Here is a 50,392-nt window from a genome sequence, read left to right on the forward strand (position 1 = left end):
GTCAAGAACGGCAGTGATACGTCTCTTATCTTTGATAGCGGAGAACGCTGACATTAAGAAAAAAGTATTCAAGATAGTGGATAGGTTCATGGGGCTCGTCGGGTCATGTCTTTTCAGTTGATGCTATGATCGCCGATCAAAATGAATCTGCCTACTTTTTCATGCCATCTGCATGATTCTTCTATGCTAGTTGTGGGGAGCCCTCAGGCTCAAAGCCCACTTGTTCAAGTGTTCTCAAGTCGAAAATCGGCTGAAAAACAGGATAGAAAATTCTATTTTCTAGTGCCTCATTAATTTGGATGATATCCATTTACCTTTATCTTTCGTTGTTAAGCGCTAGTAATTAATGTACTGACATTTTAGTGAACGAAACGACTTGCTTTTGTTAAATAAGCAATAACCTTTCGGTATGCATCGATATAATGGTCATAAAAAGAGGTACGAGTATGCTTAAACCGAGTCAAGACGATAAAGAAGCTCTGGAACGGAGACGAGCAGCTGAGCAAGTTAAGTTCGTGTTAGGTGCGGCTATTCAGTTTGAAGTCGAAATGACAAAATCTGGACTGGCAACAGTCGGCGTGCAACAAGCGCCCATTATTACAGAGGGCAGAAAGCGCAGAGGCGATTGGAGTAAAAAGATACAGTTGCAATTAAATCCCAACACAGAACTGATTACATTCGCTCATATGCTCATGCGGAAGTGTCCAGCCGGACATAAAGTAAAGTTCGACTTTCATGGAACTAATAACAATAAAAGTCTCACAGCTCATTTCAACAACGATGGTGGGCTATATGTGGCATTGCGTGAGGGCCAAGAAAAGCAATCATATTGCATTATACCGCCGAGTGGAGTGACTCAAATACTGACGTTGGTGGTAAAAGCGTATGCATATCGCTTCCAAATGCGGCCAGTTGACGCGCTATCAATTCTTAATGTGAGTCCTGTCGCACTTTCGTGAGATTTATGCAAATTGCTATTACTGCTGCAATTGGTTCACTGGCCTAGCAATTTGCACTGAGTTTGAACATTTGCTGTTTTTCAATTATTATCTGCTTAATAATTAGTTGAAAGGACAATGTAAATGGTTAGGTCTAAACAAGGAAATATCGATTTTCTTCGACAGCAGTACGATAAAGTAAAGTCGCTCAAATCCAAACGTAAGGTAGCGAAAGGCATTCTTAGAATGCCAAACTTTAATGCTAAACAGATTGAACAATTGCTGGGTGAAACAGAACTAGCTACCAAAGCGGGTATCGCTATGTGCGAAAAATCACGCGGTATAGATTTTCCACGCAAAGGAAATAATGCGTATAACTTAAATCGAGAGGAAGCACTAGAAGTCGCGCGCTTCATGGGTTATAAGCCAATGCGAGAGATCCGGCCTGATAACTACGAAATGCCGGTTTTGGCAGTTCATGATGCCAAGGGTGGGATTGGCAAGAGCACGACCTGTGAAACACTTTCAATTCAAGGCACTTTTGATATCAAAAGAGCACCTAGAATTTTGCTTGCGGATACCGATTCTCAAGGCTCTCAACGCCATAAGTTGGCTCCAAACTATACGACACCTAAGCATAGTCTTTTTGCTTTGTTAAAAGACGAAGTGGAAGTGCCACGAGATGTGAGACTTTCGCCTCAGAAGCAAGCAGCTTACAGAGCGGCGCTAAAAGAGATCATTGTGTCGACGTATGCAGAGGATATAGATCTACTACCGTCGTTTCCTGAGTGTAAAAATATTAACGTCTTTTTCTCGGGAGCGTTGGCTCGCGGTGTGGGCATTGAGCAAGTAATCAGCGTCTACAAAGATGTGGTTATTAGTCCGCTCAAGCATGATTACGATGTAGTTATTCTCGACACTAACCCTGCCACAGATATGACGCTTTACTGCTTATACTACGCAGCAACGTCACTGATCATTCCTGTCACTGGTCGCCAACAAGACATAAATGCGTATGTAGAGTATCTAGACTCTGCCGCGTTCATTATCGAAACGATGATGCCCCATGACTGGGCGGGTTTTACCGATATCTACACATTAATTACTAAAAATACAAAAACGAACAGCGGGATCTTTAATCGAGCGCTGCAAATGATTCAGCTAACGAGAGCGTTTACCACTACGATTTTCGAAGCTAAAGCGTATGAGACAGCATCAGAGAATAATTTGCCAATCCAGCTGATCGACCATGGAAGCCGAAATCCGGCAAGTGCATTGGAATCCATTCGCTCGTTGTATAACGAACTGGCTGTCAGTATGTATGCCGATATTGATAAGCTTTACGATGAAGTTGAGGATTGATTATGACTGCTAATCCACTGGACGCTATTTTTCAGTCGCAAGTCTCACAAGCTTCTAATTCTGTTAGTCAGAGAGACGATATTGAATCAACAACAAAAGCAGAGCAATGGCTATCTAACAAAGGCGTGGCTCTCAATGAGTTTCAAAGAAAACTCAATAGAGAGTTACAAGACAAACCAGAAGGTGTGACCGATAGCGACATTCTGCTCGCCCTCGGTTTTGAACAGCATGGGGCGACATCGTTTACTTTAGATGGCGAGGAAATCATTTGCGATCTTGTCAAGATTGCACCTGCAGAGATAGAGGAAAAAACGGAGGTTCACCCTGACAATGGCCGTAGTCAAGATGACTTAACCGATGCCTCGATTGCAGACATTTTGCCTAGCATTAAAGCAAGTGGCCAAAACACATTTCCCGGCATAGGACATTATCTGGAGAATGGAAAGATTCAGGTTGTGGATAGTTCACGCAGACGCATGGCGTGTATTAAAGCCGGATCGGTTTACAGCATATTTGTAGCTCGCAGAACATTGACATTACCAGAGGCACGCAAGCTAGCAGACATTTCGAGGCTTACTAAGTCGTTGTCATCGCGTGAGTATGGTGTAGAGCTATTGAAAATCCAAGAGAGAAACCCACAGCTTGATACTTTAGAACAGCTTGCTGAATATGTTGGAAGACCGTTGGAAACCGTTAGAGTACAGACAAGCGCTGCGAAGATACCTGAAGCCTTGATAGCTCAGTTTCCCGAGCACTCAATGATGACATTCGTAGAGTTTAAAGACTTAGTTTCACATGTGGGTGGTATCGAAAGAGAAAGTTTCAAAGCGTTAGGTAAGTTTCGTAAGTCCAGACAAAAAAATGCTGATAATGAGCTCCTTCGAGCCGAATATGATAAGAAACGTCAACAATGGGTAGAAAGTAAGTTAGAAGCCGTTATTAAGGCTCTGGAAGAAAACGACGGTGATTTAAAAACCAAGCTTGCTGTAATGAAAGCTGAAATTACTGGTTCATCGCCTACAGCTAAACCAAAACAGATGTGCTTGGTGGAGTATCCAGGAGACAGCAAGTTAGAGGCGTCAAAAAAACACGTGGGGAAAAGCAAAGTAGTCTATTCGTTCAATAATCAGCCATCCCACATACTCGAAGAATTAGACAAATGGATTAAAGAGCATATGTAAAGCAAGTATCGAAAATAGAACAGGCCTCCGCCTGCCAGCTCAAAGCCTGTTCTGCAACACACACAATATAGGAGAACTGTATATGTCATATGGCAGTGTAATTCAAAAAGCTGACTTAAAACAAATGCTAATTATGAATGACAGGAGGGACTGGCCAATTCTTTGCCGTTCTTTCGGTCTAAAAGCTACCAATAACGCAAAATCAAACCCCAATTATCAACCAATCAAACTTAAATGTGAGCTAAGAGCGGAAGTGCTCAGACGTCAAAACTGGGTCTAAGGATAAAAGCGCCTATTGGCGCTTTTATCTTTAGATCTGCTGCACCGTAATCAGAATGTATTACTTATAAGCTATCAGGGCTGATGCAAAAAAAGTTACGTTGAGACGATTTTATTAGATAAATAGCGCGAAAGCGTATACAGTAATAGTACATGGGGCTTCATGGCCCACACTACACAAGAGTCAATCGGTAACCGCGGTTACCCATTGGCTTTTTTTTTTGCTTCCAAGCAAAAAAAATTGACAGGTATGAAAGTCAAGCTGAAATCGTTCAGTAATTACCACATCCACAAACGTCTGAAAAGGCTAAATTAGGAGATAAACCATGCTGAAAGAAATACCAACTGTCGCGCAAGCACATTCGTCAGAGCCGGTACCTCTCAATAGGCAACGCGCCCTGAAAAGTGTCAATGTGCAGAGTAAGATTCGAGATTCGTTTTGTGAAAGATATAACCTCCTCGATGCAGAAAATTCACCGCTTATCAGTGAATGCAATGCTCTGCTTGATGAGCACTTTTTTGCAAGCGCCATTGAAAACAAGGGGCTGGTCGTGGGAAACCACCACCGAGCTTTGGTGATGCAGGTCTCTATTGAGACTGGGTTAAGCCCGTTCAACAACGAGATTTATCCAGTAATCACGCCATTTGGTCAGCTAAAAGTGATGGCAACTGTCGATGGATGGATGCGGATCGCTACAAGCGAACCCATTACTGAGCGAACTTACTGTTATTCAGATAGTTCGAACAAAGTGGAGATCAATGGTAGAGAATATGAAGTACCACAATGGATAGAGTGTAAAGTCGTTCACAAGGACAGGGGAATCAGTGTTGCGAGAGAATACTTCGAAGAAGTCTTTCAGAATGCTCAACACCACATGCCCAGCTGGAGTCGACCTGCTCGTATGTTGCGACATGTCTCGTTTATTCAAGCACTAAGACAACTCATCTCTGTTAACGCTTTGGCAGACAGTGACATCATTGCTGATGTTACTGCCGCATATGAAGCGAAAGCGACACAAGCTCAAATGGAGATTTACTCAACCTCTGATAATCCGACTCCAACGCCATTAACGAATCAGCTAACGAGTAGTACTAAGCAAACGCCTAGAGCACTCAATATTGATTTAGATAATGTGACCATCGAAGGTGATCCTTCGGTTAGTGAAGTAGCAAAGGAAACTGAAGCTGAATCAACTGATGAAGTGGCCGTGGAAACTGAAGCTGAATCAACTGATGAAGTGGCCGTGGAAACTGAAGCTGAATCAACTGATGAAGTGGCCGTGGAAACTGAAGCTGAATCAACTGATGAAGTGGCCGTGGAAACTGAAGCTGAATCAACTGATGAAGTGGCCGTGGAAACTGAAGCTAAATCAACTGATGAAGTGGCCGAGGAAACTGAAGCTAAATCAACCGAAAAAGCACCAGTAGAAGCCAATACTGAATCCATCGAATTGATTGATGAAGTAATGGTTAACCGCACTGTGTTGGCCATAGTCAAACCGTATTTGATTATGGCTCAGGAAGGTCGATTACCTCTGACTAAGCTGATCTCGAAGCGTGTCATCATTCAAGATCAATTAGCTTTGAAATGGTTTGATCAGCAAGTTGATTTACTAAGATAAACAAAGCCCCGAAAGGGGTTAATTAGGAGAAAATAAATGTATTGGGATAATCCAATTTTTCAAGCGCATGATATCGCGCTTATCGTCCTCTTCATTATATTGATGTGTGCGGCTTATTTAGCCCATATTCTGAATATTGCGGAGTAAACGAAATGGGCTCGACTTTCCTTGGAAGCGAGCCTATCTAACAAGTCCGAAAGGACCAGATTAGGAGATAATTATGTATCAGCGTGAGAAAAGGAAATTTGTATCGGCCATCATTGGCAAATACAAAGAACTAAAGAGGCCCGTTGGAAAGAGTAGATACTCGCAAGAATATCGACGCTTACGCGATTATGCAGAATTGCTGTTTATCAAAACAGGTAAAATGAGAATTTCCCTGCTTCAAGAGCAGGACTTACTCAAAGCACTTCTGACCACGGAGATGTTACCTGAACACAAACCGCAATTTGAATATGTTGTAGCGCTTGCACGATGCTGGCTAACCAGAGAGAAAGCACAACCTTTTTATGGTGAGTTCCAGTGTTATTGTGGAGGTTCTTACTCTGCTAACGCGAATGGCTATCATTGTTCTAAGTGTGGTTACAAAGGCTACGCAGATCAACACGGTTTCCCCATCTCGATGCCCGGCAATGCACAAACATGTTATCTGCGACGCCAGTACCATAAAGAGATTGATGGTATCTGTAGTTGCGGTGCCAACACCGAGGAAGCCTATCAAATGGTTGCATTTGAGATGAAGTTGCCGCTCCCAATGCTCCATGCAGGACTGATTACATCACCAGCCATGCTAAGAGAGATGGTAAACGCAGCAAAGGCGGTAAAAAAACAATTAATGCTCGCAAGAGCAAGTTAGGAGAGAGATATGATATTAGTCAGGAACGAACTTGTCCAAGATACGGACGAATGGCGTGCATGGCGTGACACTGGTATCGGTGGCTCGGATGTCCCTGTCATCATGGGTGACTCCAAGTACAAGACGTTGTGGTGTTTGTGGGCTGAAAAGTTGGGTATTAAAACGCCGGACGATTTTTCTCGGAATCCACATGTCCGTAGGGGAAAATACTTTGAACCACTTGTGCTAAAAACATTGGCTGTAAAACTGGGAGTCACGTTCTCGTCATGGTGTGGGCACCATATCGATTACCCACATAGAAAAGTGTCTTTTGATGGCGTAGCAAAGATAGCCGAGAAGTACATTCCGGCTGAGATAAAGTGTCCTTGTGACACGCTTTACGATGATTTGATCACTCACGGACTGAATTCCGAACTAGTGAAACAACATCGTTCTCAGTTGGTGTATCAGATAGGCTTGCTAGAAGCACCTTATGGCTTTCTTGTTTTTTATTTTGAGCATAATAATGACTTGAAGATATTTCGTATCAATGCTGACAAAGCAGAGATCGAGAACATATTTGACAGCGTTGATGCTTTTTTTGAAAACAACGTAGTGCCAGCCATAGCACCCCAGAAAGATCCTGATAGGGACTACTACGAGCCAACGGCCAAAGAGCTTTTGAAATGGGATCAACAGACTTTAGAGTTTATTGATTGTCAAAAAGAAGAAAGCGATTTGAAAAAACAACTCAAAGAGGTCAGCGCTCGAAAGAGAGAGCTGGCTTCAGAGCTAACTGGAATGGCAAGTGAATTTAAAATGCTATCTCTTCACGGTATAAAAATTACTACCGTGAAAGGGAGGGAAACGTTTGATACTGCGAAGTACCTTGAAAGTAAAGGTATCACCATATCTGACTCCGAGCGTGAACAGTTCACTAAAGTAGGCAACCCAAGCTACCGAGTTAGCGCGATTAAAAACCGCAATAACTTGGACTCATTAAAAGATGATGTGCTAATCAATCAGCGAAAAGCGGCTCTTGCACTATTTAAAGAGCTACCTTTTGATGACGAAACTGAAGATCTATCATTCTTTGAGTAACTATGAAAAAACCTCACTGCCGCTACAAATGCGGCAGAAGGTTTTCAGTCAACAAAGCAAATAGCGCTAAGTTATTTCCTTTGTTGATTTTTACTTCAATTGAAGTAAAAAACGTCACTAACGTTTGGGTGACACTGCAATCGTGCAGTACGTAATACTTACGCTCGCTCGAAAGGGCAAATTAGGAGAAAACAATGGATCTAACTAGTGAAGAAAAAATGGAACTTGCTATCAGTCGGTTGAAAAACCTTCTGCGCTCAAAATACTCAATTAGCTCGAGCTACAGTGGTGGCAAGGACTCTACGGTTTGCGTCATCTTGATGCTTGAGGCTATGCGACAGCTAAAGCAAGAGGGAGAATACGTTCCTAACTGCTACATCATGAATTCAAACACCCGACGCGATATGCCGATGATGAACATCTATCTAGAGGAATCGTTGTCAAATATTCGCGTCTTCTGTGCGAAACATGATTTGCCAGTTGAGGTGGTGCAGGTTGAACCATCAATCGCAGGGCGATGGACTTGGACGTGCTTAGGAAGAGGCAAGCTGCCTCGCTATCCAGGCCAATCTGTCGATTGCTCAGTCGATGAGAAGATAACACCAATGCAACGTCAAACTAAGTTGATTGAAGATGAAAATATTCATGAAATCATAACCTTAGTGGGAACTCGAGCCTCGGAGTCTAGCAAGCGTGAAAGGTCGATGCGTAAGTATCAAATGTCCGAGACCGCAATTGTGGAAATCGACGGTAAGCGTACCTACTCGTTGATAAGTGACTGGGAACTAGATGACGTTTGGAGTCTCATTGTCTCCTGTTCTGGTTCCAAAGAACATCCACCAAGATGCTTTGCCACTTTCAATGAGAATTTCGACCAATTAGCAACCCTATACCGGGATGCCAATGATGGACATTGCACTCTCGTTTTTGATAAGAAACATTCGAGTGGGTGTGGGTCGAGGTTTGGATGCAGTTGGTGCCTGTCGAATGGCGACCGTGACAAATCGCTTGAAAGTCTCATTAGGGAAGATGTTGATAAGTATGGCTTTATGTCGCCTTTGATTGAGTTTCGTACCTTTTTGCAGAACATCCGATTCGACTTGTCGAGGCGTGATTTCAGAGGTCGAAACGTATCGCAGGCAGGGTATTTAAAGGTGACACCCGACTATTTCAACTCCCGTACTAAGAGAGAATTGTTGCGCTACCTTATTACAATTGATGTCATGGAAAAGGAGAGAGCGGAAGAGCATCAGCGAAAGTGGGACGCTAATGAGATTGAGCATACTGATCACAACAGCTTGTTGTGCGAACCTATGTTCCAGTATATCACTTACGACGATGTTCTTATCATTGATTTCGCGTGGTCACTTCAGCGAGATTTTGGTGAAGCAAGCGCAGCAGCAAAAGACTACATTGAAATCCATGACTTGGGTTATCGATATCCGGTCCCTTCTATTAAAGAAGCTCCGCGTGTTTCTATACCGAAACGTCGTTGGTTCGATGTATCTAAAGCGCTTCCTCATGACGAAGATGTTGATGGTCTATTTTACTTGATTCCAGAAACGCAAACGTTGTATTTGGGAGAGATAAGCTTGTCTGACGCCTTATCTGTCGAGCCAGGTTCTGGTTGGAGCTATTTAAGAGCAGTAAGAAATGCGTTTTATGAGCTACATCTAGTCGACCACCAAGAGGTCTGCAGAGCAGCACTGAAGAATCGTTGGATATCCATGCGTAAAGCGGATGTCAAACGATACGACGATATAGCGCGTCGCCATGATTATATTTACAAACTCATGCAATCGGAAACTCCGATGAAAGAAGATATAGTCACGGGTGACGATCTAATCATGTCGGTGGATGAATACCTACGGGATAATTCAATCAGTGACGAAGAGCATAGTGTATTACTCAGCAGACACTACCGCAAGGAACTGGAGGCCGAGTATGAGCAAGACCTGTTTGGGGTAGATTCTGTCGTTGATGCCATGGAACTGGGCAAGCCCGCTCCTGCACCTAAAGCCAGAAATTCAACTCTTCATCGAGTAGACGACTTCAAAGATATCGCTAATCAGATCACCATTGACGTATAAATAGCTGCCGTCCACTAGCAATATTGCTGGTGGACGGAGTTATCATCAAAAACACTAAAGCATCTCTCATTATGCTAGAGTAGTGGTAGAGATTGTATAGGTCAGCAATCATTACTGACCTATACAATTTTTGCTCTTGTAGCAAAAGCCATAGCGTTATTTTTATGGCACCGCAAACGTGCGGTTAACGCACTTTAACCCAAGCCGAGAGGCAGAATTTTTTGGAGAAATAACCGCGACTGAACTCTGAGTAGATCGAGAGAGGAGATCTCTTACTATCTCTACACAGACATAGGCCAGCATGAGTTGGATAGTCTGAATCTGAGGGGAACAGAAAACCTTAAGTACAACTGCCCGAAAGGGTAAATTAGGAGAAAAAATATGGCACAATTAACTTTAGATGTTGATATTGATGCACCGGATAAACCCGAATCGGTGTATCCGAGGACAACTGCATCACGCCGCAAAAAAGTAGTGAAGAAGTGTCTGTCAAAAGATGACCTGATGGTTATCCTCTTTCCAGAGGAGTTTCCGCAAGACTATCTTGAATGGCTAATGAACACAGACACTGTGAACTGGACTAGTAAGGACGTGTATCTCGTCCAAACTAAACTGGTAAAGGATGTGTTCGATATTCTGCGTCGTAAGAACTCTTCGATAAGCTCAATCAATGAAGCGCTTGTCTGGTTGTTCTGCGATGACAGGAGTGATTATGACTTCACAGCGAGTAAAGTGGCAGAATCGCTCGGCGTTCGTCTTGAGGTTATTCAAACCTCGATGATAACGGCGTTGAGCGCTACGCTAAGAGAGCACAAACGTGCTAAGAAAGTAAATGTGCGTCGTGTTGAAACGCTCACACACTTCGTTGCTAAAGCAAAATCATATATGGAAAATAGTTATGTGAAGCTCACAGCAACAGAATTTTTCGCTCAATACACTTAATATAAAAGCCTCCCAATGATTCATTGCGGAGGTTTTTTTATCTATGACGTACGGATGTCACAACAAATAAGTTAGAAAATAGAGTTCAAATTAACAAATTGGAAGTATTCTAACGTTATGCGCCCAATTAACAGTCTCCCTTGAGGTACGATATTTTGTTATACGCAATCTCAATATCAAAAGCCGGCGTTGCTGGCTATCCGATTTTTACCGAGCAACAGGTAACGGACATTTTGAACAAAGGGGGAACGCTATGCTTAACACGTTTCCAACTTCAACTAGCAATCGAGTATTTAAATCAACCTATTTTTGTCTTTGATAAAACCTACCCAAGATGGCAAGAAATAGGCGTAATCAAAAAAATGCTACCTGGTATCTACATTCTCGCGATAGAGGATAAGCTTGAGTTATTCCAACGGCTAACCGAATACGCAAAAGCTAGACTGCTTTTTATCCTTGAGAACGAGGTTGAGCAAGGCTTGAAGCGCGAGCTGATCAATATTCACGCACAAGATATTGAGAGTTTTAACTTGGATGAACTGGAACTGCGGTTCCTTACACCACGAAGGTTTGTAGCTATTGCTAAACGCCGCAACCGGCGAGACTTAATAGCCTCGTATAATCTCAATCATCATGATGCGTTAACGTTGACCTATTTATCCGACGAAGAATTGACCGCATTTAGTGCAGCGAAGCGGTGACAACATGCGCTAATACCTATGTTGCTATAGAAAACAGAGCAATAAAAGGTCGAGGAAAAAATGGACACTTACCTTTGTGAAAAGCCGGAAGTTGCCAAGCACCTAGCATCGGTTTTGAATCCTAATTTCGTACAGCGTCAGGGCTATATCGACTGCGGTAATGATATTATTGTGACGTGGTGTGTTGGCCACCTGCTGCAGCTTACCGATCCGGAAGACCACGATGACCACTATAAACAATGGTCACTCAGCCACTTGCCGATCCAATGGCCTGTTGAGTACAAGCCAAATCCAAAGACCAAGAAACAGCTTGATGTAGTGGTGAGAAAACTTAAAGAAGCTGACCGAATCATAATCAGCACAGATATTGATGCCGCGGGACAGCATATAGGAGATGCCATACTTGAATATGCGAACCTATATGACGATTCAGTTGAAAGACTTTTAATCAATGACAACCATCCAATCAAAATAAAACAAGCACTGCAAGACATTAAGAAAAACACTGACTTCTACGGGTTGCATCTCAAAGAGAAGAACCGCGCAATTGCCGACATGAGAGTTGGTTACAATCTGACAAGGCTATTAACAAAGCAAAGTGAAAGTCAGGGCTATAAGCGACTATTTACTGTAGGGCGTGTCCAGTCCGCAGTCCTTGGTCTTGTCGTTCGTAGATACCGTCTGCGCAAAAGTCATGTGAAACAAACTTATTATTTAATTAAGGGTGCGTTCAGCACGCCAGCCGGTGAACTGGAAGCACGTTACGTTCTACCAGAGTCTCCAATGTTAGAGTTGGATGACAGAGGTAGAATTAGCGATTCAACACAAGCACAGCAGTTGGCCTCAAGTTTATCTAGTGGTGTCGCTACAATACAGTCGGTCGTAACGAAACGAACACACGACTCACCGCCATTGCCTTTTGACATGATTTCACTCCAATCAGAAGCTGTGAAATCTTATGGTATACCACCCGAGGAGACGCTGGAAATTACGCAGAAGCTGAGAAGTTCTCCGTATTTTGCGATTACATACAACAGAACTGATTGTAGATATTTGGAAGATCAGTATTACACAGAAGCACCAGCTATCCTTGAACGTCTAAGAGATCTCGATTTGTTAAAACCTTTAGTAAATCGAGCTGATACCAGTATTCGTTCACGTGCTTTCAATAGCGAAAAAGTAACTGCTCACGGCGCCATTATTCCCAACGGAACAATGGCTGAGTGGGACACCATGCCTGAGAAATTAAAAGTCATTTATTTGTTGATTGCACGCAACTTCATTATTCAGTTCCTACCTAAGCGCGAGCGAAAAGTCACGGATTACGTGATTGGTGTCAAATCAGCTAGTGGAGTACCTCACACCTTCAAAGGTAAAGTCCAAAGTGTACAAGAACCGGGCTGGAGTATCGTTTTTCGAAATAGCGAAGATGAGCCAGAGCATGTATATGATGAAACAATAAACGTGGATGCATTGGTAAACGGTCAACAGTGTGCGGCTATTAATGTGAATAGTCATGAACAAGAAACACAAGCGCCGCCAGAATATACCACTGAGTCGCTACTGCGAGATATCAAGAACACCGCCAAATACATTTCGGATGACACACTTCGACAATGGATGTTAGACAAAGATGCAGACAGTCAAGACCTGGGGGGCATAGGCACGCCAGCGACTCGTGATTCTATTTTGAAGAGCTTGTTCGACAGGAACTTCTTGGAGCGTAAAGGCTCTATGGCAACAGCGAAGATAACACCAACCGAGGAAGGCGAAATTCTCTTTGATATGTTACCCGTTAACCTCACGATGCCAAATACGACAGCAATATGGGCCCATCACTTCAGCCAGATAGAACGAGGCGAAATTCCTGAGCAGCAGTTTCTCTCAATGGTCAATGAGTTTATTGAGTCAGAAGTTGCGAGAGTGAAACTTAATGGCTTGAATCTGCCAACAACAAGCAATTCTAAACAAAATCAAAATGGTGGTTCACTTCTAACCGAACGATGTCCAAAGTGCAATAAGACAGCAAAGAGAATTGAAACTAAGACAAGCGTGTTTTGGAAATGTGATAGTTGCACCTCAATGTTTTCTGACTTGATGCAAAAACCATTTTATAAACGGTGTCCAGATTGCCGTTCTGATATGCGAATCATTAAGCCAAAAGGGAAAAGGCGATTTGTGGGCTGTAACAACTATCCTAACTGTAAGCGAACTGAACCTCTTTAACCGCAAAGAGGGCAGTTAAGGAGTACGATTTTTCATTTGATAAGGTTATCTATTTGAGATTAAAAATGGATAACCTTATTAAATGAAAAATATAGCAGCGTTATTTGCCCTTGGCGCTTTATTGTCGGGGTGCACGACGACTCCGATCAATACCGCAGTCAATGAAGATACTCACGACGTAGTGCCTCCAATGGAGTCAGAATCAGAACAGCTCAAGAGCTATCCGACAGTGGAGTTTGCTCAGCTACGTGTCACCAGCGGCTCTCAAACGCTAACCGCAGCGAATAAGTTAGCCGACAAGCTTGGGATTGAGTTTGTCGAGTGGACACAGGAACTGAATCCTTACGTTTACTATCAGCTGCGTTCAAAGCGAATCAACTTAAATTTTGAAGATCCTCAAGCGGCTTTTCTAGAGTTATTTGACCGCAGTGGTTTACTACCAATCTACGATAAGCGCGATAATAGTGTCACCGTCTATCCATTTTCTCTGAATCAGCGTATACAACAGCCGCACGTATTCACTCCAAAGTTTGATCGCAGTGAGAGACAACGAGAGGATATTGAGCTAGCGAACGCTAAAGAGTCAGTCACAGCTCACAAAGCATTGGAGTACCACTTTTATAAAGGTTATACCGTCAAAGACACAATTGACGCATGGGCCAATCATGCGAATTACTCGGGAGTCATCTGGTACTTCGACGATAAGGCGACCGCCAATTTCCTGAATGACACGATCCAAAAGAACGACTTTGTGATTGAACAATCGCCAGTAAAGGTTATCACTAAGTTCATAAAAGAAGAGAAAGAAAGACAAAGTAGCAGCGTCTCCGTCACTGCCGTTTATGAAGCATCGACCAACAAGCTAATCTTGCACCCATTCAGTCGCGGAGAGATTGTTCGAAGTTTTGATATTGAACCGACCACCACTCGTCAGAATCTGTCTCGTATTGCTAACTTCTACGGCTATACATTGGACTATCAAGCGCCTGATTACAAAATTCAAACACCATATTCAACCGTGTTAACCCAATACACTAAAGCATCCATTCAATCCGTTATTCAGCAATATCCGCTCGATATAGAGGTTATCGACTCTAGCAAGCGCATAATTGTGCGAGGAAACAAAGCATGAAGCATATAAGTAAGAGACCTCTAGCCGTAGTGCTTACGACTACGTTGATGGGATGCGCAAACGAATCCCCAACAACAAGCCCTGAAAGTGGAGCACTTAACCAACCAATGGTCTATCAACATGTAGAGTCAGCTCTGGTTGCAAGTCATGTGACAAAGCCGAAAGGTGGCAATCAAATAGATACCACTAAAACTACAGTCCCGACAAAGTTGACTGTAGCAAAGCCAAGTAATGTCATGGCCCAAAAGCCATCTGCACAAACTACGAAAGGGGTGACTGTTGATGCAACGCAATCACAGCGAACGACGACCAAAGCGTATGAAGTTTTTGACAATGAAACGTATGAACAAGTACTGACTCGCTGGCTCGACAGAGAAGGTTACGCTCCGTTCTACAAAGCGCTCAATAAGAACTCAACCAAGGTACTGAAACAGAAAGTCGGTACTTCAAGTGTGTCTTATAACACGTTTGATAAAGCGACTAAGCAATTACTTGAACAAGCTAAGCTCAACGCATGGGAAATGGATTGGTTGTCAGAAAGTGCCAAAGTTGAGCTTGGATTCCGTTTGCTGCTCGATCACGAATCAAAAACAGCAACGCTAATCGGCAATCCGCCATCGATTAAAATCACAGGTGGCAAAAAGGTTACTGCCAAGAAATTCCATAGCGCTTACGCAGGTGAAACCTATGAGACGGTGTTGTACCGATGGCTAGCCCAAGAAGGGTATGTTCGTGTTGGCAAGTTGCTCGATGAAGATGAAACCAAAGTGCTCAAACAAACCATCTCAAGCTCTCAAGATTTCTATGGTAATTTCGCAGCCGCTACTACCGAATTGATGGACGCCGCTTTGCTAGCCGCTCGGCAGAATGAGAAGAATGAACGCCAAGGCTGGATTTCTGACGAGGGTAAAGAGGGGTTGCAGCTTTACTTGCGTCTTAATGATCTTAAAAAAGAAGCGGTACTCACCTCAAGCAAACAACCTACTTACATGTTCATGGTCACAAGTGGGTCACTCAAGGACAACTTCTTACGCTTAACTGACGCCTACGGATGGAAAGCAACAGAAAACCAGTATCTAACCCAAGACTACAAAGTAACTTTTGGGTATCCGATCGTTACTGAACAAGGAAACATCAAGAAAGCGCTCGAAATCTTGCTAGCGGATTTTCCGAAACTAGCGGGTGGTATCGTCCCCTCTACTAGAACAACGTATGTATTTGCTGAGGAATAAACAAAGATGAAAATGAATAGGATGCTCGCTGCCGTAACACTCGTACTGCTATCGGGATGTACAACGCTAACCAAAACTGAAGATTTCAAAAAAGTATCGGAAGCTGACAGCGCTGAAATACACACGAAACTTGCGGCAGAGCGCTATGCGAAAGTCAGAACTTTAGACAGACCGCCTCAGTTGATAGAAGAAATCGTAGCTAATAATGACCCATCTTGGTTTGAAGATAAAACGGCCATTATTGTGAAATCTATGCCTTTGTCGCTAGTGCTAAAAGATGTGGTTGGTTCTGATATTCTACTTCATTACGGATTTTCAGTGGACCCAAATAAATTGATCACACTGACGTTCGAAGGGACGAAGAGAGAAGCTCTCAATATTATTTCGCTAACCGCAGATTATGGTTTTACAGCAAAAGAAGACAGTGTTGATATTGCGAAATTTACGACAAAAACCTACGTACTACCAACGACTGTTGGAAACAACTCATTTCAGATAGGCTCCAGCAGTTCGGGCGGGACAGAGGACGATGCACTATCAGGTCAAGTAACTACGACTGGCGGCAACGATGGTCAATATGCTAATACCGAAACAAATAAAAGTAATCTAACTGACCAAATCTACAAAGGCATTGAGAAAATTCTCAATGGCGAAGCTAATATCACCACTGGTAGCAATGATATGGTGATGTTGCAAGAGTCCTCAGCCAACTCCGAAACGTTAGGTTACGCGGAGAAGATTGAAGGTGTGTCCTCAATAGTTGTGCGTACCTCACCTGCAATGATGTTGCTTATCGATGATTACGTTCAAAGCATGATTAATGAGTTGGTCAAATCAGTAGAGCTCGAAGTGGTCGTGATCGAGTACCAAGCAGATGACGATGTAGAGTTAGGTATCGACGCTCAGCTTAAGAAAGCTGCGGGCAGAGGCGATTGGTCACTTGATCTATCAACACCTAAGATCTCAGATGCAATCCAAAATTTGGGGCTGGGCTATAAAGCCACAACGGGCTCGTTTGCCGGTTCAGCTGCGGTTATTAACGCTCTAAATGTCACTGGCAATGTTAGTGTGCGAACGCAGCAAACCGTAAAAGCCAGTAACCATATGGTCCAAGAGATAGACCTTAGCTCCATACAGTCATACATTGCCACCGCAAGCACCAGTTTCGAAGGTGCCAATAACGACATCCCAACAACCAGTATAGAACGCGATGAAGTCCGTGATGGTGTAAAAATGCTGGCGATGCCTTCCATTCAAGAAGATAGAGTCCACCTCAAGCTGAACGGTGTACTGTCTAAGCTATTGAAATTTGACGATCAGGAAATCAATGGCGTTAAGATTCGGTCACCGCGCGTTCGACAGGCACGTTTCAACATCACGGGTGCTTATGAGTACAACTCCACAATTATAGTGACTCATATGAGACAAGAAACCAATGAATCTACAACCAACAATTATGCAGATATACCGGTAGGCAAGTCAGGTTCAAAAACGGTCGTTGATACGTTGGTACTGCTAACACCGCGTAAAGTCGTTTCGAACTGGAGTGCTAACAGCGTTGTGTCAAAAGTTGATGCACCAAGACTTACCCCAAAACGCTGAGGAAAGCACATGTTGAACATCAAAGTTCAAGTCGTAAAACTCGTCAAAGGTGGAGAAAAAGAAAGCTTGTCGCGTATGCGCCAGGCACTGCCTTCGCGCTACGATTACGTCATTACGACTGAAGAGAACCTGATCCGTTATAGCGGCAATGAGACAGGAGTAGTGGTCGCGCAGTTATACGCTGATCAGATAAAGAAAGAGTACTCTGAGTCCCTTATTGATGGAAACTACTATCAATTGCTTTCTGAGCACATAGGTACGTTTACTCTCATCACAGTCAAGAACTGGATAGTTTCTCGCATTGAGGTTGTTTTAGAAGAACAGATAGAAGATATGTCTTTGATGACATGGCCCATCTTCTCAACTGTTAAGTCTATCGATATTCATCGACCTCAAAACGAAATATTGGCACTAGAGCCACTGTGTGATGACGTTTTGAGTACCACGCTTCACCAACTAACCGACCAGAGGGAAGCACAGAGAAAGAAACAAATTGTAATAGCGTGTGTAGTTGCGACGTTCGCTTGTCTACTCACCATTTTCTGGCCTGAACCGAAAGTGGCGGAAAAAGCACCACCACCACCACCAAAAGTCTTGACGGTAGAGCTCGATAGGCATCATCAATATAAAAAATCGGTAGAGAATGGCATTGAGTATCACAATATTCATCAATCGCTTCTCGCAATGGCACTTACCGCTTTCAAGCTTCCAAATGGTTGGAAAATTGAAACAATCACACTGGCTAACAACCAGTTGATTGGAAGAATCGACAACTTTAATGGCCAAACGCAACAGCTTAAAGAGTTTCGTAAGCAAGATGCCAATGGCGACTTCATACAGATAGATGGACAAAGTGCTAACTACTCATTTCCAATCATCAATGACGACTGGTTTCGTTGGACACAACAGACGGCAGACTTTAGCAGTGAACGTGACGCTTTTATGGACGAAATGATCCTGCTTGGAGGCAAAATCAAATCCAATGCGACAGAGACTTATGCTCAATATAGTCAGCAAACGATCAATGTAACAATGGAAGATGTATCAGTGGCTTATTTAGACCTGTTTGCCAGTTCCATGTATGACAGACCAATATTCATTCAAGAATTCACAGTACGTCCGATGGCTGATTCACTAGGTCTAATCAGCATCGATATGACAGTCAAAATTGTAGGAAGATAATAAGATGGCGCTATCAGAATCAGACAAAAAGAAACTGCCAGTAATAGTTTTACTTTTCGTGGGAGTATTAGGCATGGGTTATTATCATTTCTTCGCGTCATCAACGCCCACACCAGAGACAAATATACCCAATGAGCCTTCTACTGATGTTAACGTAATAGAGGCAACCGACTCTAGTGTGGATCTGGGACCAAAAAACACCAATCGTATCACCTCGGTCAATACCGACGCTACCTTGACTAAAGAAGTCATTGCCCAACCCGAAGTACTGCAACGTACCGATGCAAACGGTAATATCGTAAACGCTATCGTCGTACCACCGCCAGCCCCTCGTGGTATCAAGCGAAACCTCACATTGACCGAAGAAGACCGTGAAATTATTCAGCTTTTAAGAAGCAAGCTGCTCACTAAACTCCGAAATGAAAACAAGGTACTACAAAATGAAAGTAAGGTGTTAAATGCACCTGCAACGGTTCCAGCAGCCTTACCTCAACAGGTTATTCATGCCGCACCACCGCCAATGATCCCGACAAGCAGCGCAGATTTCACTGAGTTCGAAACCGTTCAGCCAGCGCTCCTTTCGGCCGGTTTATCAGATGCTCAAATTGAAGAAGCGTTTGATCGTATTAAAGTTGCTTCAATTATCGTACAAGACAATAAACCCAGAGCTCATGTGCGGATTGATAATGAACTGGTTCGGGCCATTGAAGGAAAGCGCATCGGTGATTTCCGCATAGAGGAAGTGAAAGCTGAGAGTGTCAAAATAACTTACATAAAAGGTAATGTAGTTCGCATAATTGGTCACACAGGATTTTCAATTTCGGAGGAATCGGGCCAATGAGTTATATAGATGGAATCAAGCAAGATGAAGCTCTATTCAACATTATCTCAGAACGAAGTGACTGTTATATCAATGATGAAGGTGAACTGTGTGTCTACGTTCCTGACGCACCAGCAGGTACCTTTGATGATGTTATAGACAAACTTAGAGAGAGTACTACGGCGTTTGGCGGTAGATTCTATGGCTGTGAACCACGTATCGTCGTGGTCGATAAGGAAGCTGTCAGTGACGCTGTTCAGAACATCAAAATGGATTCTGAGGCTACAAGTCAAAATAATGACACTGAGAACACAGAGTCACTATTACAGCTCAAACGCTTACTCGAAATCGCTGCGAATCAGGGTATATCCGATATCCACTTGAAACTGATTGAGGAAAAGTCAATCACTGAGGTCAACAAACGAGTTGACGGTCGCTTTAGCAAAATGATGGAAAACCAATCCATCGAATATGGCAAGAATATTGGGTCTGGAGCGACGGTCACGTTGGGTGGAAAGCAGGAATATGCGATTAGTGCCCAAATTGACGTTACATTCAAAATGGCGGTGGGTATTAAGAGAAAAGGTGACAATGGCAGCACCATTGTCATCAACAAGTCGATAAAGTGGCGCTTCAGTCAGATCCCGCTCGATGATGGAGCCAAAATCACTATCCGAAACCTTGATACCGGCTCAGGAAAAATCCCATCATTGCGAGAATTAGGATTATCGAAAGGGCATGAACGGGCCTTTAAGCAAGTCGTAAATTCTGCTCAAGGCTCCCTGTTTATGTCTGGACCGACAGGTTCAGGTAAAACAACAACAATCAACAGTGCTTTATCGACAGTTGATGATACCAAAGTTATCCACTCGCTCGAAGATCCAGTTGAGTTTCACCGAACTGGTCGTAACCATTTTGCGACGAATGTAGTAGAAAGTTACATCGATCCGAAAACGAAGCAACGCACTAAATCTTTTGAGGTCTATGGTGCAGTCCTATTACGTCACGATTCAAACGGTCTATATTTTGGTGAGATTAGGACTAAAGGTGCTGCGGCCTGTTATATGCGATTGGCTTCTACAGGTCAGGTGATGCTCGGCACTATTCACTGTAACTCTGCAATTGCAACCATCACTACCGTAGCGGAGCAACTTGGTGTGCCAACTTCGCAACTGGCCTCACCGGGCATATTGTCTGCGCTTGCTCACCAACGACTGGTTCGTACTCTGTGTCCCAAATGCAAAATATCCCACAAGGACGCGCCAAAGTATTTTGTCGAAGACCCAACGTTAGAGATGGCTTATAAAGCAGTTGAAACCATAGGAGAGCAACAAGAAAAGTCTGTCGATAGCGTTTACTACCGAAATGATATAGGCGGTATGTGTTCTGAATGTGAAGGAACTGGCGAAAAAGGCCGAACGGCTCTATTTGAAATTATTATGGTAGATGATAAAGGCAGAGAGTTCATCAGAGAACTGAGACTATCAGAATGGAAACAGTATCTTGAATCACAAGGTTGGCCATCCATTCGAGAACATGCGGAACTGAAATTATTGGCAGGAATATTGGATTATCGCTCGGTAGCCGAAGAGGTTGATGGTCTTGTTAAGCAGGATTTGAAAGGTCTATATCAAGAAATGAGAGAGATCTGACTATGAATCGTTTAGGTGCTTTAGAGCGACTTTCATTAACGTTGACATCAGTAGATCAGAAAGTCAACTTACTCGAAGATGTGTCTGAACTACTGGCATCGGATATGTCGATGGTTGATATTGCGGATGACTTAATGCGGTTTGGTGACAGTTTAGAAAAACTAGTGGGTAAACGGATTAAATACGCCGTTGATCATACCAAACCTGTTTACACCGCGTTTGAAGGCGTGGTCAGTGAGATCACATTACAAACAATAAAGGCCGGTGAAGAAAGTCACGATCTCGCGACAGGCTTTATTCGAGCCAAAGAAGCATTGCAGGCGAGCGAGGGTTTAATCATTAAACTCCTAAAAGCCTTTTTGATACCAGGGTTCAAATTGACATTGCTATTGCTGATAACGGGCCATGTGGGAGACTATATATTTAAACAACTAATGATGACATCCCCCGTAGCCAAGTGGCCTTCACTTTCTCAGTTATTCTATGCATACAGCGATACTTTGTATCAAAGTACTTACAAGATCATTGCGATCGCGTTACTGATTCCCATCGTAAGCTATATAGTCATTCAATTTGTGCATGGAGCACCAAGAAGTGTCATTGATAAGCTTCCATTCTTTAAACAATATCGCTTGATGTCTGCAGGCGCCTCACTTAGCACGATGGCCACTCTGCTCAATGCAGATATGGCCACCCTCAATGTTTTTCGATTCATGGCAACTCGAACGACTCGCTATATACGCTATCACTTAGAGATGATGGAGCAAAACCTAGTCAACAATGTGGGTCGAGGTAATATCGGCCATATCTTACATACTGGACTGATCGACGCGCGTGAAACCAATCGACTCAAGCGAGGCAACGTTGCAATAACGTTGGGTGCTCGTTTGCAAAAGTCTGCTAACGAGCACAACAAGACGCTGGTTCGACAAATCGAAAAGATTAATCAGATGACGCATTACATCTTTATATTTTTGCTCTATGGCTCGCTTCTCGCGTTTTTTTCAGCCGTATTCTTCCTAGTAATGTCAATCAACGCATTTTAATTAAATGCAACCACAAAAAGGGCAGCTGAGTGCTGCTCTTTTTTGTATGCACCGCATTAATTAGTGGTAATGAATAAAATCAGAGGTTCAAAAAATCATGCAACATACAACTTTGTTAAAGCTTAAAGCCCGCCGGAAAGGGGTAACATGGGTGGAAGCATCGATGGGCTTTCTAATTATGATCTTAGTCGCTATGGTCATACTTGCGGGGTTTCAAGAAGGCATGTTCCGTTTCAAAAAATGGCAGTTGAACACACAAGTTACCGAAATTAACTCGGGAGCAGATACTTGGAAAGGATTACGAAGTAATTTCAATGGCGTGAATATGACCGTAATTTGTGCAGCAGGACAACAATCAGTCAGTGAATCTACGTGTGGAGGAGTTGGCGGCGCAGGGGCAAACGCTAACTCATTCGGTGGCAACTTTGTACTAGCGCCAGCTGCAAACGTTTCACAGAAATCACTTCAGATCACCAGTTTACCCGCTGACCGAATTAATGAACTCGCTGATGGTTTGGCATCAATGACGGCAGAAAACTGTACTCAAGCGCAAGGCTGCAACTCTATCATCGTCGCGGGTACAACGATTACGTTAACACTGTAATAAGCAGAGTGAGTATGACTAAGTTAACGAGACAGCGAGGTGTCACATTTGTTGGAATTTCTTTGACTCTCTTGGTACTTATCGTACTCGCGCTAATTATCACATCCACGGCTTTACGATATGGAAGCATGGCGATCCGAACAGCCAGTTTGCAAAGACTACAAAATGACAGTTTTATCGCTATGCAATCCTATTTTTACGACTATGTAAATTCCAATAGTCGGTGTTACACCGATGCCCCACCACCAATAAACCTTGTCCAACTCGTCGTGAAAGGCATGATTGATCCGGTCTATCTCGAAGAGAATTTCTATGACGTGAATGGTATTCGTTATACATATTTACCTCACGCGTCAACAGGTCAAATAACTGAAATGGAAATCACCATTCCAATCTCGAGTTTTGATGCTCGTGAGCTATTCAGAATGCCACATACCTTTGCTGTAAGTGCCGACGAGATTCGTTTTAGAAAGAAGTTTAATCGTAATGTTTCTAACCTCGTCATTCAGAATACGACAAGAAACTTTTGTCAGGGATAGAGATGTTATGAATTCTATAAAAAGACAACAAGGTGACATACTAGTTGGCACACTCATATCCTTAGTCATCTTGATTATTGTCACCTTGATGCTAGCTCAAGCCGCAAAACAGTGGCAATACGAACAAACCGCAGCAGTCGCGGTCAATCGAATTACCGTCGTACAAGATGCGATGCAGCGAGGCTATATCAATGCCATTACACAAGGAGTCGCACCAAACAACATTGCAGCCTATCCAGCTAGTCGGGCAAATCTAATCGCTTTAGACCTCATTGAAGCTTGTTCGATAGGCCAAGAAATTGCTGGGCAATGTATTGACCAAACGAAGTTGCCGTGGGTAACAATGACCAACGCAGATCAACTGATGACCATCACTCCATTTATTGACCCATCTGACAATTATCCTGCGTTTAATATCACTTTTTCGATAGCCAATATCGCGCCTATGAAAAAGCGCATGATCATTCGAAACGCGATTTCTCAGTTACCGAATTATACCGAAGATGCGGCTGGAAACGTGACTATTGCATTTACACGACCAGGTTCAAGTGTTGCTCAAGACAATCTAGTTCGTAGAGACGGTACGGCACCAATGACCGCCGACTGGGACTATGGAAATTTCGATCTCAATAATGTGAAATACATTAATAACGTTGACGACATTAGCTTCAAGAACATCACTGACAGAACAGCATTAACAGGAAGTATAAAACTCGGCTCCGTTGTCATTTCAAATAGTTCAGGGGTACTTGTGGCAAAACCTGCTTGTCCTTCTGGTTACACCGCACAAATACAGGTCTGGACGGTTTCTTTAGGTACAACCGACTTGCAGTATAACGTCAAAAACTTCGCATCGTGGGATGTGGATTCGGGCAATCACTGGCGGATCTATTTCCGCTCAACAGCGGAAAATAGTTCCGGTAATAAATCTTATTTCTATCAAGGAGTTGTGGCGTATGGTACGTGGTGTGATTTCTAGTTTTCTATTGGCAAGTCTCAATATTTCGATGCCAACTATAGCAAGCGAAGCAGAAAACTTTCTTAGGGCTCAAGACTTTCGTGTGATCAGTCGATCTCAAGAAAAGAAGTTAGACAATATTTCACTTGAAACCATTGTAACAGAGCAGGGCATTATCTACATGGATGCGGCAAAAGGCGTCTTTTTTACCGCAACAAAGCCTTTAGAAATAAAGGATGGCGAATTGGCACTAGTTAGCCAAGAGATATACAAAAAGCGTGTCGAATCGGTCCCTAACAAAATAGTGTATAAGGCTATAAACGAAAAAGCAGTCGTACAAATGTTCACAGATGTTACTTGTGGTTGGTGCGCAAAAGTCCATAACAATATCGATGACTACATGACACAAGGTATAACGCTGGAAGTGATGTATTTTCCAAGAGAAGGACTGTCGAGTGAGAGTGCCAAGCGAATGTCTGCCATTGCAGCGAGTGCCGATCCCAAAAAATGGTTAGATAGCGCGTTCAAGGGAGACTACATTGCAGGCCAACCAGTCCATGCCGTGGTGAAAGACCACTTCATTGCGGGCCAATCATTGGGTGTGGGTGGTACACCATCATTTTTTGTTAACGGTTATCCATTTGAAGGTTATTTGAGGCCCGAGCAGATACTAGCCATCTATACTGACCAATGAGTTAATTAATGACTGAGCAAGATAAGAACACCAAAAGAGATAGAAAGAAATCATCGATAAAGATCCCGCTGATTTCTTTTTATCTCTCTATCATATTCAAAGTGCTCTCCATCGCGTGCTTTGCAGGTGCTCTTTGTCTGTTTATAGAACTAGGTATGTATATTTTCATGGACGATGCGATAGCTCTGTCTTTGGAACGATATGAACGCATATCCACGTTTACCGGTTCAGCCGTTTGGGTTGCGAACGAAGATCTGTTGACGTATCTGCAAAATACGCTGTCACAGTTTTTCCACTTACCGACGTTTATATCTGAAACTCAAGACGTTACCTCACAACTCAGCCAATTGCTGAGTCAGGAAAGGCTTTCCAACTCGTACCTTCAATGGGCTTACGAACTTGTCATTGCTCTTGTTGCAGCCATTCCGGACATAATGGCGCTTTGGGTAATCGTGTCTTACACGTGGATGGCCAAGGTCATCACCATCATATCTATGCTAATTCCTTGTTTAGCAATCATTATCGCTGGCGTTATCGACGGCAGTGTTGAGCGAAAAATTAACACGTATAAAGGTAAAAGAGACTCTCAAGACAAAATCGAGTGGTGGTTTTTAGCACTCAAAAGTAGTTCTTACACGATTATTTTCCTCTACATCGCCATTCCAAACAGCTTACAAGCTGGCACAGTGATGATTCCAAGTGCCCTTGCGACAGCTTTTTTCGCTCGCAATGTTGTCGCCAACTACAAAAAATACTTCTAATTACAAGTTTACCGCAAAAAGGGCAGTGTTAGGTGGGTGGGTATTTTCCAATCTTGATTAAAAGGTTCAGAAGGCTCATTAGAATTGGCTCACATGATGAAACAAATTGTACCCATTTTGACACTGATATTTGCTGCCTCACCGCAAGCTAGTGTGTGGGAAGAAAGAGAGTTGCTAGAACGCTACATCACACAACTCGAAATATTGAATAAAACATTACTCGTTGATGCGCAAGACGCCGCCGATCCTCATCATCGAATTAAGCTCAACTACCAAGGCGTGCAAAGAGATGCGAACGAAATAGTCAATAAGCTTCGTCATCATTTGAACACGCCACTGGAAGAATACCGAAGCCTAACGACTTCTATCAACACAGAAGAGGTCAATACACAATGATGAGTAGGCCCCAAATGTCCACATTAGCCATTTTTTTACTACTTGTTCTGATCTCGGTCTCATTGAGCGCACAGGCGACGGTTCTGACACCCGATCCAAGTAATGTGACGCCAGAGCAAGCGTTTAATAACGTATTAGATAATAACTCTTGGTCAAATGTATCGACACTGATTAAGTCGGTGGCAGCAGCTGTAGCACTCATTTTTACAGCATGGTCACTACACGGTGTCTACGACGCCACACTGGTAAAACATCAGATAACGAACAAAGAAGGACTCATTTTGGCTGTTCGAATGCTCGTTATCACTACGGCTTTTATTTCACTTCTCAGTATGTAACAAGGAAAAGATACGAATGAAAAAATACATCAATAGCGTGATAGCAACCGTCATGTTCTACGCGTCGAGTACGTACGCGGCCTTGCCCACGGCGGTAACGTCGACGAACGCAGACAAAGGCGACTACATCGCAATGGGTAGAGAGTTATCCAAGTCGGGGATCGAACTCGTCGCACAGCTGATTGGGGCAGGCATACTGATTGCTGTTGCAGCCGCTGGTATTAAGTCGTTTTGGGATGTAAGAAAGGGCAAAGCAGAGTGGACCGATCTTACTGGCGTTGTCGTCGGCGGTCTAGCTGTAGCGGCGTTTGGTCTAGTGCTCCTGACTCAAGCTGAAAAAATACTGTAATCAGTCCAAGGTAGGTAAAAATGATTGACGAAGAAGGCACTATACCAGTTGTTCTTGACTCGCTGGACTACGAAGCTCCAGCCATAGGTGGGTTAACCCATAAAGAAATGCTCGCTTTATTTACTGCGGTTTTTGTCACTCTTGGACTGACCTTGACGCCTTTGTGCGCTTTATTTCTTGGCCACTTTGCTTTTGGGTTAATCATTGCTGTCGTTGTCGCCATTCTCTTAACGTCAATCGCATCGCATCGAGCTTACGTCATCAAGCAAGGGCGACCGAGTTACATGATGTGGGTAGATGTGAAGAGAAGGATTCAATTCAAGGGCATTTGCGGTATTAAGCTGAATTTTGGCTTTGTCGAATCTACCTACTGGCACACCGGTTCACGCAATAAAGGTTAAATATAAATGGCATCGCTCAAACTGAATTTACCTAAGAAAATGACCAGCGCTCTGCATGAACATGCCAATCATGTAGTGTCACTACGTATAACGATTTTTCTTCTCAGTGTTGCACTAATGCTCGCTATGGTGGCTCTAATACGTGCACCTGACTACATAACGCTTCGTATTCCACCTAACACCGCGAATGGCGTAGTGATGAACGTCAATGACATTCCAAAATCTCGCGTTCTCTCCGATACATCTTATCTATGGCTAGAGCTGAACACTTGGCTTAAGAACGGTAAACAAGATGCTGTCGCTAATCTACAAGCTTACACCTATTACTTTGGTGACAGCTTCATCGAACAATTGGAACGTCAATACAAGGTTATGGACATCAAAGGTGAGCTGGATAGACGCAGACGTATCACATTGGTCCCAGGTACACTAAACGCAGTGGATAAGCGGGTCATTGAAGTAACTAAGAATCAATCATGGGTTGTCCTACTTGATGTGATCATCGAAGACTTCTATTTGAATGAACGAGTGCAACACGTAAAAGTTCGTTATCCGCTTGTTGTGGAGCGCATCGATACGAATTACGAAAAGAACCCACTAGGATTGATCATCACTGGGTTTGAAGGATCGCCTAAAATTATTTCGGAGCTATGATCGTGACGAAACTAATCAAAAAATGGATTGCTACGGTGGTCTTTGTGTTTAGCATGACCCAAGCAAGCGCTACTGAAGTATTAGTTTGGGACAAAAAACCGCTGTCTATTAGACTGGAGGTAAATCAAGAAAGACTTATCGAGTTTCCAGATAACATTTCTATCGAGATTCCAAACAAGCTAAGGTCACGATTACGCGTTTCTGCCGCGGCTGGCGTTATGTACATAACACCGATTGCCGAGTTTCCAAAGACACGTATAGATATTCGATTAGCGTCAACGAATGAACTGATATTCGTGGATTTATTTGCGGTTGAGCCGACAGGCGAATTGTCTCAGGGTTCTGTCAAAGTGGTCACGATGAAAGAAGTGAAAAAGAAGCAAAAGGAAGACACTGATCTGATTGCTCAATCGACATCACTGACTATCAAAGACCTTATTCAACATGCTAGTCATGATTTCTACGCACCATCAAGGCTTAAGGACAATTCAAAGCCTATCGTTGAGACTCGTATCAAGAGCAAACTGAACCTTGATTTGCTTTTTATGGGACGATCTGCCGCGTTGTTTGATTTGCAACCGATGAAGCAGTATCGAACATCCCGATACACATTGACCGCCATACTTGTAACGAACAGAACGGCAAAAAGACAACCAGTTATCTTTGCAGATATGTACCCATCATTCATTGCTGCATCTTCACAACATGCTAATGTCGGTCCTGCGGGGGGGCTAGCTCAATCTACTGTGCTGTACCTCGTGACTGAGCGGCCGCTCAGCGAAGATAGCGTTTATGCGTTCTAGCCTAAAACTGGACGTTTAGATTTCCTATTTTAATAGTTCTTGGGCCAGTCTCGGACATCTCTATTTATAACGTATTACCGCAAAAAGGGCAGTTAAACGTGCTCGTTTTCCGTAAAGATACACTTAGAAGAGAGAGATGAATCGGAGTGTGAAAAGAAATGAAAGTCAGCATAAATGTCGCGATCTCAGCCCTTGTTATCGTCGCAGGAGTATACATCGTTTTTCAAGACGATGAACCAACCATGTCTGTTGATGAGCAGCTCGAAAAAACAAAATCTGCTTTGGATAGCGAACTGGACCAAGGTGGTGACCCGCTGAGTAACACTAATAGCACGCTAAGAACTCTGGTTGCGCGAGACATACAACGCAAAGACTCGATTTCAGCGCTAGAAACCCAGATCAAAACACTCCAAGACTCGTTAGATCGCGAACGTAGAAATAATGCTAGCAACAACAACGATGATAAATACCACACATTGGAACAAAAATATCTCGGGTTGATGGGGGAGATAGAGGCTCTCAAAAATACACCACCACCATTTGAAGCGCCATCGCAGGTACCAAAGAGTGTGGCTGGTGGCGCACCCATTATTGAACCCATTGAGACAAATGAAGGCACTGAAAATGTGTTGATCGAACAGTTCAAGCAACCGGCTAACCAATGGCTGAATGAGACCATTAGTGTAGAAGTCGAGCCAATATCATCAGCGACACAGGTCAGTAACGGCACATTTACTGTCGAACAAAAAGATGCAGTCATCGTTATAAATGAAAAAACGGGGGCACAAGAAAGACAATATCCAACGCTTTTTTTGGCTGAAGGAAATAGCGCGTCTACTCCACTTGATGATTTTACTAATACCATCGATACAGAAAGTCAGAACGAGCAGTCTTTGGTTCCAATTTACACAGTGCCAGCCAACTCTACGTTATTTGGCAGCGTGGGTATGTCAGCTCTCTTAGGCCGTGTACCGATTAACAACGAAGTCTCAAATCCATTCCGATTCAAGGTGCTGGTGGGTAATGACAACCTCGCCACGAACGGTCTGTATATACCCAATATCCAATCGATGGTAGCCAGTGGTGAAGCCTATGGTGACTTTACCCTAGAGTGCGTGCGCGGCAACTTGGACAAAATTACATTCACATTCAATGACGGCACAGTGCGACAAATCATTGGTGAGGTAAACGAAAACAACATCCGAGAATCGCTCGGATGGATTTCCGATAAAGATGGTGTTCCTTGCATTCCTGGCCAATACATCACGAATTTTCCGTCATATATGGCTAAGCAGGCAGCGTTAACGGGTGCGTCAAGTTTTGCAGCTTCACTTGCCAATTCAGCCGTTACTACATCTACTAACGCAGATGGTGTGACCGTTGAGGTTGTTCAAGACAGTCTTCAAAAAGCTGCAGGGGACGGTATCACCAATGGTACTGATGAGATTAGCAAATGGCACGCAGAGAGACAGCAAAGCGCATTTGATGTTGTCTTTGTCGAAACAGGCACCCCTCTCGTTTTGAATATCGAACAGTCACTTCACATCGACTATGAATTGGATGGCCGAAAACTCTATCATCAAGCGAATGCTGAGGAATACTTGCAATGGTAACAATAAAAAAAGGGATCATGTGTGCCATGACAAGCGTGTTAATAGGCTGTGGTACTACCGTCAGCGAGAAAGAAGAGATCATTCCTACTTCTGATAAATCGATGAAAGAAATCTATGAAGAACACAGTACTTCGTCATCAACCGCGAATACGTTAAGTAATCAAAAACTTGTAGTGAAGCGTCCCGCTACTTCTGAAGAAATGACAATTAACGTATATCAATACAATAATGTGGAAAAAAGGCCAACGTTTAAGCGTTTACCTAATCCGACTCTCTATATCTATTTTGCACCATCGTTGTCGAAAGACGGCCGACTGCCCATTCCTGCTTGGATGACCGAGTTTCAGATGTATGACAAGGACGAATACGCACTTCCCGGTGAGCTGAACATGGAGGCTACTCGATGACTACATTACTTCGTAGAGTGATGAACATTAGCAAGGCGTTCAGCACCAAGTCATTGTACACTCAAGACGATTTGGACGAGCTCTATACTCTAAATATACCAAGCTTTTCATCTAAGCTGCCTTATAGTGGGTATGATGCGGAATCGGAAACCTTCATCTTAGAAGACCTTATCTCGCGCGCAAAAGTCTTTACCATCAGTCCGATAGCCACAGAGGGCCAAAGTGCCGACGTACTGGCAAGCAAACGAGATGCAATCGAAGATATTTATCGAAGTTTTGAAGAACGAGATATTAACGATGGTCAGTGGGTCATTCAAGAATTCACGTATGAGGATAACTCGGTAGAGCGGATCATAAATTTAATGCGTGATTCTGTAGAACCACATGCTCAGCAAACCAAGTTCACTGAATCTTACCTCAAATTAATGGAACGTCACTATCGCACAATAGCCAAAGATGAAGGATTGTATGAAGATAAAGAGGTCACTCGTCGGCCATGGCGTTTTAAAACACCCCGCACAAAATTCATCATTTATCGACGTCAAGGTGTATCAGATGTACGTAAATTCAATATAGGCAAACACTCGCCAGTCGATGAAATCAATGAGTTAGCCAAAGATCTCATTGTTAAGTTTGGTCAGGCTGACATTAAATGTGAAATCGATGACGACGTTGCTTTATTCGGTTGGTTATTCCGCTTCTTCAATCCGAATCCGGAACTCAATCTCTTTGAGTCTCGTGGTGAATACTACGACCGAATGTGCGATGTGGATGGCGATCTTCTCACAGGAGGCGCTCTGTGTGAAGCCTTGCTATCTGAGCAGCCCCGTTCAGATGTGGACGATAACTGCTGGTACTTCAACAACGCACCGACGCGATTTTTACGTTTTGGTGGGCTTCGTAAGCAGCCACGGATAGGAGCGTTAACGGGAGAAGTAAAGCAAGGCGAGGGCAATGGACAAACAGCATTCTGTGCAATGGATAGCCTGCCAAGCAACTCTATTCTTTCTAAAACCACAGTCATCACGCCACAACCTGATTTCAACAAGCGTTTTTCTAAGACCAAGAAGAGTGCGAATGGCACTAATGATGAGTCCAAGCGAGCAGCCATAAGTTTAGCCCAGCTGGATGGACTACTTAAACACGACTATAAAAAAGTTATGGTTACGATGGGCGTATACGTCCGAGGCCAAACACTCGATGAATTGAATGATAACCAACGCGTAGCAATATCAACGCTGAACAACAATAACATCATGGTTTATAAAGATGCCGTCGATGGTTTATCACTTGACTCATTCATCAACCACCTACCAATGAACTTCCGACCAGAGAAAGACAAGGGCATGTACTTACGTTCCATGTGGGCTCAACATGCGGCCAACTTGTGCTTCGCCTTTGGTCGTGGTGAGGGCACAGGAAACCCGTGTTTCTCATTCTTCAACAGAGGTGGGGCACCCGTTCTTTTTGATCCGATTTCCAAAAAAGACAAAGCCAACAACAGTTTTGGATTCATCTCAGGACCGGCTGGATCTGGCAAGTCCGTCACGATAACTCAAATGGTCTATGCGATGATGGCAATGAAGCGGCCTCGAATGTTCGTCATTGAGTATGGTGATTCGTTTGCTATGGCGGCAGAGGATTGGAAGAAAAAAGGTCTAAACGTCAACTATCTGAAAGTAATGCCAAATAGCGCGCCTGCACTCGCACCGTTTGCCAATATTGATAAGATACTGGATAACATTGCACTGGATGACAGTGATCTCATTCATGAATTCACCCAGAGTCTTGATGATAGCCAAGACTCGTTGAGCGAGGAAAAAGAGAACAGCGATAAGAAAGATTCGTCTCGTGAGGGCGACATCTTAGGAGAGCTAGAATTCATTCTAATGCTGATGATCACCGGTTCAGAAGATGCAGAATTGTCGCGATACAAGCGGGCAGATCGCGCCTTAGTTTGTCAAGCCTTGATCGAGACAGCCAAACGTCAACGGCGAAAGGGATTAGATGCGGGCAAGGGTAAAGCAGAACCTACTGTTGTATCCGATATCATTGAAACTCTCGAAAATTTCTCTAGGGACGAATCAAGAGATCTCAGTGATGAAAAACGTAACATGCTTAAAGACATGGCGCTGTCTTTGCACACTTTCACCAACGGCATTAACCATACATTATTTAACACTCCAGGTGATGCTTGGCCGGATGCTGACGTAACCATATTTAATCTTGGTCTACTGTCACAAGATGCCAACGTCTCACAGTTGAACGTAGCATTTGTTTCCTTGATGCAGCACATCAATAACCTAGCTGAATCAACGCAGTTTGATGAGCGCGATATTGTGTCAATGACAGACGAAGCGCACTTGCTGTTAAACAACAACATGCTTGGTAAAGCTCTTACAAAGGTCGTAAAAACAGCACGTAAGCTCGGTCATATACCTTTCTTTGCTACTCAGGACTTAGCGGATTTGTCTGGGGAAACTAAGAAGATCTTGAATAACATCGAGTGGTTCTACTGCCTCAACTTTGGTTCAGAAGAAGCGCGTCTTGTTAAAGACATCAAGAACCTAACAGATGCGGATGTGAAACTGTTGGAGAGCACACGCAAACTCGATAGGTGTTACACAGAAGGGGTAGCGCTGACGAAGCGCCACCGAATTCTATTCAGAGTTAGTCCGCCATCTCTCATGCTGGCCGTTGCAATGACAGACAGTATCGAAAAAGCTGAGCGACGTCGATTGATGAAAGAAATGGGAATCACTGACGAACTTGAAGCGGTTTATGAAATGGCAAACAGAATGGATAAAGCTAGAGGCATTGAGGGGCGCTTAGCCTACGAGGATATATAACGTGAAGAAAATAGGATTATTCATAGGGCTAGTTACTCTTACTGGCGCTGTCGCCGCGAATGAGATTGTGGACTACTCTGCAACACCTTACATCAATAATCAGTATGTGGTGCTCAAGGACATCTTTAAGAATCTCAAAATCACTCAAAAGAATAATGGTGAGATCACCATTGTTATTCCAATGGATTACGGCTTCCAAACGGGAAAGTCTGCGCTTAAACGCCCTATGCAAGATCAGTTGGCGTTGTTTAGTCAGTTTCTCAACACCTACCCTGAAAGCACAATTCGCATATACGGTCACACAGACAACGTAGGCAGCGCAGCGAGTAACTTAAAGCTAGGTTTTTCACGAGCTCGCTCCGTTGAGAACGTACTGGTGTCCAATAATGTTCATCAATTTCGAATAACGACTCGGAGCGAGGGTGAAGAAGTACCAGCGTGTTCCAATAGTACGCCCAAGGGTAGAGAGTGCAATCGAAGAGTTGAAATGGTACTTCGAGTCGACAAACCACAGTTATTCTAAGCGGTAAATATGAGAAAACTTGTACTGCTCTTTTGGCTATTGATTCCAATCCCACTACACTCGGCTCCTATGTTGAGTTGGCCGGATAAAATCATATTGCTTACGACCACAGACAATAAGGCTTCGATTGGTGAAGAAAAGCGCGCTGCTAAAGGCGCAGCGTTTGATTACTACTTTGTTGACCACAGCAAAAAAATCCTAAGCGGTTTTGAACAAGCCTTTCCCAAGAAGTTAATTAAAGAGCCAGAAGAAGTGCGAAATCAGTATATTGCAAAACATTTTGCACCTCAGCTAAAAGCCTATACACCGGAGATAATGCGCTCTGAAATGGGAATTGGCCTTGTCAAACTCTTCCAGATTAAACGTGTACCAGCGGTCATCATCAATGATAAGTACATTACTTATGGGTTGAGCGTAGAACAATCCGTAAACCGCTATATCAAAACTCGCCAAAGGAACTAGAGAAAAATGGTAAGAGAGTGGCGCACAGCGTTATTGGTATGGAGTGTATCTTTTTATGCATATGCTCAAGCGCCATCCGCAGATCAAGTTTCCGAGATCTCTAAAGGGATTGATTTAGCAGAGTCATTCAGTAACTGGAAATCGGCTGCAATGAGTACACTAGGATTGTCTCAACAAGGAATTGGAGGGACATCGAAAGCGCCCGATGCAGTGAACGATGATGGCAGCTTTTTGAACTCATTAGGCGGTATTACCGATAAACTGGAACAAAGAGATGCGTGGACACTGACAGAAGAGTATACCTACTCCCTCGAGCATGACTATGGGGATTTTGGTGCCCTGTTTAATTGCATGGAGTACAGCATAGTCGGCTACTGTTTATCAGTTCGCTGGACGTGGCTTGGGCCTGTTTTCACGCCCGGCATCGCCGTTGAACACTTTGTTCGAGATGTTCATACCGAAGTCGTTCCACAATCACCACCAGATCCATTAACGTCGGTGCCTGACGATACGGTATTGCCTTCGTCCAACTCGGCAGTAGAAGACATTGCAATGATGTATCCCTACATGTGGAAACTGAACAGAACACTCGGGTCGTCGTTACTTACCCAAGCTATACCTGATGGATTGACCGATGCAGTAGGTCAAACAGTTGCCACGCGAAAAACAAATTATCTCTATAACGACGCACTAGTATCCGGCAATATTGAACGTAACATGTTCGACGCAGTGGCGGGAGCATTTATAGGTGTAGTCGGGTACTGCAACTCTCCAACATTGCCGGGCGTGAGTTATTTTAGTTCAAGCCTCGACCAATTCTCTTGGCGATGGCTGGCAACCTCAGAAACCATCTTGCTTGGTCTGTACCAAGCTAAATACTTAGCATGGAATGATATAGGCCGAGGCTATGGAAGTACCATGCCACGAGTGGGGTACGTAGATACGATCAACAGATGGCACGCTTCGATAACCAGTGCTATACGAGCTACCAGCATCGCTGCCGAAAATAGAGCACTTTTTAGTGGGCTCGCAGGACTGCACATCTATGTACCGTTGCCCCAATACGCCAGCAGTAGCTTCACTGGATCGAACTATCAAACACCACAGGATGTAAAAAGTTTCAAAATTGATATGGTGTATCCATACAAAGGTGAAAGATGTACGCGCTATAATACGAATGATAGAAATGCGCTCATGCCATTAACGCTATCAGAGCAAATGGAAGAAGATAAATTGACGGCGAAATTCTCAGAAAAGAATGGCAACAACGCCGCCATTTACAAGATTTATCGACCTTTTCGATGCTGTAGAAAAAGTGGTTCAAAAGTGTTTGATGTTGTCTCACCAGGGCCGATCGGACAACCAAAGTAGCTAGTTTGAGTTCAGTGACCATTACGTTAATGTTGAAATTATTGAATTCAGCTGTACAATTAGGATACACGCATAGTCTCCTTTATGCTCAGTTACATTATTAAATTTACATCAACAACATTGTTGATGTTTTTTTGCTGCGCATAATTCAAAATAAAGGGGGATAACTATGCGCCATTCCAAATTTCTAACCCTGGTACTGTCTGCGCTTACGTCATTTACCGTCGCAGCGAGTGTTTCGGATCTGAAAAACGCACCATCGGCTAAGCCGTTACCTCAAGCTAAAACTGTCTACAACGCCAATGCATCCGGCCCCGGCTATCAAACGAACAACCTTGGTGGAACTTGGTCTCCAGACCTAAACCTCAACAACTCGAGTGGTAAGCCAATGTTAGATTTGTCTGATTCAACAGGAGCACCCAGGATTAATCTGGATCAAGCAACTGGTACGCCAACGATAAATCTTGCTAAGTCATATGGAATTAATCACGACATCGCAAACAACAGTAACGGAGGGTGGCACGTTCAGTACAATGGCGCTGGAACACAGCGAATAGAGTCACCAGATTTTGTAGCTTACCGAATATGGTACAAATGGCAAGATACTGACTGGAAATGGAAAACAGGTTACCGAAAGGGGCTCGTCGGAGACACCGCAATAGCATCAGATACAAAAAGTAAAAGCGAATATGGCAAATGTGGCGGTGAGTGGAAATCTGTATCCGCAGGAGCTACTGCAAATTTACCTATTCATATAAACAGAGTAACGACAAGCTACGGCGAAGATAATGCTAAAACGACCAACTGTAATTGTGGATGTGTCACAGCAAGAGCCTCTGTCAGAAATGCTCACATCACTCGTTTGGAGATTTATCGATAGTATTGAGTAGAAATTTCGTGTTGCTTAGCAACAGAAAAGGTGCAGTTCTCGCGACAGCGCATCACTCACAATAGTGTGAGGTGAGAACACACAAACTATGCTCGAAAGGGCGATAAAGGAGAAAAAATGAGAAACCTAAGCAAATCTATTGTGATTATGTCAGGAGTGTACGCCAATGAGTTTGGTATCAAAATCATACTGAACAATAAGGGAAAAGCGTGCACAAATGGCAAAGAAATCCACTTGCCCAAGCCGAACTTAGATTGTCTAGATCTTACTTGGGGCTATGCGGCTCATGAAGCGGCCCACAACCGCTTTACGGATTTCAGCATTAATCCTCAATCACTACCACGACCAGTTGAACATCTGCTGCAAACATGCGAAGACACTCGTATCGAGCTAGAGTTCATTAAGCTGTTTCCAGGCTGCAAGAAGTACTTCTGTGCGTTAGCGGAGAAAGTTATCTGTCTTAAGGATGACCATCCGCTGGACTCAATTGACCAAGTGTTATCAGTCTATTGTTTCCACTATGTACGGGGTAAGCTGACAGGTTACCCAAACTGGGATGAACAGTTAGAAGAAATTGAGAAGTTTCTATTTCAAAAACTTGGAATAAGCATGATGGCTGGGCTGACAAACTTGCTCAACAAGGCAAAAAGTCTTGAATCGACGCAAGAATCGTTAGACCTAGCAAGAGAGATTGTCGATTACTTGCAAGCGTCTGAGGGTAACTCTGATTCATCAGGTGATGATGAAGAAGATGGTCAGGACTCTGATTCATCAGATGATGGTGGAGAAAATGGTCAGGACTCCGGTTCATCAGATGATGGTGGAGAAGGTGGTCAGGACTCTGGTTCATCAGATGATGGTGGAGAAAGTGGTCAGGACTCTGGTTCATCAGATGATGGTGGAGAAGATGGTCAAGACTCTGGTTCATCAGGTGATGGTGGAGAAAATGGTCAGGACTCTGGTTCATCAGATGATGGTGGAGAAAGTGGTCAGGACTGCGGTTCATCAGGTGATGGTGGAGAAAATGGTCAGGACTCTGATTCGCTGGATGACGCCGATGTTGGAAGCCAAATCTTGAAAGCATTTCTATCTGGTGATTCAGGTAGCTATGTTGAAAGTGACACTGGGGCACTCACAGCTGAATTCTTGTCTCAAGATGAAAATCAGGAGGCAATGACAGAGGTTGAGATGTACGATTCTGGTCAAGGTGACATCATGAACGTTGATGTTTCAGACATTACATTAAAATCGTTTGAAGCAAATGCTGTTCATGCAACATCGTCGCTAAGGCAAGGTTTACTCAGGTTAATCCAAGACCAAACTCGTACTCAAAAAATTGTGACGAAGCGAGGTCGAAGGTTAGCTAAGGGAAAGCTGCATCGTCTTACATGCGGAAACACGCGAATCTTTAAACGCAAGTTCTCCGAACGAGAGAATGTTGATGTTGATGTCGTCGTATTGGCTGACAGTAGCGGTTCTATGAATACAAACATTGAGCACATGAAAGTAGCGACTTACGCTATTTTGGATGCGCTTGAACGTATCGATGGAGCGAACACGGCGGCTTATGCCTTCGGTTACGGCTCAACGGATATTGCTCAAATCAAGAAACCCAATGAGCGTTTCTCCAACATAGTAAAAGGCAAAATTGCCACATTGCAATCGTGGGGAGGCACACCTGCAGCTGAAGCATATTGGGCTGCAGCCCATGCACTCTTTGCAATGCAAGGTAAGAAAAAAGTGGTCGTTATGATCACGGATGGACAACCTAACTCACCGTCGGCTACGAAAGAGATGGTGAAGGCGTTACAAAGTGAAGGTATTACGGTCATTTGTATGGGTGTTGGCTGTGGAGCAATAAAAGCAAGAAAAATCTTCAACGACGTATACGGTCACAATCGGTGGCTAGTGGTTGAAGACTTTGAAGATTTGCCATCTGAGCTACTACGCGTAGCGAAAGAGGTTATCTAAACCATGGGCGCTTGCGCCCATTTTAGCCTCGAAGGAGGCACAGTAGGAGATAAAATTATGCAACAAAACAAAGACTATTCGGCTGTAAATGAGCAGTTTAGAACGGCGTGCGAAGCTTACGGGTGGCTGAACATCCTAAGTGAAATGACGCCGCTTGAGGGCGCTGTGAAATATGTGGGTACCACAAACTCACGGCGATTCGATGTGTGTCCAGACGCAAAATGTTCTGGCCATAAAGTCAAAGGTCGTGGAACGGGTAAAGCTGGCAACTTTGCCTTATTCAAAGACGAAAGTGGCGCAGGATACTGCTTCAAATGTCGGCAGAAACACTCGCCCATGGACACTATTATGCTGTTCAAAGGGTGGGATTTTGCGACCGCGGCTAAAGAAGTGAAGCACCACATTGGCTTTACAATCGATCCTCATTACAAGCCAGCACCAGTTAAAACACGCATCCCAAGAGGCCCTTCCACAAGAGAAATTGCCCTAGCGGATAAAAATCGCAAAGCAATGAATCGTGTGTGGTTAGAGTCACTACCTCTTGATGATCCAAAAGCTTTGCCAGTGGCGAAGTATTTTGCTAAAAGAGGGATCACTAAGCTACACAGTCTCATGAAAGGGGATGTCAAAATGCATCCTGCTTTGCCGTTCTATCTTCCCATCTGGCACTCGTCAGAAGATGAAGATGAGCTCGACAAAGAGAATCGATTGTGGCTCATTGATTACTGCAAAAATCATCCGTCATTTGAGAAGTTTTATATCAAAGATGGTGAACCTAGCAGTGCACATATGGGATTTCATCCGGCTATTGTAGCGCTTGTACGAACGCCAGAAGGTAAAGCACAACGCGTACATAGAATCTTCCTAGACAATGATGGCAATAAGGCATCGTTTTCGAAAGAAGGTTTTGAGGTGAAAAAGATGATGTCTGGTGGTTATGGCCTAGAAGTTAATGGCTGTTCTTGTCACATCGACCCACCTCAAGAAGTGGTTGGAATTGGTGAGGGTTTAGAAACCGTCTTAGCTGTAAAGCAGGTCACGGGTATGCCAATGGATTGCACGATAAACGCAGGACTAATGAAAGATTATGTTCCGCGCAAAGGCACAAAATTGGTGTTTATCTTTGAAGATAAAGATCGTTCTAAAACAGGTGAAATCGTCGCGATGGAACTTGAAGAGCGATTACTTCAACAAGGTATCGCCGTGATTCGATTAAGCCCTCCAATTGAGCTTGGAGATGCGAAATCGAAAGACTGGCTCGATGTCTTGAACCAACTTGGACCGGAAGGGTTTCCTGAAGTTGCAAAGCAATGGTCTGAGTTTTCAAAAGTCGGGTAAACTATTATTAAATGGGTCTGTTTTTTTGCAGTCCCCATTTTTAACGGCGCTTTCTTGAGTGTCGTTAAAAATGCGCATCCGGCAGGAACACAAAGGAGAAAAGTATGCAACATCATGTCATAAACTTGTACACCGACGCAGACTGTGTAAAAACCAATGAGACAGACACCATTATTGATGTTCGATGGACTGTTAAGTTCAACATGGAACTGGCGCCGTATTTCAACAAACGTAAATACAAGCACGATTTACGGCTTCTCAAAGAAGGGGTTGGGCAACTTAAAGTTGTTATTCCGAATCACACAGTGGTAAACACCAAAGCAACACCTGAAAAAGCGCTGGCGTATGCAGAGGCAATTGCAGCCAAGCACCTAGTAGCGAACAGCGGAGTAAACGTGTTTGGATTCCAGACCAGTGATAATGGTATGATGATGACTGTTCGTAGAGACCAGCTTCTCTTTAAGCTGAGTCAGTTGGACGCCCTAAAACACCTGCAACGAAAAGGCGTAGAACAAGAGTTCTTTACTAACTATGGAATGTTATCCAACATGACAACGGTCCCGGCAGGTTATCTGTATGGGGCGTCATTTGAACATGAGTCATCACCAAAATGGGTAAAAGACTATCTCGAATCTGATGCATCCTATGATTACTACAATTCCGTCAATGAGCTAGATGCTCGCTCGGCAGAGACTATTTATACCGCCATCGGTGAAGTGATCATCAACTACCGCAGCGTTGAAGAGGTTATGACGAACCCATGGATGCGATACATGATCGAAACCAAATCGCATTCTGAGCCAAGACCGTTTGATACGGTCGTGAAGATGGTAAAATCGGCCACACAAGTTATTTACGATAACAACGACTACCTCACTAAGATTCGCAAGCGATTTGGAGAGAAATGTTACTTACTTTATGACACAGAAACCCATATGTTTTTCCCAATTCAGCCAACGAAAAGCGGAAGCAGTGAGATCTATCATATGATAGGTATGCGTAAGAGCATACGTCGCGATCAACTTGCTGATATGCAAGCGAAAGGATACGGAAATGAATTTCAGTCGAAAAAGGAATCAGAAGAGAGTCCGCCGAAGAAACGTCTAACACCGTTGAAATTTAAAATCAAAAAAGATACGTAGATTTAGTACGTAAACGATCCATTACCCGCTATAATTAAGCTGTTCATCAGCTTCGCTGATTGATCTCACCAGTTTCAGGTGGGACTCCGCAGGGAGAGAACAACACTAACCATAGCGGCTTGAAAGAGCGTTTTCGGAGAAAACACGCGGCCTAGTGCCTTATTAACGAAGGGAGCATTAATTGCTCCCTTTATTATCGGTACAGTTAAGGTAGAACACCTTCCACAAACGGTGAACCAAAAAGACGAACATACGCCACCAAGACCATTGGTGGCTGAATAGGTGGTCTAAGACCACTTTCCAGAACACCAAGCCGATAGCACTAATAAGTAACGTATCGACTAAGCCATGATCGATGTTCATTTGTTTCCATAACGTCAGTAACATTTCCATAAATATGGAACCTCATGAAAAGGTAAATCAAATAAGGGATAAACTTTCCCGCTCAGCTCCACGATACCAGCGATTTTTTAAATGCAAACTCTTATAGTTGAAAGCGTCGTCACCAGAGGTGGTTAAAAAATCCGTCCACCTCAATAGATTAGCTCTCGGTTGCACCGAAAGAATAAAAGGTGTCACATAACCCGAAGAGTGCTAGAATTTTAATACTTACCTGCACCTATGGTGCCCATTAACTTCAAGCCATCTTATTGTTTAAGTCTGCACCCAAAACGCCTGTTTTGAATGCAGATTTTTGCATACCTGCAAAAAACACTATCACCATTAAGGTAGTGGCTACTCTTGAGTAGTAATGGAACGTCAACATGTCCTGAAAGGGAGAACAAAGGAGAGAACTATGTTGGAACAGATCCCGCTAGGGACCTGCGAACTTTGTGTAGCGTACACAAACGGACAAAGATTTATGGTGAATAACCACCTCAAGCTAGGCATTTTTGAGACCTGCGATGGTCAACAACTCGATATTTTTCAGAAATTGGCTTGGTACAACACCAAGCAATTTTCACGAGAAATAGGGATCACACTCAAATTCGGAAAACTTCTTGTTACGGAGCAAGGTGATATTGCAGTTGCAAGAGAAGATGAAGTGGTTCTTGAATTGTTGGGAGGACACGCTGCGGTAACATTCGACGACTATTTAAGTAAAGTCGAATTAACTGGAACGTACTCCACTATCAATGAGCACATTGAACATGGTCGGGCTAGGATAGTAAGTTTTCCTAAAACGGTCGAAATGGATATTTACTAACGCCTCTATCGAGGTATTTTTGGAGACAATGACAATAACGTTATAAGTAATCTTACTTATGGCACCAAAATCTATCAGAAATTAACGCGCCGTATCATTAACTGGCGAAATACTTAATTTCTACACGCTGTCGTTCAGCTCACTCTGAACGACACCAAACAACCTCGAAAGAGGAAATTAGGAGAAAAAAATGGCAAGTTTAGTTATGTGGATTATAGCAATGGGACTCATTCTGTCGATTCCTAAGATCACGGCAAAAGTGCTTCATGGTCTCGCGGAAAGTCTTATGTTTACGTCGAAAGGGATATTTAAAGGTATTGCGATGATGTGCAGCGGAATTGTCTGGATCCTAACATCACCAATACGATTTACTGTTTTCATCGCTAAATGTGTGAAAAGGTGGATCGTCATAGTGAGTAAGGAGTACGAGACAACCCGCGGTGCAAGTCAAAAGAAAAAGGCGTTCAAGACCGCGATGCAGAACAAGAACCAACGTTCTTCGAAGGTCAAGATACAAGCCGACGCTTTTGATGCGCACTTTTATGAAGCAAACGCCCTACTTAAAACCCTCAAAGTTAATCACCAGAACTTAATGGAAGTGACAGCCAAAACGTTGATGATTCGTCAACAAGACGCTGAAATGGCTATACCAACGTGCGTTCGAAAAGGAATTTTCCAAGTCGATCAGCATGGGCAAGTACACCGTGATGATAATGGAAACCCTATAAAAGTGACCATATCAACTATGTTTGAGGGTGCGATGCAAAAAGCTCAGCAAGCTAAAGCTCAAACAGAGTCTATGCAAGCTAAAGCTCAAACAGAGTCTACGCAAGCTAAAGCTCAAACAGAGTCTACGCAAGCTAAAGCTCAAACAGAGTCTACGCAAGCTAAAGCTCAAACAGAGTCTACGCAAGCTAAAGCTCAAACAGAGTCTACGCAAGCTAAAGCTCAAACAGAGTCTATGCAAGCTAAAACTCAAACAGAGTCTACGCAAGCTAAAGCTCACCCCGAGCATTCTGCAGCCTCCAGTGACGCTAGAAAACTGTTTGCTGAAGCAAAAGCAAAAGCAAAAGCTCGAACAGAGTCTACGCAAGCTAAAGCTCAATCTTCGGCGTCGAATGGTGCTGAACTTCCACCATCTGAAGCATACGATGCTTATACTGAGCAATCAGAAACAGCTACAGAACCCAAACCATTGACCAAAGTAGGCAATATTAACTACCAGGCAATGATCTAAGATGTGTCGGCCTATTATTTGGCCGACATTTCATCGCTCGAAAGAGCCAATTTAGGAGATAAGAAAATGGAAAAAAGCCAGCAATTAAAGGAAGACCTGTTGGAGCTCGTCGAGCACTCATGCGGTACAGAGGCTATCTTGACTGAAAAGAGCGGCAATCGGGTTCAGTTGAGATACTTTGAACCTCAGCCTTCGTGGGATTGGGACGACGTAACAGATCTCGTTGGCGGATATGTGCAGACGAATGAGCAAGCTCCGCTTGGTGCTTGTGATATTTCTGAACATGGAATCTGCCTTCTTACAATTTTTGAGATTGTAAGGACATGCATGGATGACGCCGACTTTAAAAGCGAAGTCATAAATGCCTTAACCGAGAAAGCGACCTTTGTTGTGATAGAGCACTTAGAAGCAAGGTTTGGTTTTCACCGAAAACAATTCCATCCAGTGCTTAATCAGACCAAAAAAACGGCGATTACCGATCCATCGGAGCTCATCTCAGCCATGTTAGGCATCACGCATAATATGACCGAGTTTGAGAAAATTCAGGCTAAGTTATTACAGTACAAAGCGATTATTGGTCAATATGTTGACTATCTCATTTCAGAAGAGGAAGAATTGTCGCTCGATTCCAATCCTGATAGTGAAATAGAGTGCGAATATTACCAGCCGCTATTCCATCTAATGCATAAACACGCTTTAGATGTAGCTTATGTACGTAACAACGCAGCAGGGGAGGCACTCCAGGAGCACACAGTGTTGGTTGATGAAGACAGCTATGGTCGTCTATCGATCAGAGAGACAGTAGACTACGAATATGTTTACAAGGCTTTCAGCTTCGAGGCAGACGTTGAGCACCTGATCAATATCTTCTTGATTGGCAGTATTGAAAGTAATAATGCAAGCGGAGAAATCTCGCTGGATATCACGGACCAAACGTTGTTCTTGCAGCATGGTCAGATACAGATATTCAAAGACTTGCGAACTTGCATTGCTTGGGCCAATGAACGTATCGATAGAAAATCATGCACAACTTTCCAACTTAATCGCGCTTATGGCAAAGCGGTTCGATACATGGCACAAAGCCGGATTGATACCTACAATGCAATCATCGATGATGGTATACACTGTATCGTGGAACAGACGTTCGAATACGTTGATGATACATGGGAACCTCTCGAATATGTGAGTGCTGTCGGTGGCTACGTTGGCGATGTGTCGCTGCTCAATAGTGAGCTCAGTTCAGACTATCATTAAGAATAGAAACAGCTCACACTTTATTAAATAGAGTGTGAGTTGCTTTCTCTTATTGATTAAACGAAAACCATGCGCTACGATTTAACTCTACTCGCATCAATTGCACACTCACCTTTCCATCACAAGCTGATAACCAACGATTCATTTCTGAAACACTCCAGTGAATGGCTGATTGCCAGTTTTCGTGCTTCGGCACTTTTTCTCAATGTCTGCACAACTGTGTTGAGAAGGTAGTCGTACCTACAGACACAACCACCAACTTCTGAAAAGAAAAATAAGGAGATAAGTATGAGTTCATTAAGCAAAACAATCTTAATTGGAAACCTTTGCGACCAACCAGAGATGGTCGGGCAAAATGGTGATGTCGTGCGTTTTACGGTAGCCACCAACGAATCATGGCGAGATAAGTCCACCGGCGAACAGAAAAAGTCGGTCGAATATCATCGAGTGGTTATTTTCGGGCAACCGGCGCTGTATGCTAGTCAATACTTCCAAAAAGGTCGACAAGTTTACATCGAAGGTCAAAACAAAACGCGTAAATGGACGGATAACAATGGAGTCGATCGTTATACGACAGAAGTTGTTGTTTCAAAGTTTGAGCACAAAGTCATGCTTCTTGGTAACAAGCAAGCTGATCAAGAGCAATTAGGACCAATTTAAACGTCGAAAGGCGGAACATAAGGAAACAATAACAAAGCCCTTAAATCGTAATGATATTGAGGGCTTTTTATATATTTGTGCTTTATAAAGTTCAAGAAATTACTTATATGTCCACATAATTGATAACAATTATACAACATATCGCGGTTATTGCATTAACCCGATATAAACTAAGGTTTATATTCTGTTTTAGTTCTTTTTATATTAATTTTGGCCAAGCAGGCAGGATATCGTGAGCCAAGTATCATATGCTATGTGGACATATAAGTAAGAATAACAATGTTTCCGCGTGTAATTTATGTGATTGCAAGCTAATTCCGTCATTTTTGAGACAAGTGATTTTTGCTTTTTTTATGGTCAAACTGTACACTTAATGAGACAAAAACAGGGGTAAAAAAGACTCCCAACCACCTGAACGCTCAACGTTCGCATTAACAATATAAAAACAATACTGTAACCAAGAGTTACAGCACTAAAAAATTGGCTAGGTAAAAAGGTTAGGGATGACAACGACAGAAATCACTCTCAACTACGAATTCTTAGAAGCACAACTGTCCAACTATATAAATCAGTGTATCGCGCTCAAAGGAATCACGCATTGTCATGACGATGTGGAGGAGTTGCGCCAGGTATCACGCATTAAGTTATTTGAAATTACACCGGTACTTCAAAGCAAATATGAAGCTGGAGACTTCAAAAAGGACAATGGCCTCTCTGAAACACAAAATCTTCTTGCATACGCAAAGAAAAGCGTCAAACACGCAATAATTGATCGTGGAGCTGCTCTTGCGATAGTAAAAACACCTCGATCCAGATGGGTTGACGTATTCGAAGTGGGTGCGAGTGTCGAGCAACAATGCGAAGAGACCACTTGTGATACAGAGCAAGAAATGGTCGACAACTACTGCTATAACAATGCCATTAGCAAGCTGACAACAATCACTAAATTTGTCGATCCGGAGAAACTCGGGCTGATCTACGATCTTTATCTTAGAGACATGTCACCTAACGAGCTGGCAGAAGATATTGCGGCAAGAAACAAAAAGAACACTCTCTCAGCACGAGCCATTCAACGCAGAGCAAAAGCTGGTTTAGAAGACCTCAAAGCATTGTGCAATGAGATTGATATCAATAGCTCAGACGTTCTTTAAATGTCTAAAGAATTTTGATATCAACTCTGCTGAGTTATTTAATCTATATCAGTTAGAAGTTTACAATAAATAAAAATCAAAGAGACGGATCCTTGTGTGTGGGAGCTCTGTTTACAGGGCAAGCCTGATCCTGATTCGGAAAATCATACATTAGCAAACTACGAATAATCACAAGTATGGCAAATTCGTTTCCAGCAGTTAGTCTAAAACAAAGATCGCACTGATAGGAAGCTAGGGTAAAGTGCAGACCAAGAAGATTTACGTTAAACTCGGTTCACTCAACAACCAATGCTAATCTTGCCAGTGCCCAATCTAACAAATATGAATGACCATCTATCTCCTATCAATAAGAACCAAATCCAAAAGCTTATCCGAGAAGAATTAGCGCCGACGTGGTTTGATAACAAATCAGCAACACCTGATATGTCTTGGGTAACACCAACGGTACTTGATGTATTATTTTCCGAGTTGATAGCGCACACACGCGGTAACCAATCAAAGGCGGCAAGAATTTTGGGTATCAACAGAGGCAACTTCAGTAAAAAATTAAACCAGATTATAAGCCGAGAATTTGATAGTCATGAGGCAAAATGAGTATCACGCCTATTGGTACTCTGCGGATGGTGCCGAGCTTGAGAAACCGCCACTTCCCTTGAAGAGTTCCATGGCGGCCTCCTTAGTTCTCGCTTCGAGAATCACTGGCGGTAATATAATTAGATTGCAGAGGGGTCACCATTGGGCTCTTTTAGAAGTCAACGAATATACCCGACTATTAGTTGCTCGATAGGTTTTAATACTGATGCCTTTCGCTTCTGCATCTGCTTAGATTTGTACGACAGAATCGCTCGATGATCACAGTGCCAGAACTGGTTGGTGTCATTACTGGTTGGCCTGACACGAGCTTGGACAAGAGTTTGTCAGTGATTTTACTAAATTAGCTTTTCACGGATTATCAAAAATATGGCAAAACCTCTAATCGAGTGGCCAACTTCTCACTTCTTTCAGCCACTATATTAAACGCTTATATCTATTGTTAAAGGCAGTGGTTCCACCTTCCATGATCCTACATATAGTTTCACGCATTTCATTGTCCTGTATCGAACCCTTATTCTTAATAAAGCACTGATTATTATAGTTAAGTGCATGTACCATCTCCGCGTCACCATTTACCACGATGTTGGGATTGTGTGTGACCATAATTATCTGACGCTTGCTCTTTGTTGCCTTAATTTGCGACACTATCAAGTCATATATTAAAGAGTTATCCAAATCGTCTTCAGGTTGATCGATAAAAAGTGGCTTCTCGCTATGCGCCAATAAGAAAGCCAGCATTGCAGCTGCTCTTTGGCCTGCTGAGCCTTGGGTTATTGGAGTGAAGTTTTTACCATCTCCTGTGCGGCTATACTCAACGTCCAAACCATCCTCTGGGAACCAGTACAAGAGAGAGTCAGCAAAGTCTTGATGCTGAGAATTCATATTCACCAGTTTGTTCCTGAATCTAGCGGAGAATGTCTGCCTATCTGCTCCAGTAGTTACATTGTAAAGCAAGCTTTGTATATCAAAAATGGCTCTATCACGATCCTCTTGATTTTGTAGCTTAGCCGCATTCAAAAAAGACGAGACAACACCTTGTCTACCGTTTTCGCCCTCTATATAAATATCCGATGCGAACTCGGTTTTAGCTGAAAGCAAATCTCGAAATGCATGTTCCATGACCATAGCGCTACTACCATATGGTCTTACCGAGATCTTCACATAGTTGTTACCCGAAAGCACTTTTCGAAGAAATAGTATTCTACGCTCTGTTTGCTTAAGTCTTTGCTGCCTGATCTCATTAAGATCCTCTTTAGCCAGTTTTAATTTTTCTTTAAGCTGCTGTTTTGCATTCATTGCCCTAATTAACTTATCAGCTAACTCCTTCTCAGATTGAACAAGTTGGCCATACTCTTTTAGGTTATTGATCCCTTCGCTCTGTAGTTGATTTTGTAAATCAGTATATTGTTTTAAGGCTTGGTCAAACTTTGCCTTCCAATTGCTGCTTATTAAAACGGCCTCTATATCATTAACACTCGTCTTTAGTTCTTCAATGGAATCTTTTATGGCATTTTTTGTTGTACCAACAGCAGTATCTAAAGAGTTAGTAAAAGCTTGAATGTCAGCGTCAAAGTCTGAAGGTGTCGCAATAGTGGAGACTATTTCCTCATGCAGGAAAAATCCGCTTAATCTATTTATCAAATCCCATGTTTCAGATTTCTTGGACTCAAATTGTTGTTTCTGTTTATGAAACTTGTTGTATTCAGTGAGAATTTTCTGATGGTTACTCTGTGAGAGCTTTTGAATTTTTGCTCTTATGTCTTGTAGTTGCCTCTCGAGTGCTGGTATCTGATCAGCAACCTGTTTTAAACTCCTAGCCTCAGATCTCTTTGCGCAGAACTTCAATTGGGCCGTTTGAAGTTCATCATGGTCAATGTTTGCCGAACGATCTATTAACTCAAGTAAAGGCTGCTTATTTTCACCAACTAGAGTTGCTATTTGTCCTTGGCTATAAAGGTCAATAGGGAATCGGTCTTTGGTAATTTCCTGATCTTGACTTTTTTTCCAATCACCCCCGTCCTCCTCAAAAACTGTTGTTTCGTTAGTGATTTGCGACCAAATTAGACGATAACGCTTACCCAACCGCCTATAAATTAGCTCTACTTCAGTATCTTCCTTAAGAGCTCCAAAATCGTCCTTTGATTTGGGTACTTGCATGAATTTGGAATATGTCTGATATGGCGTAGTATCTTCATCGAGCTCAGACTGTTTCCCTGATACAGCTCGTAGAGAATGCGTAATAGTAGACTTACCAGTACCTCTTCCTCCTACAATAGCATTTGAATAAGGGCTAAATGAGAGCGACGAGGGGGTTTTCCCTCGCCCCATATATCGAGCATCTTTAACTTGTATCGACTCAATGAAGTTATCTGGTGTTTCATATGGATTGAATGGAATTGGGTCATCAAACCGCTTAATAGAGAACTCTTGACCATCTACCAAAGCAAGCTTTAAAGATGCAAGCGTAGGGGTTTCCATTTTGACCCAAGTGTATCGACTACCTGGTTTATCATTTCCACGAAAACCATGACTATCAGATCCAACAACTTCTGATAAGTTAAGTCTGCTTTGAATATAGCTCTGCGGCTTATCAACTTCAGTATCGACAACTTCAATGGCGCTAAGTAATCCTGTTTTGAATATTTTACGAAGATACCTATCATTAGCTACTGGTGACTGTGATTCACTCTTGGTTTGTAGAAGACCGTTATCTCGATCTGCGTGTGCCGCTATAGGAATGCAGTCAAATTCAGGTAGGGTTATAACTTCATTAAGAACTTGGAGAAAACTCTTAGAACCTGAGCCGCTGTGGTCACCACAATCTCCTATGTAACCAGCAGAGGTAATAAACTGTTCGATTTTCTTTTGGCTAGTACCTGGCGCGAATATAACTATTAAATGAAACTCATCCTCGGTTGTAAGTTCGACCCCAGGGAACACAGTGATATCTCTGAACCCTTCAGGCAGATTAACTTTCATTTCTTCGTATGCGCTTTGCAAAGCATCAACCCAACCAGCCCCGTTATGATCTGTTACAGCAACGCAATCAATCCCCGCCGCCATGTACTTTAAAAGCTGAGGGATCCCCACATCTTTCACCGGAACTCTGCCGCACTTATCGCTTTGAGGCCTCCTACGGCTAAGGCCAGATCCTTCACGCTAAATGAGTAAGCTTCTCTTCCTATCAACTCTTTACCGAGAAAAAAGTAGGAAAGTACCCGGCGTGTTCGAATGGTATTTGCTTGAAAATCCTTGTAGTAACCTTTGATATAAGCGACCTTACC

General features: G+C 43.2%; 46 protein-coding genes and 1 pseudogene. 44 read left to right on the top strand and 3 right to left on the bottom strand.

The window, feature by feature from the left end; genetic code table 11:
- The first annotated feature begins 446 nt into the window (after positions 1 to 446).
- The 38 genes from VTH8203_RS04100 (at position 447) to VTH8203_RS04285 (ending at position 41,005) form a co-directional block, all read left to right on the top strand.
- Entirely contained in the window at positions 447 to 959 is a 513-nt protein-coding gene (locus tag VTH8203_RS04100) for a hypothetical protein (RefSeq protein WP_096992511.1), read from the top strand.
- Between the two features lie 123 nt (positions 960 to 1,082).
- Positions 1,083 to 2,300, top strand: coding sequence for a ParA family protein (locus VTH8203_RS04105; RefSeq protein WP_096992512.1), 1,218 nt, complete (start codon positions 1,083 to 1,085; stop codon positions 2,298 to 2,300).
- A 2-nt stretch (positions 2,301 to 2,302) separates the two neighbouring features.
- The gene (locus VTH8203_RS04110) at positions 2,303 to 3,481 is read left to right on the top strand and encodes a hypothetical protein (protein ID WP_096992513.1); all 1,179 of its coding nucleotides are present in this window, start codon (positions 2,303 to 2,305) and stop codon (positions 3,479 to 3,481) included.
- Between the two features lie 605 nt (positions 3,482 to 4,086).
- Positions 4,087 to 5,382 (top strand): recombinase family protein, encoded by a 1,296-nt coding sequence (locus VTH8203_RS04120; protein ID WP_096992515.1) that lies wholly within the window; start codon positions 4,087 to 4,089, stop codon positions 5,380 to 5,382.
- Positions 5,383 to 5,602: 220 nt separating this feature from the next.
- Complete coding sequence (locus VTH8203_RS04125; RefSeq protein ID WP_096992516.1) at positions 5,603 to 6,238, top strand: hypothetical protein; 636 nt, start codon at positions 5,603 to 5,605, stop codon at positions 6,236 to 6,238.
- Positions 6,239 to 6,247: 9 nt separating this feature from the next.
- Positions 6,248 to 7,318, top strand: coding sequence for a lambda-exonuclease family protein (locus VTH8203_RS04130; protein ID WP_096992517.1), 1,071 nt, complete (start codon positions 6,248 to 6,250; stop codon positions 7,316 to 7,318).
- 194 nt (positions 7,319 to 7,512) lie between these two features.
- The gene (locus VTH8203_RS04135) at positions 7,513 to 9,408 is read left to right on the top strand and encodes a phosphoadenosine phosphosulfate reductase domain-containing protein (protein WP_096992518.1); all 1,896 of its coding nucleotides are present in this window, start codon (positions 7,513 to 7,515) and stop codon (positions 9,406 to 9,408) included.
- 381 nt (positions 9,409 to 9,789) lie between these two features.
- Positions 9,790 to 10,350, top strand: coding sequence for a hypothetical protein (locus tag VTH8203_RS04140; protein ID WP_096992519.1), 561 nt, complete (start codon positions 9,790 to 9,792; stop codon positions 10,348 to 10,350).
- 155 nt (positions 10,351 to 10,505) lie between these two features.
- Entirely contained in the window at positions 10,506 to 11,051 is a 546-nt protein-coding gene (locus tag VTH8203_RS04145) for a hypothetical protein (RefSeq protein ID WP_096992520.1), read from the top strand.
- Between the two features lie 60 nt (positions 11,052 to 11,111).
- On the top strand, positions 11,112 to 13,277 hold the full coding sequence (locus VTH8203_RS04150) for a DNA topoisomerase (protein WP_096992521.1): 2,166 nt from the start codon (positions 11,112 to 11,114) through the stop codon (positions 13,275 to 13,277).
- An 82-nt stretch (positions 13,278 to 13,359) separates the two neighbouring features.
- Positions 13,360 to 14,409, top strand: a complete 1,050-nt coding sequence (locus tag VTH8203_RS04155; protein WP_096992522.1) for a hypothetical protein — start codon at positions 13,360 to 13,362, stop codon at positions 14,407 to 14,409.
- The gene (locus tag VTH8203_RS04160) at positions 14,406 to 15,641 is read left to right on the top strand and encodes a hypothetical protein (protein ID WP_096992523.1); all 1,236 of its coding nucleotides are present in this window, start codon (positions 14,406 to 14,408) and stop codon (positions 15,639 to 15,641) included. The genes VTH8203_RS04155 and VTH8203_RS04160 overlap by 4 nt, the downstream gene beginning before the upstream one ends.
- A 6-nt stretch (positions 15,642 to 15,647) precedes the next feature.
- Complete coding sequence (locus VTH8203_RS04165; protein ID WP_158296046.1) at positions 15,648 to 17,243, top strand: hypothetical protein; 1,596 nt, start codon at positions 15,648 to 15,650, stop codon at positions 17,241 to 17,243.
- Between the two features lie 9 nt (positions 17,244 to 17,252).
- Positions 17,253 to 18,425, top strand: a complete 1,173-nt coding sequence (locus tag VTH8203_RS04170) for a hypothetical protein (protein ID WP_096992525.1) — start codon at positions 17,253 to 17,255, stop codon at positions 18,423 to 18,425.
- Positions 18,426 to 18,498: 73 nt separating this feature from the next.
- Positions 18,499 to 19,266, top strand: coding sequence for a hypothetical protein (locus tag VTH8203_RS04175; protein WP_158296047.1), 768 nt, complete (start codon positions 18,499 to 18,501; stop codon positions 19,264 to 19,266).
- Positions 19,263 to 20,897, top strand: a complete 1,635-nt coding sequence (locus tag VTH8203_RS04180) for a GspE/PulE family protein (RefSeq protein ID WP_096992527.1) — start codon at positions 19,263 to 19,265, stop codon at positions 20,895 to 20,897. The genes VTH8203_RS04175 and VTH8203_RS04180 overlap by 4 nt, the downstream gene beginning before the upstream one ends.
- A 2-nt stretch (positions 20,898 to 20,899) precedes the next feature.
- On the top strand, positions 20,900 to 21,943 hold the full coding sequence (locus tag VTH8203_RS04185) for a hypothetical protein (RefSeq protein ID WP_096992528.1): 1,044 nt from the start codon (positions 20,900 to 20,902) through the stop codon (positions 21,941 to 21,943).
- Between the two features lie 97 nt (positions 21,944 to 22,040).
- Complete coding sequence (locus VTH8203_RS04190) at positions 22,041 to 22,547, top strand: hypothetical protein (protein ID WP_158296048.1); 507 nt, start codon at positions 22,041 to 22,043, stop codon at positions 22,545 to 22,547.
- Positions 22,548 to 22,561: 14 nt separating this feature from the next.
- Entirely contained in the window at positions 22,562 to 23,086 is a 525-nt protein-coding gene (locus tag VTH8203_RS04195) for a hypothetical protein (protein WP_096992530.1), read from the top strand.
- Positions 23,087 to 23,093: 7 nt separating this feature from the next.
- On the top strand, positions 23,094 to 24,065 hold the full coding sequence (locus VTH8203_RS24420; protein WP_158296049.1) for a hypothetical protein: 972 nt from the start codon (positions 23,094 to 23,096) through the stop codon (positions 24,063 to 24,065).
- Positions 24,043 to 24,738 (top strand): thioredoxin fold domain-containing protein, encoded by a 696-nt coding sequence (locus VTH8203_RS04200; RefSeq protein ID WP_158296050.1) that lies wholly within the window; start codon positions 24,043 to 24,045, stop codon positions 24,736 to 24,738. Before VTH8203_RS24420 ends, VTH8203_RS04200 begins: the two co-directional genes overlap by 23 nt.
- An 8-nt stretch (positions 24,739 to 24,746) precedes the next feature.
- Positions 24,747 to 25,499, top strand: coding sequence for an IncC plasmid conjugative DNA transfer DtrJ family protein (locus tag VTH8203_RS04205; protein ID WP_096992532.1), 753 nt, complete (start codon positions 24,747 to 24,749; stop codon positions 25,497 to 25,499).
- A 93-nt stretch (positions 25,500 to 25,592) separates the two neighbouring features.
- On the top strand, positions 25,593 to 25,895 hold the full coding sequence (locus tag VTH8203_RS04210; RefSeq protein ID WP_096992533.1) for an RAQPRD family integrative conjugative element protein: 303 nt from the start codon (positions 25,593 to 25,595) through the stop codon (positions 25,893 to 25,895).
- Positions 25,892 to 26,233 (top strand): hypothetical protein, encoded by a 342-nt coding sequence (locus tag VTH8203_RS04215; RefSeq protein ID WP_158296051.1) that lies wholly within the window; start codon positions 25,892 to 25,894, stop codon positions 26,231 to 26,233. The genes VTH8203_RS04210 and VTH8203_RS04215 overlap by 4 nt, the downstream gene beginning before the upstream one ends.
- A 16-nt stretch (positions 26,234 to 26,249) precedes the next feature.
- Positions 26,250 to 26,582 carry a TIGR03745 family integrating conjugative element membrane protein gene (locus VTH8203_RS04220; protein ID WP_096992535.1) on the top strand — a complete coding sequence of 111 codons (333 nt, stop codon included), beginning with the start codon at positions 26,250 to 26,252 and terminating at the stop codon, positions 26,580 to 26,582.
- Between the two features lie 20 nt (positions 26,583 to 26,602).
- On the top strand, positions 26,603 to 26,983 hold the full coding sequence (locus tag VTH8203_RS04225) for a DUF3487 family protein (protein WP_096992536.1): 381 nt from the start codon (positions 26,603 to 26,605) through the stop codon (positions 26,981 to 26,983).
- A 6-nt stretch (positions 26,984 to 26,989) separates the two neighbouring features.
- Positions 26,990 to 27,637, top strand: a complete 648-nt coding sequence (locus tag VTH8203_RS04230; RefSeq protein WP_096992537.1) for a PFL_4703 family integrating conjugative element protein — start codon at positions 26,990 to 26,992, stop codon at positions 27,635 to 27,637.
- 2 nt (positions 27,638 to 27,639) lie between these two features.
- Positions 27,640 to 28,440 carry a TIGR03749 family integrating conjugative element protein gene (locus VTH8203_RS04235; RefSeq protein WP_158296052.1) on the top strand — a complete coding sequence of 267 codons (801 nt, stop codon included), beginning with the start codon at positions 27,640 to 27,642 and terminating at the stop codon, positions 28,438 to 28,440.
- A 158-nt stretch (positions 28,441 to 28,598) separates the two neighbouring features.
- Complete coding sequence (locus VTH8203_RS04240) at positions 28,599 to 30,053, top strand: TIGR03752 family integrating conjugative element protein (protein WP_096992539.1); 1,455 nt, start codon at positions 28,599 to 28,601, stop codon at positions 30,051 to 30,053.
- Entirely contained in the window at positions 30,047 to 30,460 is a 414-nt protein-coding gene (locus tag VTH8203_RS04245) for a TIGR03751 family conjugal transfer lipoprotein (protein WP_096992540.1), read from the top strand. The genes VTH8203_RS04240 and VTH8203_RS04245 overlap by 7 nt, the downstream gene beginning before the upstream one ends.
- Entirely contained in the window at positions 30,457 to 33,309 is a 2,853-nt protein-coding gene (locus VTH8203_RS04250; RefSeq protein WP_096992541.1) for a conjugative transfer ATPase, read from the top strand. The genes VTH8203_RS04245 and VTH8203_RS04250 overlap by 4 nt, the downstream gene beginning before the upstream one ends.
- A 1-nt stretch (position 33,310) precedes the next feature.
- Positions 33,311 to 33,832 carry an OmpA family protein gene (locus VTH8203_RS04255; RefSeq protein ID WP_096992542.1) on the top strand — a complete coding sequence of 174 codons (522 nt, stop codon included), beginning with the start codon at positions 33,311 to 33,313 and terminating at the stop codon, positions 33,830 to 33,832.
- Positions 33,833 to 33,841: 9 nt separating this feature from the next.
- Complete coding sequence (locus VTH8203_RS04260) at positions 33,842 to 34,294, top strand: DUF1525 domain-containing protein (RefSeq protein WP_096992543.1); 453 nt, start codon at positions 33,842 to 33,844, stop codon at positions 34,292 to 34,294.
- Positions 34,295 to 34,300: 6 nt separating this feature from the next.
- Positions 34,301 to 35,665: a hypothetical protein gene (locus tag VTH8203_RS04265; RefSeq protein ID WP_096992544.1), complete on the top strand. Its 1,365-nt coding sequence runs from the start codon at positions 34,301 to 34,303 to the stop codon at positions 35,663 to 35,665.
- A gap of 169 nt (positions 35,666 to 35,834) precedes the next feature.
- Positions 35,835 to 36,545: a hypothetical protein gene (locus VTH8203_RS04270; protein WP_096992545.1), complete on the top strand. Its 711-nt coding sequence runs from the start codon at positions 35,835 to 35,837 to the stop codon at positions 36,543 to 36,545.
- A gap of 126 nt (positions 36,546 to 36,671) precedes the next feature.
- The gene (locus VTH8203_RS04275; RefSeq protein WP_096992546.1) at positions 36,672 to 38,525 is read left to right on the top strand and encodes a VWA domain-containing protein; all 1,854 of its coding nucleotides are present in this window, start codon (positions 36,672 to 36,674) and stop codon (positions 38,523 to 38,525) included.
- Positions 38,526 to 38,582: 57 nt separating this feature from the next.
- Positions 38,583 to 39,863, top strand: coding sequence for a DUF7146 domain-containing protein (locus VTH8203_RS04280; RefSeq protein ID WP_158296053.1), 1,281 nt, complete (start codon positions 38,583 to 38,585; stop codon positions 39,861 to 39,863).
- 104 nt (positions 39,864 to 39,967) lie between these two features.
- Complete coding sequence (locus VTH8203_RS04285; protein ID WP_096992548.1) at positions 39,968 to 41,005, top strand: hypothetical protein; 1,038 nt, start codon at positions 39,968 to 39,970, stop codon at positions 41,003 to 41,005.
- Between the two features lie 177 nt (positions 41,006 to 41,182).
- On the opposite strand, the gene VTH8203_RS04290 is transcribed toward VTH8203_RS04285, so the two are convergent.
- Positions 41,183 to 41,398 carry a hypothetical protein gene (locus VTH8203_RS04290; protein ID WP_096992549.1) on the bottom strand — a complete coding sequence of 72 codons (216 nt, stop codon included), beginning with the start codon at positions 41,396 to 41,398 and terminating at the stop codon, positions 41,183 to 41,185.
- 403 nt (positions 41,399 to 41,801) lie between these two features.
- On the opposite strand from VTH8203_RS04290, the gene VTH8203_RS04295 reads away from it, so the two are divergent.
- From VTH8203_RS04295 to VTH8203_RS04320, 6 genes are all read left to right on the top strand, one after another.
- Entirely contained in the window at positions 41,802 to 42,212 is a 411-nt protein-coding gene (locus tag VTH8203_RS04295) for a hypothetical protein (protein ID WP_096992550.1), read from the top strand.
- Between the two features lie 190 nt (positions 42,213 to 42,402).
- Positions 42,403 to 43,449, top strand: coding sequence for a hypothetical protein (locus tag VTH8203_RS04300; RefSeq protein ID WP_096992551.1), 1,047 nt, complete (start codon positions 42,403 to 42,405; stop codon positions 43,447 to 43,449).
- Positions 43,450 to 43,515: 66 nt separating this feature from the next.
- Positions 43,516 to 44,703, top strand: a complete 1,188-nt coding sequence (locus VTH8203_RS04305; protein WP_096992552.1) for a hypothetical protein — start codon at positions 43,516 to 43,518, stop codon at positions 44,701 to 44,703.
- A gap of 288 nt (positions 44,704 to 44,991) precedes the next feature.
- Complete coding sequence (gene ssb, locus VTH8203_RS04310; RefSeq protein WP_096992553.1) at positions 44,992 to 45,363, top strand: single-stranded DNA-binding protein; 372 nt, start codon at positions 44,992 to 44,994, stop codon at positions 45,361 to 45,363.
- A 503-nt stretch (positions 45,364 to 45,866) separates the two neighbouring features.
- Complete coding sequence (locus VTH8203_RS04315; RefSeq protein ID WP_096992554.1) at positions 45,867 to 46,514, top strand: hypothetical protein; 648 nt, start codon at positions 45,867 to 45,869, stop codon at positions 46,512 to 46,514.
- A gap of 321 nt (positions 46,515 to 46,835) precedes the next feature.
- Positions 46,836 to 47,108 (top strand): helix-turn-helix domain-containing protein, encoded by a 273-nt coding sequence (locus tag VTH8203_RS04320; protein ID WP_096992556.1) that lies wholly within the window; start codon positions 46,836 to 46,838, stop codon positions 47,106 to 47,108.
- Positions 47,109 to 47,522: 414 nt separating this feature from the next.
- Here VTH8203_RS04320 and VTH8203_RS04325 read toward each other — a convergent pair whose 3' ends face one another.
- The gene (locus VTH8203_RS04325; RefSeq protein WP_096992555.1) at positions 47,523 to 50,207 is read right to left on the bottom strand and encodes a TrlF family AAA-like ATPase; all 2,685 of its coding nucleotides are present in this window, start codon (positions 50,205 to 50,207) and stop codon (positions 47,523 to 47,525) included.
- Positions 50,204 to 50,392 (bottom strand): annotated as a pseudogene (locus VTH8203_RS24840) (IS4 family transposase); the annotation flags it as partial. The pseudogene VTH8203_RS24840 and the gene VTH8203_RS04325, both read right to left, overlap by 4 nt.

Origin of the sequence: Vibrio thalassae (genome assembly GCF_900089835.1) — a bacterium.
Classification (GTDB): Bacteria; Pseudomonadota; Gammaproteobacteria; order Enterobacterales; family Vibrionaceae; genus Vibrio; species Vibrio thalassae.

Bases quoted from the DNA above. Each gene is read 5' to 3' on its own strand.
- VTH8203_RS04195 (WP_096992530.1), top strand. From the start codon at position 22,562: ATGACTAAGTTAACGAGACAGCGAGGTGTCACATTTGTTGGAATTTCT.
- VTH8203_RS04100 (WP_096992511.1), top strand. From the start codon at position 447: ATGCTTAAACCGAGTCAAGACGATAAAGAAGCTCTGGAACGGAGACGA.
- VTH8203_RS04285 (WP_096992548.1), top strand. From the start codon at position 39,968: ATGCAACATCATGTCATAAACTTGTACACCGACGCAGACTGTGTAAAA.
- VTH8203_RS04160 (WP_096992523.1), top strand. From the start codon at position 14,406: ATGAAGCATATAAGTAAGAGACCTCTAGCCGTAGTGCTTACGACTACG.
- VTH8203_RS04280 (WP_158296053.1), top strand. From the start codon at position 38,583: ATGCAACAAAACAAAGACTATTCGGCTGTAAATGAGCAGTTTAGAACG.
- VTH8203_RS04170 (WP_096992525.1), top strand. From the start codon at position 17,253: ATGTTGAACATCAAAGTTCAAGTCGTAAAACTCGTCAAAGGTGGAGAA.
- VTH8203_RS04230 (WP_096992537.1), top strand. From the start codon at position 26,990: ATGGCATCGCTCAAACTGAATTTACCTAAGAAAATGACCAGCGCTCTG.
- VTH8203_RS04250 (WP_096992541.1), top strand. From the start codon at position 30,457: ATGACTACATTACTTCGTAGAGTGATGAACATTAGCAAGGCGTTCAGC.
- VTH8203_RS04295 (WP_096992550.1), top strand. From the start codon at position 41,802: ATGTTGGAACAGATCCCGCTAGGGACCTGCGAACTTTGTGTAGCGTAC.
- VTH8203_RS04300 (WP_096992551.1), top strand. From the start codon at position 42,403: ATGGCAAGTTTAGTTATGTGGATTATAGCAATGGGACTCATTCTGTCG.
- VTH8203_RS04220 (WP_096992535.1), top strand. From the start codon at position 26,250: ATGAAAAAATACATCAATAGCGTGATAGCAACCGTCATGTTCTACGCG.
- VTH8203_RS04200 (WP_158296050.1), top strand. From the start codon at position 24,043: ATGGTACGTGGTGTGATTTCTAGTTTTCTATTGGCAAGTCTCAATATT.
- VTH8203_RS04180 (WP_096992527.1), top strand. From the start codon at position 19,263: ATGAGTTATATAGATGGAATCAAGCAAGATGAAGCTCTATTCAACATT.
- VTH8203_RS04155 (WP_096992522.1), top strand. From the start codon at position 13,360: ATGAAAAATATAGCAGCGTTATTTGCCCTTGGCGCTTTATTGTCGGGG.
- VTH8203_RS04210 (WP_096992533.1), top strand. From the start codon at position 25,593: ATGATGAAACAAATTGTACCCATTTTGACACTGATATTTGCTGCCTCA.
- VTH8203_RS04185 (WP_096992528.1), top strand. From the start codon at position 20,900: ATGAATCGTTTAGGTGCTTTAGAGCGACTTTCATTAACGTTGACATCA.
- VTH8203_RS04305 (WP_096992552.1), top strand. From the start codon at position 43,516: ATGGAAAAAAGCCAGCAATTAAAGGAAGACCTGTTGGAGCTCGTCGAG.
- VTH8203_RS04110 (WP_096992513.1), top strand. From the start codon at position 2,303: ATGACTGCTAATCCACTGGACGCTATTTTTCAGTCGCAAGTCTCACAA.
- VTH8203_RS04240 (WP_096992539.1), top strand. From the start codon at position 28,599: ATGAAAGTCAGCATAAATGTCGCGATCTCAGCCCTTGTTATCGTCGCA.
- VTH8203_RS04290 (WP_096992549.1), bottom strand. From the start codon at position 41,398: ATGGAAATGTTACTGACGTTATGGAAACAAATGAACATCGATCATGGC.
- VTH8203_RS04205 (WP_096992532.1), top strand. From the start codon at position 24,747: ATGACTGAGCAAGATAAGAACACCAAAAGAGATAGAAAGAAATCATCG.
- VTH8203_RS04190 (WP_158296048.1), top strand. From the start codon at position 22,041: ATGCAACATACAACTTTGTTAAAGCTTAAAGCCCGCCGGAAAGGGGTA.
- VTH8203_RS04265 (WP_096992544.1), top strand. From the start codon at position 34,301: ATGGTAAGAGAGTGGCGCACAGCGTTATTGGTATGGAGTGTATCTTTT.
- VTH8203_RS04315 (WP_096992554.1), top strand. From the start codon at position 45,867: ATGACAACGACAGAAATCACTCTCAACTACGAATTCTTAGAAGCACAA.
- ssb (WP_096992553.1), top strand. From the start codon at position 44,992: ATGAGTTCATTAAGCAAAACAATCTTAATTGGAAACCTTTGCGACCAA.
- VTH8203_RS04175 (WP_158296047.1), top strand. From the start codon at position 18,499: ATGGGTTATTATCATTTCTTCGCGTCATCAACGCCCACACCAGAGACA.
- VTH8203_RS04105 (WP_096992512.1), top strand. From the start codon at position 1,083: ATGGTTAGGTCTAAACAAGGAAATATCGATTTTCTTCGACAGCAGTAC.
- VTH8203_RS04165 (WP_158296046.1), top strand. From the start codon at position 15,648: ATGAAAATGAATAGGATGCTCGCTGCCGTAACACTCGTACTGCTATCG.
- VTH8203_RS04130 (WP_096992517.1), top strand. From the start codon at position 6,248: ATGATATTAGTCAGGAACGAACTTGTCCAAGATACGGACGAATGGCGT.
- VTH8203_RS04245 (WP_096992540.1), top strand. From the start codon at position 30,047: ATGGTAACAATAAAAAAAGGGATCATGTGTGCCATGACAAGCGTGTTA.
- VTH8203_RS04135 (WP_096992518.1), top strand. From the start codon at position 7,513: ATGGATCTAACTAGTGAAGAAAAAATGGAACTTGCTATCAGTCGGTTG.
- VTH8203_RS04270 (WP_096992545.1), top strand. From the start codon at position 35,835: ATGCGCCATTCCAAATTTCTAACCCTGGTACTGTCTGCGCTTACGTCA.
- VTH8203_RS04120 (WP_096992515.1), top strand. From the start codon at position 4,087: ATGCTGAAAGAAATACCAACTGTCGCGCAAGCACATTCGTCAGAGCCG.
- VTH8203_RS04215 (WP_158296051.1), top strand. From the start codon at position 25,892: ATGATGAGTAGGCCCCAAATGTCCACATTAGCCATTTTTTTACTACTT.
- VTH8203_RS04150 (WP_096992521.1), top strand. From the start codon at position 11,112: ATGGACACTTACCTTTGTGAAAAGCCGGAAGTTGCCAAGCACCTAGCA.
- VTH8203_RS04225 (WP_096992536.1), top strand. From the start codon at position 26,603: ATGATTGACGAAGAAGGCACTATACCAGTTGTTCTTGACTCGCTGGAC.
- VTH8203_RS04125 (WP_096992516.1), top strand. From the start codon at position 5,603: ATGTATCAGCGTGAGAAAAGGAAATTTGTATCGGCCATCATTGGCAAA.
- VTH8203_RS04320 (WP_096992556.1), top strand. From the start codon at position 46,836: ATGAATGACCATCTATCTCCTATCAATAAGAACCAAATCCAAAAGCTT.
- VTH8203_RS04275 (WP_096992546.1), top strand. From the start codon at position 36,672: ATGAGAAACCTAAGCAAATCTATTGTGATTATGTCAGGAGTGTACGCC.
- VTH8203_RS04260 (WP_096992543.1), top strand. From the start codon at position 33,842: ATGAGAAAACTTGTACTGCTCTTTTGGCTATTGATTCCAATCCCACTA.
- VTH8203_RS04140 (WP_096992519.1), top strand. From the start codon at position 9,790: ATGGCACAATTAACTTTAGATGTTGATATTGATGCACCGGATAAACCC.
- VTH8203_RS24420 (WP_158296049.1), top strand. From the start codon at position 23,094: ATGAATTCTATAAAAAGACAACAAGGTGACATACTAGTTGGCACACTC.